This is a genomic window from Glycomyces arizonensis DSM 44726 (assembly GCF_000482705.1).
Classification (GTDB): Bacteria; Actinomycetota; Actinomycetes; order Mycobacteriales; family Micromonosporaceae; genus Glycomyces; species Glycomyces arizonensis.
On sequence record NZ_AXWO01000008.1, the window covers coordinates 1 to 55,807 of the forward strand.

At 71.0% G+C, this 55,807-nt stretch carries 52 protein-coding genes and 2 pseudogenes (1 of these 54 cut by a window edge); 26 read left to right on the forward strand and 28 right to left on the reverse strand.

The genetic code is table 11. From position 1 onward, the window contains the following. A pseudogene (locus tag H613_RS0109270) lies at positions 1 to 539 on the reverse strand (L-rhamnose isomerase); the annotation flags it as partial. After that, positions 536 to 895, reverse strand: a complete 360-nt coding sequence (locus tag H613_RS25530; protein ID WP_051393151.1) for an L-rhamnose mutarotase — start codon at positions 893 to 895, stop codon at positions 536 to 538. The gene H613_RS25530 and the pseudogene H613_RS0109270, both read right to left, overlap by 4 nt. Positions 896 to 1,150: 255 nt before the next feature. Here H613_RS25530 and H613_RS0109280 point away from each other — a divergent pair, with 255 nt between their 5' ends. Together H613_RS0109280 and arfA are read left to right on the forward strand one after the other, a co-directional pair. Beyond that, positions 1,151 to 2,158 carry a LacI family DNA-binding transcriptional regulator gene (locus H613_RS0109280; protein WP_026923578.1) on the forward strand — a complete coding sequence of 336 codons (1,008 nt, stop codon included), beginning with the start codon at positions 1,151 to 1,153 and terminating at the stop codon, positions 2,156 to 2,158. A gap of 153 nt (positions 2,159 to 2,311) precedes the next feature. Continuing rightward, positions 2,312 to 3,820 (forward strand): arabinosylfuranosidase ArfA, encoded by a 1,509-nt coding sequence (gene arfA, locus H613_RS0109285; protein WP_026923579.1) that lies wholly within the window; start codon positions 2,312 to 2,314, stop codon positions 3,818 to 3,820. A gap of 50 nt (positions 3,821 to 3,870) precedes the next feature. Here arfA and H613_RS29115 read toward each other — a convergent pair whose 3' ends face one another. From H613_RS29115 to H613_RS0109300, 3 genes are all read right to left on the reverse strand, one after another. Then, complete coding sequence (locus tag H613_RS29115) at positions 3,871 to 4,623, reverse strand: maleylpyruvate isomerase family mycothiol-dependent enzyme (protein ID WP_051393152.1); 753 nt, start codon at positions 4,621 to 4,623, stop codon at positions 3,871 to 3,873. A gap of 39 nt (positions 4,624 to 4,662) precedes the next feature. After that, a complete protein-coding gene (locus H613_RS0109295) occupies positions 4,663 to 5,505 on the reverse strand; it encodes a YwqG family protein (RefSeq protein WP_026923580.1) in 843 nt (280 codons plus the stop codon). A gap of 131 nt (positions 5,506 to 5,636) precedes the next feature. Beyond that, the gene (locus H613_RS0109300; protein WP_026923581.1) at positions 5,637 to 7,088 is read right to left on the reverse strand and encodes a serine hydrolase domain-containing protein; all 1,452 of its coding nucleotides are present in this window, start codon (positions 7,086 to 7,088) and stop codon (positions 5,637 to 5,639) included. A gap of 71 nt (positions 7,089 to 7,159) precedes the next feature. Between H613_RS0109300 and H613_RS25540 the strand changes: the two genes are divergently transcribed. Together H613_RS25540 and H613_RS25545 are read left to right on the forward strand one after the other, a co-directional pair. After that, positions 7,160 to 7,831, forward strand: coding sequence for a TetR/AcrR family transcriptional regulator (locus tag H613_RS25540; RefSeq protein ID WP_051393154.1), 672 nt, complete (start codon positions 7,160 to 7,162; stop codon positions 7,829 to 7,831). 32 nt (positions 7,832 to 7,863) lie between these two features. Then, on the forward strand, positions 7,864 to 8,787 hold the full coding sequence (locus tag H613_RS25545; RefSeq protein ID WP_051393155.1) for an aminoglycoside phosphotransferase family protein: 924 nt from the start codon (positions 7,864 to 7,866) through the stop codon (positions 8,785 to 8,787). A gap of 2 nt (positions 8,788 to 8,789) precedes the next feature. Here the strand turns inward: H613_RS25545 and H613_RS0109315 are convergent, their stop codons facing one another. From H613_RS0109315 to H613_RS25565, 7 genes are all read right to left on the reverse strand, one after another. Next, entirely contained in the window at positions 8,790 to 9,146 is a 357-nt protein-coding gene (locus H613_RS0109315) for a DoxX family protein (protein WP_026923582.1), read from the reverse strand. A 12-nt stretch (positions 9,147 to 9,158) separates the two neighbouring features. After that, a complete protein-coding gene (gene sigJ / locus H613_RS0109320; protein ID WP_211234759.1) occupies positions 9,159 to 10,058 on the reverse strand; it encodes an RNA polymerase sigma factor SigJ in 900 nt (299 codons plus the stop codon). 101 nt (positions 10,059 to 10,159) lie between these two features. After that, positions 10,160 to 11,866, reverse strand: a complete 1,707-nt coding sequence (locus H613_RS25550) for a DUF2264 domain-containing protein (RefSeq protein ID WP_051393156.1) — start codon at positions 11,864 to 11,866, stop codon at positions 10,160 to 10,162. A gap of 106 nt (positions 11,867 to 11,972) precedes the next feature. Continuing rightward, on the reverse strand, positions 11,973 to 12,542 hold the full coding sequence (locus tag H613_RS29120; protein WP_051393157.1) for a DedA family protein: 570 nt from the start codon (positions 12,540 to 12,542) through the stop codon (positions 11,973 to 11,975). A 99-nt stretch (positions 12,543 to 12,641) separates the two neighbouring features. Beyond that, positions 12,642 to 14,882 carry an MMPL family transporter gene (locus H613_RS0109335; RefSeq protein WP_026923584.1) on the reverse strand — a complete coding sequence of 747 codons (2,241 nt, stop codon included), beginning with the start codon at positions 14,880 to 14,882 and terminating at the stop codon, positions 12,642 to 12,644. Positions 14,883 to 15,003: 121 nt separating this feature from the next. Further along, the gene (locus H613_RS25560) at positions 15,004 to 15,615 is read right to left on the reverse strand and encodes an acyl-CoA-like ligand-binding transcription factor (RefSeq protein WP_051393158.1); all 612 of its coding nucleotides are present in this window, start codon (positions 15,613 to 15,615) and stop codon (positions 15,004 to 15,006) included. Between the two features lie 74 nt (positions 15,616 to 15,689). Then, positions 15,690 to 16,709 carry a lactonase family protein gene (locus H613_RS25565; protein ID WP_169731977.1) on the reverse strand — a complete coding sequence of 340 codons (1,020 nt, stop codon included), beginning with the start codon at positions 16,707 to 16,709 and terminating at the stop codon, positions 15,690 to 15,692. Positions 16,710 to 16,786: 77 nt separating this feature from the next. Between H613_RS25565 and msrB the strand changes: the two genes are divergently transcribed. Both msrB and H613_RS29125 read left to right on the forward strand, forming a co-directional pair. Next, positions 16,787 to 17,179, forward strand: coding sequence for a peptide-methionine (R)-S-oxide reductase MsrB (gene msrB / locus H613_RS0109350; protein ID WP_035737294.1), 393 nt, complete (start codon positions 16,787 to 16,789; stop codon positions 17,177 to 17,179). Between the two features lie 58 nt (positions 17,180 to 17,237). Then, positions 17,238 to 18,785 carry a serine/threonine-protein kinase gene (locus H613_RS29125; protein WP_051393160.1) on the forward strand — a complete coding sequence of 516 codons (1,548 nt, stop codon included), beginning with the start codon at positions 17,238 to 17,240 and terminating at the stop codon, positions 18,783 to 18,785. A gap of 10 nt (positions 18,786 to 18,795) precedes the next feature. On the opposite strand, the gene H613_RS30795 is transcribed toward H613_RS29125, so the two are convergent. Then, a complete protein-coding gene (locus H613_RS30795) occupies positions 18,796 to 19,353 on the reverse strand; it encodes a COG4315 family predicted lipoprotein (protein ID WP_035737297.1) in 558 nt (185 codons plus the stop codon). 73 nt (positions 19,354 to 19,426) lie between these two features. Between H613_RS30795 and hrpB the strand changes: the two genes are divergently transcribed. Then, positions 19,427 to 21,874, forward strand: coding sequence for an ATP-dependent helicase HrpB (gene hrpB, locus H613_RS0109365; protein WP_245598514.1), 2,448 nt, complete (start codon positions 19,427 to 19,429; stop codon positions 21,872 to 21,874). Here the strand turns inward: hrpB and H613_RS0109370 are convergent. Further along, on the reverse strand, positions 21,871 to 22,602 hold the full coding sequence (locus tag H613_RS0109370; protein ID WP_026923587.1) for a M50 family metallopeptidase: 732 nt from the start codon (positions 22,600 to 22,602) through the stop codon (positions 21,871 to 21,873). The genes hrpB and H613_RS0109370 overlap by 4 nt on opposite strands. Positions 22,603 to 22,705: 103 nt before the next feature. On the opposite strand from H613_RS0109370, the gene H613_RS30800 reads away from it, so the two are divergent. The 6 genes from H613_RS30800 to H613_RS0109400 all read left to right on the forward strand — a co-directional run bounded on the left by H613_RS30800 (position 22,706) and on the right by H613_RS0109400 (position 29,287). After that, positions 22,706 to 23,158: a hypothetical protein gene (locus H613_RS30800; protein ID WP_026923588.1), complete on the forward strand. Its 453-nt coding sequence runs from the start codon at positions 22,706 to 22,708 to the stop codon at positions 23,156 to 23,158. A 223-nt stretch (positions 23,159 to 23,381) separates the two neighbouring features. Beyond that, positions 23,382 to 24,827, forward strand: a complete 1,446-nt coding sequence (locus H613_RS0109380) for a glycoside hydrolase family 16 protein (protein ID WP_156925939.1) — start codon at positions 23,382 to 23,384, stop codon at positions 24,825 to 24,827. A gap of 96 nt (positions 24,828 to 24,923) precedes the next feature. After that, complete coding sequence (locus H613_RS0109385; RefSeq protein WP_026923590.1) at positions 24,924 to 26,189, forward strand: ABC transporter substrate-binding protein; 1,266 nt, start codon at positions 24,924 to 24,926, stop codon at positions 26,187 to 26,189. A 138-nt stretch (positions 26,190 to 26,327) separates the two neighbouring features. Beyond that, a complete protein-coding gene (locus H613_RS25580) occupies positions 26,328 to 27,314 on the forward strand; it encodes a carbohydrate ABC transporter permease (protein WP_084546490.1) in 987 nt (328 codons plus the stop codon). A 71-nt stretch (positions 27,315 to 27,385) separates the two neighbouring features. Beyond that, positions 27,386 to 28,207: an ABC transporter permease subunit gene (locus H613_RS0109395; RefSeq protein WP_026923591.1), complete on the forward strand. Its 822-nt coding sequence runs from the start codon at positions 27,386 to 27,388 to the stop codon at positions 28,205 to 28,207. Positions 28,208 to 28,282: 75 nt separating this feature from the next. Next, entirely contained in the window at positions 28,283 to 29,287 is a 1,005-nt protein-coding gene (locus H613_RS0109400) for a substrate-binding domain-containing protein (RefSeq protein WP_026923592.1), read from the forward strand. Positions 29,288 to 29,380: 93 nt separating this feature from the next. On the opposite strand, the gene H613_RS31360 is transcribed toward H613_RS0109400, so the two are convergent. Further along, positions 29,381 to 29,524, reverse strand: coding sequence for a GPGG-motif small membrane protein (locus H613_RS31360; protein ID WP_169731978.1), 144 nt, complete (start codon positions 29,522 to 29,524; stop codon positions 29,381 to 29,383). A 122-nt stretch (positions 29,525 to 29,646) separates the two neighbouring features. Between H613_RS31360 and H613_RS0109410 the strand changes: the two genes are divergently transcribed. Continuing rightward, positions 29,647 to 31,212, forward strand: coding sequence for a bifunctional 3'-5' exonuclease/DNA polymerase (locus H613_RS0109410; RefSeq protein WP_026923593.1), 1,566 nt, complete (start codon positions 29,647 to 29,649; stop codon positions 31,210 to 31,212). A 41-nt stretch (positions 31,213 to 31,253) separates the two neighbouring features. Here H613_RS0109410 and H613_RS0109415 read toward each other — a convergent pair whose 3' ends face one another. Beyond that, the gene (locus H613_RS0109415; protein WP_026923594.1) at positions 31,254 to 33,167 is read right to left on the reverse strand and encodes an N-acetylmuramoyl-L-alanine amidase; all 1,914 of its coding nucleotides are present in this window, start codon (positions 33,165 to 33,167) and stop codon (positions 31,254 to 31,256) included. Positions 33,168 to 33,386: 219 nt separating this feature from the next. Between H613_RS0109415 and H613_RS0109420 the strand changes: the two genes are divergently transcribed. From H613_RS0109420 to H613_RS0109435, 4 genes are all read left to right on the forward strand, one after another. Then, positions 33,387 to 34,307 carry an ABC transporter ATP-binding protein gene (locus H613_RS0109420; RefSeq protein WP_026923595.1) on the forward strand — a complete coding sequence of 307 codons (921 nt, stop codon included), beginning with the start codon at positions 33,387 to 33,389 and terminating at the stop codon, positions 34,305 to 34,307. After that, positions 34,307 to 35,158: an ABC transporter permease subunit gene (locus H613_RS25585; protein ID WP_051393161.1), complete on the forward strand. Its 852-nt coding sequence runs from the start codon at positions 34,307 to 34,309 to the stop codon at positions 35,156 to 35,158. The genes H613_RS0109420 and H613_RS25585 overlap by 1 nt, the downstream gene beginning before the upstream one ends. Before the next feature lie 10 nt (positions 35,159 to 35,168). After that, entirely contained in the window at positions 35,169 to 36,368 is a 1,200-nt protein-coding gene (locus tag H613_RS0109430; RefSeq protein ID WP_051393162.1) for a sensor histidine kinase, read from the forward strand. A gap of 65 nt (positions 36,369 to 36,433) precedes the next feature. Then, positions 36,434 to 37,111 (forward strand): response regulator, encoded by a 678-nt coding sequence (locus tag H613_RS0109435; protein ID WP_026923597.1) that lies wholly within the window; start codon positions 36,434 to 36,436, stop codon positions 37,109 to 37,111. 3 nt (positions 37,112 to 37,114) lie between these two features. Here H613_RS0109435 and H613_RS0109440 read toward each other — a convergent pair whose 3' ends face one another. Both H613_RS0109440 and H613_RS32585 read right to left on the reverse strand, forming a co-directional pair. Continuing rightward, positions 37,115 to 37,879, reverse strand: coding sequence for a class I SAM-dependent methyltransferase (locus H613_RS0109440; protein ID WP_035737301.1), 765 nt, complete (start codon positions 37,877 to 37,879; stop codon positions 37,115 to 37,117). A gap of 37 nt (positions 37,880 to 37,916) precedes the next feature. Then, a pseudogene (locus H613_RS32585) lies at positions 37,917 to 38,441 on the reverse strand (GNAT family N-acetyltransferase); the annotation flags it as partial. A gap of 105 nt (positions 38,442 to 38,546) precedes the next feature. Between H613_RS32585 and H613_RS25590 the strand changes: the two are divergent. Then, positions 38,547 to 39,203: an HAD-IA family hydrolase gene (locus H613_RS25590; RefSeq protein WP_051393163.1), complete on the forward strand. Its 657-nt coding sequence runs from the start codon at positions 38,547 to 38,549 to the stop codon at positions 39,201 to 39,203. A 7-nt stretch (positions 39,204 to 39,210) separates the two neighbouring features. Here H613_RS25590 and H613_RS25595 read toward each other — a convergent pair whose 3' ends face one another. The 4 genes from H613_RS25595 to H613_RS0109475 form a co-directional block, all read right to left on the reverse strand. After that, positions 39,211 to 39,786 (reverse strand): SWIM zinc finger family protein, encoded by a 576-nt coding sequence (locus tag H613_RS25595; RefSeq protein ID WP_051393164.1) that lies wholly within the window; start codon positions 39,784 to 39,786, stop codon positions 39,211 to 39,213. Then, on the reverse strand, positions 39,783 to 41,690 hold the full coding sequence (locus H613_RS0109465; RefSeq protein WP_026923600.1) for a DEAD/DEAH box helicase: 1,908 nt from the start codon (positions 41,688 to 41,690) through the stop codon (positions 39,783 to 39,785). Before H613_RS0109465 ends, H613_RS25595 begins: the two co-directional genes overlap by 4 nt. Before the next feature lie 273 nt (positions 41,691 to 41,963). After that, complete coding sequence (locus H613_RS29130) at positions 41,964 to 43,505, reverse strand: RICIN domain-containing protein (protein ID WP_051393165.1); 1,542 nt, start codon at positions 43,503 to 43,505, stop codon at positions 41,964 to 41,966. A 164-nt stretch (positions 43,506 to 43,669) separates the two neighbouring features. Further along, complete coding sequence (locus H613_RS0109475; RefSeq protein WP_026923601.1) at positions 43,670 to 44,101, reverse strand: hypothetical protein; 432 nt, start codon at positions 44,099 to 44,101, stop codon at positions 43,670 to 43,672. A gap of 275 nt (positions 44,102 to 44,376) precedes the next feature. Here H613_RS0109475 and H613_RS0109480 point away from each other — a divergent pair, with 275 nt between their 5' ends. Both H613_RS0109480 and H613_RS0109485 read left to right on the forward strand, forming a co-directional pair. Beyond that, positions 44,377 to 45,294, forward strand: coding sequence for a sugar kinase (locus H613_RS0109480; RefSeq protein WP_026923602.1), 918 nt, complete (start codon positions 44,377 to 44,379; stop codon positions 45,292 to 45,294). After that, on the forward strand, positions 45,291 to 45,884 hold the full coding sequence (locus H613_RS0109485; RefSeq protein WP_026923603.1) for a bifunctional 4-hydroxy-2-oxoglutarate aldolase/2-dehydro-3-deoxy-phosphogluconate aldolase: 594 nt from the start codon (positions 45,291 to 45,293) through the stop codon (positions 45,882 to 45,884). Before H613_RS0109480 ends, H613_RS0109485 begins: the two co-directional genes overlap by 4 nt. A 25-nt stretch (positions 45,885 to 45,909) precedes the next feature. Here H613_RS0109485 and H613_RS0109490 read toward each other — a convergent pair whose 3' ends face one another. From H613_RS0109490 to H613_RS25615, 6 genes are all read right to left on the reverse strand, one after another. After that, complete coding sequence (locus tag H613_RS0109490) at positions 45,910 to 46,425, reverse strand: adenine phosphoribosyltransferase (RefSeq protein ID WP_051393166.1); 516 nt, start codon at positions 46,423 to 46,425, stop codon at positions 45,910 to 45,912. Between the two features lie 66 nt (positions 46,426 to 46,491). Continuing rightward, entirely contained in the window at positions 46,492 to 46,839 is a 348-nt protein-coding gene (locus tag H613_RS31365; RefSeq protein WP_169731979.1) for a DUF4234 domain-containing protein, read from the reverse strand. Between the two features lie 193 nt (positions 46,840 to 47,032). Then, the gene (locus H613_RS0109500) at positions 47,033 to 47,908 is read right to left on the reverse strand and encodes a carbohydrate ABC transporter permease (RefSeq protein WP_084546494.1); all 876 of its coding nucleotides are present in this window, start codon (positions 47,906 to 47,908) and stop codon (positions 47,033 to 47,035) included. Positions 47,909 to 47,913: 5 nt separating this feature from the next. Then, positions 47,914 to 48,885 (reverse strand): carbohydrate ABC transporter permease, encoded by a 972-nt coding sequence (locus H613_RS25610; protein WP_439330243.1) that lies wholly within the window; start codon positions 48,883 to 48,885, stop codon positions 47,914 to 47,916. A 4-nt stretch (positions 48,886 to 48,889) separates the two neighbouring features. Beyond that, the gene (locus tag H613_RS0109510) at positions 48,890 to 50,188 is read right to left on the reverse strand and encodes an ABC transporter substrate-binding protein (RefSeq protein WP_051393168.1); all 1,299 of its coding nucleotides are present in this window, start codon (positions 50,186 to 50,188) and stop codon (positions 48,890 to 48,892) included. A gap of 299 nt (positions 50,189 to 50,487) precedes the next feature. Further along, positions 50,488 to 51,693: an ROK family transcriptional regulator gene (locus H613_RS25615; protein WP_035737310.1), complete on the reverse strand. Its 1,206-nt coding sequence runs from the start codon at positions 51,691 to 51,693 to the stop codon at positions 50,488 to 50,490. Between the two features lie 380 nt (positions 51,694 to 52,073). Between H613_RS25615 and H613_RS0109520 the strand changes: the two genes are divergently transcribed. From H613_RS0109520 to H613_RS0109540, 5 genes are all read left to right on the forward strand, one after another. Continuing rightward, positions 52,074 to 53,075: an aldo/keto reductase gene (locus tag H613_RS0109520; protein ID WP_026923607.1), complete on the forward strand. Its 1,002-nt coding sequence runs from the start codon at positions 52,074 to 52,076 to the stop codon at positions 53,073 to 53,075. A 251-nt stretch (positions 53,076 to 53,326) separates the two neighbouring features. Beyond that, on the forward strand, positions 53,327 to 53,836 hold the full coding sequence (locus tag H613_RS0109525; protein WP_026923608.1) for an O-acetyl-ADP-ribose deacetylase: 510 nt from the start codon (positions 53,327 to 53,329) through the stop codon (positions 53,834 to 53,836). A gap of 320 nt (positions 53,837 to 54,156) precedes the next feature. Continuing rightward, positions 54,157 to 54,966 carry a hypothetical protein gene (locus H613_RS0109530; protein WP_026923609.1) on the forward strand — a complete coding sequence of 270 codons (810 nt, stop codon included), beginning with the start codon at positions 54,157 to 54,159 and terminating at the stop codon, positions 54,964 to 54,966. Continuing rightward, positions 54,959 to 55,252 (forward strand): hypothetical protein, encoded by a 294-nt coding sequence (locus H613_RS0109535; RefSeq protein ID WP_156925940.1) that lies wholly within the window; start codon positions 54,959 to 54,961, stop codon positions 55,250 to 55,252. The genes H613_RS0109530 and H613_RS0109535 overlap by 8 nt, the downstream gene beginning before the upstream one ends. A 37-nt stretch (positions 55,253 to 55,289) precedes the next feature. Further along, positions 55,290 to 55,807 carry the 5' portion of a hypothetical protein gene (locus H613_RS0109540; RefSeq protein WP_026923611.1) on the forward strand. The gene runs 499 nt beyond the window's last position, so the window shows 518 of its 1,017 coding nt (coding positions 1-518); it begins with the start codon at positions 55,290 to 55,292; the stop codon falls past the right edge of the window.

Below are 55,807 nucleotides of genomic sequence, written 5' to 3' on the forward strand. Positions count from 1 at the left end.
TCCAGCAGCAGCCGCTGGTCAGCGCCCAGCCGCGCGTACACCTCGGCCAGGACCTCGGCGAGGCGGTCCTGGCGGGCCGCGATCGAGTCCTGCCCGGGGTAGTTGGTGCCGTCGGCGAACCACAGCTTGAGCGAGTCCGACCCGGTCGCGTCCATGATGTCGACGCATTCGAGCAGGTGGTCGGTGGCCTTGCGCCTGATGCCGGGATCGGGATGGCAGACGCTGCCGAGCATGTAGTCGTCGTCTTGGAACGTGTTGGAGTTGATCGTCCCGATCCGCACGCCCAAATCGGCCGCATGAGCCGCCAGGCGCGCGTAGTCCTCGGTCTTGTCCCACGGGATGTGCAGCGCGACCGAGCCCGCCGCGCCGGTGAACCGATGCACCTGCGCCGCGTCGGCGAGCTTCTCGTACGGGTCGCGCGGCACGCCCTGCTGGGCGAACACCTTGAACCGCGTCCCCGAATTCCCGAACGCCCACGACGGCAACTCGATGCTCTGACTCGCCAACACCCGCTTCGCATACGCGACTGTGTCACTCATTTCGGCTCCTTAGCCTCTGCCGCCGCCAGTTGGTCCTCAAGGTTGAAGACCTCCGTGAGCACGTTGAACGACTCGTCGGCGTGGGCTCCGTCGGTGCCTTCGAAGAAGGGGGCCATCTCGGTCTGCCAGCGGGTGTTGACGTCGCGCTCGGCCATGGCGGCCTTGGCGGCGTCGAAGTCCTCGGTCTCGAGATAGCCGATGACGAGTCCGTCGTCGGACATGAAGATCGAATAGTTGCCCCAGCCGGTGTCGGCCAGGGCACGGAGCATGTCGGGCCATACGGCGGCGTGCCGTTCGCGGTACTCGGCGATCCGGTCGCGGCGCACGCGAAGGGTGAAACACACTCGTTGTGTCACGGGGGTACCTCCTTGAGGTCGTGGTCACGATTATTACATCGGAATGATTGAATCGTTTCACGTGGGGGTCCCGTTAACATAAAACGCGCTGGCCAGCGCTGTCAAGGCCTGTCCGGCGTCAATTCTGTGACGGACCCGCGATATGATTCCTCAAGCCCTCGATCCCGCTTGAGTCGTTTCAACGCCGGCGTCCCGGCACGCCGGCACGGACCGAGGCCGCCGCAGCGCCCCCTCGATACACTCCATGAGGTGACAATGACCACTAGCAGCATGAAAGACGTCGCGCGGGCGGCGGGCGTCTCGGTCGGCACGGTCTCCAACGTGCTCAACCGTCCCGAAGCGGTGGCCGAGGAGACCAAGCGGCGCGTGCAGGCCGCCATCGCCAAGCTCGGGTACGTCCGCAACGACTCGGCCCGCCAGCTGCGGGCCGGTCGCAGCCGCAACGTCGCGATCGTGGTCCTGGACGTCGCCAACCCCTTCTTCACCGACGTGGTGCGCGGGGCCGAGCCGCTGGTCGACTCGGCCGGCGGCGTGGTCACCGTCTGCGACTCCGGCGAGGACGTGCGCCGCGAGCAGCGCCAGCTGGAGATCCTCGAGGAGCAGCGGGTCCTGGGCCTGCTCATCACGCCGGTCGACGACTCCTCGACCGAGCGGCTGGAGCGGCTGACCGACCACGACATACCGGTGGTGCTGGTCGACCGCGGGGCCGGGCTCCACCCGCACTGCTCGGTGGCGGTCGACGACGTCCACGGCGGCCGCCTGGCGGCCCGGCACCTGGTCGAGCGCGGGCACACCTCGATCGCCTACATCGGCGGTCCGCTGTCGATCTCGCAGGTCTCCGACCGCCTGGCCGGGTGCCGGGAGGTCTGCGAGGAGGCCGGGGCGCGCTTGGAGGCGTTCACGTCGGTGAGCCTGAACGTCGCGGGCGGGCGCCAGGCCGTGGAGCAGATGCTGCGGCTGCCCAGCCCGCCCACGGCGGTCTTCTGCGCCAACGACCTGGTGGCGCTGGGGGCGCTGCAGGGGCTGACGATGCACGGGGTCAAGGTGCCCGAGGAGTGCGCGATCGTCGGCTACGACGACATCGACTTCGCCGCCGCGGCGGCCGTGCCGCTCTCCTCGGTCCGCCAGCCGCGGGCGCAGTTGGGACGCACCGCCGCGCAGCTGCTGTTCGAGGAGATCGCCGAGGGCAAGGGCCACACGCACCGCAACGTGGTCTTCCAGCCCGAGCTGGTGGCGCGTGCGTCGACGGACGTCGAGCTGTAGGATGACGCCGGTATTTATCGGTAAAGTACTGTGTTGAAGACACCCTGCTGAAGGTGCCGCCTCCGGGTCGCGACCGGCCCTCGCGGCGCCCTCGCCTGATAACCGCGTCCGTACCAGCACCGTGACCGACACGGTCGTCCCCGAGAGGCAGCCATGGCCGAGCACCACCGAGCACGCATCGAATTCGATCCCCGCTTCACCGTCGCCGAGGTCCCCGACCGGCTGTTCGGCTCCTTCGTCGAACACCTGGGCCGCTGCGTCTACACCGGCATCTACGAACCCGGCCACCCCACCGCGAACGCCGACGGCCTGCGGGGCGACGTCCTCGACCTGGTCGCCGAGCTCGGCCCGACCATGATCCGCTACCCGGGCGGCAACTTCGTCTCCGGCTACCGGTGGGAGGACGGCGTCGGCCCCAAGGAGGACCGGCCCCGCCGCCTCGACCTGGCCTGGCGGGTCACCGAGACCAACCAGTTCGGCCTCGGCGAGTTCATGAAGTTCTGCCGCACCGTCGGCGTCGAGCCGAACATGGCCGTCAACCTCGGCACCAGAGGCGTCCAGGAGGCGCTCGACCTGCTCGAGTACGCCAACCACCCCGGCGGCACCTACTGGTCGGACCTGCGCCGCTCCCACGGCGACGAGGAACCCTACGGCATCAAGCTGTGGTGCCTGGGCAACGAGATGGACGGCCCCTGGCAGATCGGCCAGCGGACCGCCGCCGAGTACGGGCGCGTCGCCGACCAGACCGCCCGCGCCATGCGCATGATCGACTCAGGCCTCGACCTGGTCGCCTGCGGCTCCTCCAGCCGTGCCATGCCCACCTTCGGCGCCTGGGAGGCCGAGGTCCTCGCCAGCTCCTACGAGTCGGTCGACTACATCTCGGCGCACGCCTACTACCACCCCCTCGACGGCGACTTCACGAGCTTCATGGCCAGCGCCCAGGACATGGAGCTGTTCATCGACGGCGTCATCGCCACCGCCGACTCGGTCGGCGCCCGCCTCAAGAGCGACAAGAAGATCAACATCTCGTTCGACGAGTGGAACGTGTGGTACCAGAGCGCCGAGGGCGAACCGCACGAACCGTGGGCCGAGGCCCCGCGCCAGCTCGAGGACCACTACTCGGCGATGGACGCGGTCGTGTTCGGCTCGCTGCTGATCACGCTGCTGCGCCGCAGCGACCGCGTGACGGCCGCGTGCCTGGCGCAGCTGGTCAACGTCATCGGCCCGATCATGACCGAGCCGGGCGGCCCGGCCTGGCGCCAGACGACGTTCTTCCCGTTCGCCGAGGCCAGCAGGCACGGGCGCGGCAAGGTGCTGCGGACCAATGCCGCCTCGCCGTCGTTCGACACCGTGAAGTTCGGCCCGGTCGAGGCGCTGCACTCGGTGGCCGTGGCGAACGAGGACGGCTCGGTGACCGTGTTCGCGGTCAACCGCGACTTGGAGACGCCGATGACGCTCGAGGTCGACGCCGGCACCGCGGCCGGCATCGGCGAGGTGACGTGCTCGACGCTGACCGACGCGGACCCGAACGCGAAGAACACCCTCGACGACCAGACCCGCGTGACCCCGCAGGAGAACAAGACCGTCCAGGTCACCGACGGCAAGGTCACCGTCGAGCTGCCCGCGATGAGCTGGAACACGATCCGCATCCAACCGAAGTAGACACTCCGATGCGAACGGGCCCGGGCGGAAGACGCCCGGGCCCGACTCGTCTACTGCGCGAACTGCCCGACCAGGTCGTAGAGCGCTTCGGCCTTCACGCGATCGCCGCGGACGGCCACCGCGTCGACCGGGAGGCGACGCCACAGCCACATGGCGATCTCCCCCGGCGTCCCCGAGACCACCGCCTGGGCGTCATCGGCGATGCCCTCGGCCAGATCGATGCCCTCAAGGGTGACCCGCACCGTCCAGGACCGCTCCCCGGCGTCGACGGCGACGACGAGTCCGTCGTGGACCTTGAGGTTCTCGGCGACCCACTGGCGGTAGGCCCGGCTGCCCCAGGCGAGCATGATCACGAGCATCTCGTCGACGGCGTCGAGGCCGAACGCCGCATCGACCGAGCCGATCGCCTCCCCCGCGGCCAGCTCGGCGTCGGCGCGGTGCACGAGCGTCTCGCAGGCCATGCGGCGGATCCAGTACCCGACGGTCTGATCGGGCCCGTACCAGGTGAAGGCCAGGCTCTCGGGGCCGCGGTCGTCGAACTCGGTGAGCAGCTCGGCCAAGGCGGCGTCGAACCGCTCGCTGGGACTGCCCTTGCGGGAGAGCACCTCGGCCTCGGTCGGCGCGCGCAGCAGCCGCATGCACTGGATCTTGTCGTCGAAGACCTCGGTGACGTGGTCGAGCAGGTCAGCGGCGGTCCACTCAGGGCAAGTGGGAACCGGAGCGGCCGGACCGGCCTGGGCGACGGCCGCCTTGAGCCGGGCGGACTCGTCGATGAGGTGGTGTTTGAGGGCGGTGAATTCCATGCCCGCGATCCTTCCACACCGGTGCCACACGGAGGCCGTTCAGGCGCACTGCCAGGTGAAGACGGCCCGATCGAAGCGCCGGGCGGCAAGGTCGGGTTCTTGGACGAGCCAGTAGAGCGTGCCCGACTCGCCCCACATCATGCTGGAGGCGTCGTCGGAGTCGATCTGGGCGAGCAGGAGCCACCGGTCGGCCTCGGCGTACTCGGGCCGCTCGGCCGCACCGGGGAGCTCCCCCGCCGCCGCGGCCGCCTCGTACTCCACCGGCCACTGCACCGACAGGGGGAACCCGCCGACCTGGTGGCAGACGCTGACGGACAGCTCCTCGTAGACCGCCTCGGTGAACGCGTCGGCATCGAGCGGGTGGCCGGTGCCGCGGGCGGCCCGGTCGCCGAAGGCGGCGGCGATGCGGGCGCTGTCGGGCTCGGGCGCGGTGGTGACCGCCCCGGCGCGCAGCATCTGCCGCGGATAGGGCTTGATCGGGGCCGGGGCCTGGCGCGCCTCGACCGGCGAGCCCGGCGGGAGGTAGAGGACGCGGGCGCCGCCCTGGGTGCCGGGCGACAGGGCCCCGACGGCGGCGCCCTCGACCTGCCCGTCGAAGTAGAAGAACAGCAGCCGCCCGTCCTCGGGCAGGGGCAGGCCGGGAACGCGGAGCCCGGCGCATTCGAACGCGGCGATGAACGTCAGCGGGCCGTGCCCGTCCCACTCGGGCCAGGCGTGGCCGACGGGCAGCTCGGGATCGCCGCCCAGTTGCGCCGCAACGGGATCGCTCCCGGCGGCCCAGTCGAACTGGACCGCCGGCTGGAGCAGGCTCTTCCACCGCGCGGCCACATCGGGCGGCAGGTGCTGGTCGGCCAGCGCGGAGAGCTCCTGAGTATCCGTCATCTGGGCACCGTAGCGCAACGCGGCGAGGCCGGTGTGCCGCCAGGGACGCTTCCCGGCCTCGCCCGTGTCGCCTTGCCCCGGTTTCGCGTTGCGCGACCGCATTCCCGCGCGATCCCGCGAACCGACGGGCCTCAGTCGGGCGTGCGCCGCAGCCGGAGCACTCCGGCCCAGGTGCGCACCACCGCGACCGCGATCGCGCCCACCACGACCGCCGCCAGCAGCCCGGCCACATCGGGGGCGAGGAGCGCCACCAGGACGGCGCTCGGCGCGGCCGACAGCGGCACCGCGATCGCGGCGTAGGCGACGCCGGTCATGCCGATGAGCCAGGCGGCCATGCCGATCGCGACCCGCCGCCTCGACGCCGGGCGCCAGCCGCCCCTGCGGAGGCGCCGCACCGTCCACACCGTGATCGCCGCGGCGGCCAGGACGGCCGCGGTCAGTGCGCCGAGCAGCAGCGGGTAGGTCGAGTCAGGCGGCGCCGCACCGGGCTCGCCTCCCGCGAGGAGGCGGGCCGCGTCGAACATGGTGCCGACCAAGGGGCCGTCCTGGAAGTAGCCGTAGGCGTTCTGGACCATCACCAGCGCCCGGTCGAGCTCGGGCAGCAGGATCACGCTGGCGCTGTAGCCGGGGGTGGCACCGACGTGCCAGACCGTCGGGGTGTCCAGGCCGTCGTGGCGCGAATTGACGTACCAGCCGAGTCCATAGGAGCTGGTCTCGGAGATCGCCGCCGCACCGGTGTGCATCCGCTCGACCGAGGCCGCCTCCAGCACGGGCGCGCCGCCGCCGAGGTGCGCCATGGCGAAGCGGCCGAGGTCGGTGACCGTGCCGCCGAGATAGCCGTAGCTCGGCCCGGTCGGGTCGAACCGGGCATCGAGGGCGACCGAGCGCCCGAAGGCGTAGGTGTGGCCGTCCGGGAGCGACTCGGCGTCGTCGGCGGTGGCGACGGCGCCGTCCATGCCGAGCGGGTCGAGGACGGCCTCGCGCAGGTATGCGGCGTAGGGCTCGCCGCTGACGGCCTCGACCACGGCGCCGAGGACGAGGTAGTTGGCGCTGGCGTATTCGAACGCCTCTCCCGGTTCGGCGAGGGGCTCGGCGCCCGCGAGGTCGGCGACGGCCTCGCCGTAGGGGTCTTCGCGCTCGCCGAAGCGGTCGGTGATGCCGGTGCCCTCGGGGATGCCGCTGGTCTGCTCCAGCAGGTGGCGGACGGTGATCCGGTCCGAGCGGTCCTCGTCGGCGAGGCGGAAGTCCGGCAGGTAGGCGGTGACCGGCTCGTCGAGGTCGATCGCGCCGTCCTCGACGAGGGTCATGACGGCGGTGGCGGTGACGGGTTTGGCGACCGAGCCCCACAGGAACGGGGTGGCCTCGGTGACCGGTTCGCCGTCGCCGTCCAGTCCGTGCAGCCCGGTGTGCTCGATGCCGTCGGAGGAGACGATCGCCCAGGCGGCTCCGGGCACCTGGGTGTCTTCGAGTCGGCGTTCCACGAACGCGTCGAGCTCGGCGTAGTCGGTCGGGAGTTGCGCGGGCGGCGTGGGGGCGCCGGTGGCCAGGGCCGCTGCCAGTGCGGCGGCGAGGGTGTGGTGCATGGGTGCTCCGGGTGGAGATAATCGTACGGTCATATGGTTTCGCGATAACCATACACGTATATGATTATCGGGTGCCAAGGACCGCAGACCACGACCTCCGCCGCGCCCAGATCGCCGACGCCGCGCACCGCCTCATCGCCCACGCCGGACTCGACGCGGCGACCATGGCCGCCGTCGCACGCGAGGCCGGGTTCTCCGTCGGCCTCGTGCAGCACTACTTCCAGTCCAAAGACGAGCTGCTGCTGTTCGTGTACCGACGGACGACCGAAGGCCAACTCGAACGCATCATGAAACTCGTGGCCGAGGGCGAGGCCGCGCAGCGGACGATCGCAGCGATCATGCTGACCGGACTCCAGGAGCTGTGGCCGCTCGACGACCGGCGCCGCGCCGAATACCGCATCGGCCGCGCCTTCCACGCCCGCTCGCTCGACAGCCCGACCGTCGCCGCGGTCGCAAAGGAGACCGCCGCGATGGTGCGCGCCCAGATCGCCCGGGCGGTGAACAACGGCAAGCACTGCGGCGAAGTCGAACCGGACACCGACGCCGACCGCGCCGCGGTCCGACTCTCCGCGCTGGTCGAAGGCCTGGCCGATCAGCTCTACCGCGAACCCGAGCAGACCGTCAACGCCCACCCGCTCCCCACCGCCGCCGCAGACCTCCTCCAAGAGAGCCTGACGGGCGTCTTCACCGGCGAATGCCACCACCACGACCCCGACTGGACCGACCCGGTCAAAACCGATTGACCCGATTCCCCTACGGGCAGCAGGATCGGCCCATGAGCGCCCTCGACCTCTCCCCCACCGCCCGCACCCGAGCAGAGCTGCTCGGCGAGGCCGGCACACGCTGGCTCGACGAGCTGGAAGGCATCGTCGCCGCACTCGCCGAACGGTGGTCGATCACCCTCGGACCGGCGTTCCCCGGAGCCAACGAAGGCTACGTGGCCCCCGCGACGACCGCCGACGGCCAGGACGCCGTCCTGAAAGTCGCCATGCCGATGCCGTGGCGCACCTGGCACGGCGCCGCGATCGAACGGGCCGAAGGCCGAGGCTACGTACAGCTCCTCGCCGCCGATCCGCCCCGAGACGCGATGCTCATGGAAGCGCTCGGCCCCGCCCTCGACGACCACGGCTGGCCAGTCGAGCGCATGCTCGCGACCTTGTGCGCGACGCTCAAGGAGGCATGGACACTGCCGATTGACACCGCGCCGTACGACGGCCGGCAGAAGGCCCACGCGCTGGCCGAGCTCATCGAACGGCTCTGGCGGGAACTCGACCGGCCCTGCCCCGTAGCCGTCGCCGACCACGCCAGGCGCCTCGCCGACCGCCGAGCCGCGGCGCACCACGAGGACCGCTGCGTGCACGTCCACGGCGACCCGCACGCCGCCAACGCCATGCGGGTCCCCTCCGCCCGGCCCGGAGCCCCATCCGGGTTCGTGTTCATCGACCCCGACGGCTTCGCCGCCGAACCGGCCTACGACCTCGGCGTCGTCCTGCGCGACTGGGACGCCGAACTCTCGGGCGGCGACGCGCCGTCACTGGCGCGCCGCTACTGCGCCCTGCTCGCCGAGCACAGCGGCGCCGACCCCGACGCGATCTGGGAATGGGGGTTCGTGGAGCGGGTCGCGACCGGCCTCTACGTCCTCGAGCACGGCCTCGACTGGGGACACCAGAAGCTCGGCGTCGCCGCCCGGCTCCTGTGAACTCACACCAGCAGGTCCAGCGAGAGCGTCCCGACCGCCAGAGCGAGGAACGCTCCGGCCAGGAATGTCTCCTTCGGCCAGAAGTTCGCCAGGGCGTGAGTGTAGAGCGCGCAGACCCAGAACAGCACCAGGCCGACTGCGGCGGCCGTCCCGATCGATTCCGCGCCCAGCAGCCCGGCGGCGAGGCCGAGGCCTCCGGCGGCCTTGAGCACCCCGATGGGGAAGACCAGCCACGAGCGCGGGACCCGCACGCCGTCCAGCAGCGGATAGATGACCTTCAGCCGCGCCATCGAGCCGATGCCCGAGCCGAGGTTGAAGACGGCGGCGAGTGCCGCGATGACGATGAAGAACGTGGACATCGGGCCTCCCGATCAACGCAGATGCGCGAGCTTGGCGGGGTTGGTCACGGCGTAGACGTCCCGCACCCGGCCGCCCTCGGCGTCCAGGTCGAGCAGGAGGACGCCGAAGACGTCCCCCTCGCGCACCAGCAGCGCCGCCGGGACGCCGTTCACGGTCCGGTAGTCCACTTCGAGGCCCTGGGCACGCCGGAACGTGCGGTCGACCAGCAGGGCCGCGACGCGCTCGGGGCCGCGGACCGGCCGGGGCCCGGCCGCCGGGGCCTTGCCGCCGCCGTCGCACGTCAGCGTCACCTCCGGCGAGAGCAGTCGCAGCAGCGACTCCACGTCGCCGCCGCGGACGGCGGTCATGAACCGCTCGGTGACCTCGCGGTGGACCCGCGGGTCGACCCGGTAGCGCGGGCGCCTGGAATGGACGTGCGAGCGGGCGCGGTGGGCCAGCTGGCGGACCGCGGCCGGCGTCCGCTCAAGTATTTCGGCGATCTCGCCCGTCCCGTAGCCGAAGACCTCGCCGAGCACGAACACGGCGCGCTCGGCGGGCGTCAAGGACTCCAGCACGACCAGCAGCGCCATGGAGACCGACTCGGACCTGAGCGCCCGCTCGGCGCCCTCGGTCTGCGCGTCGGGCGGTGTCGCCAGCGGTTCGGGGAGCCAGGGGCCGATGTAGGTCTCGCGGCGGCGCCTGATCGTGCGCTGCCGCGCGATCGCGGCGTTGACGGCGACGCGCACGAGGTAGGCGCGCGGGTGATCGATCGGCTCGCCTCGCGAGCGGGCCTCCCACGACAGCCAGGACTCCTGGAGCACGTCCTCGGTGTCGGCGACGGTGCCGAGCATGCCGTAGACGATCGCGAACAGCAGCTCGCGGTGCTCGGTGAACACGTCGGTCGCCGACAGGTGCGTTGCATCGGGTGCCACTGGGACCTCCTGGATCGACGGTTTCGATGGTCGCCGAACTGAGAGGGCCTCGGCGGCGCCGATGTGACACCCGATCGATGAATTGTGGCCGGTCTCTCAATTCAGCCGGTGCCGCGAAGGTACGCCAATAACTCTTGTCCGATATATATCAGTGATTTCAGGACGTGGTGTCCCGGTTCGAGGACGCCTCTGAGCACCGGCAGCGCCGTCATCGGCCAGTACAGGTGCGTGCCCTCCCGCGGGCGGATCACGGCGGCCTCGCGGCCCGCGCCGCCGTCGATGATCTCGCTGCGCAGGCCCTGCGCGGTCACGGCCACGCGGCCCTCGCCGGACTCGGTCTCGCTGTGCGATCCGGGGACGCACCAGCCGCCCTCGCCGGTGAACAGGGTCCGCTCGGTCTCGATGACGTGGACGCGGGCGTGCCAGCCGTCCGTCGCCGCCTCCAGCGAGGTCGTCACCGACACGTCCTCCCAGGGCTGCCAGGTGACGGTCAGGACGCCGTTCTCGTCGATGACGCCTTCATCGGAGCTCTCGCGGCCGCGCCAGTGGAGGCCGTCCTCGGAGAGCATGAGCGCCCCGTCGGGCACGGCGCTCTCGAGGCCGGTGCCGGGCGCGTAGTGCGAGAACCCGGCCAGCGTCGAGTAGGCGAACTTCCCGTACGTCTCCTGGCCGCCGCGGAACTTGGGCGATTCGGCCTGGCCGTTGAGCCGGATGACGTTTCCGCCGGTGTCGCGGACGTGGACGGCGCGGGCGGCCTTGTGCGGTTCGACGACCGGTCCGGGCTCGGCCGCGGCCTCGGCCCAGAACGGGTGCGAGGGCTCGGCGAGCAGACCGGTGAAGATCTTCATGGCCCACCACGGCGACCCGGCGGTCAGGTACTGCTCGACCAGCGCGTCGTTCGGGTAGCCGTAGCCGACCGTCAGGCGCCCCTCCGGATCGAGGATCGGCTTGTCCCACCACCATGCGAGGTGGCGGCGGGCGAAGCCGGCGGCCTCGCCCCAGGGGACGGCCTCGACGTTCGCCGCGGCCAGGGCGCCCCACAGCGAGCCTTGAGCGAACCGGTAGCCGAGGCTGCGGCCGTAGGGCACGGCCGATCCGTCGGCGGCGAACCAGGAGCGGAACCTGCGGGCGAAGCGGGAGGCGACCTCGACGTAGCGGTCGTCGCCGCACAGCTTGTAGTGCAGGAGGGCGTAGGTGTGGAAGGCGAAGGGGTTGTAGTAGTCGACGCGGCCGCCGGGGCCGTCCTCGAACGCCGAGTCGCCGAGGAGGAACTCCCCCACCCGTTCCAGGTGCGCCTCGGCGACCGACCGGTCGCGTTCGATCCCGATCCGGTCGAGCCCGTGCCCGGCGAAGACCGGGAAGTAGTGCCAGTTCGTGTCCACTACCGGCGTGGTGTGCGCCTTGGAGAGCCAGGAGGCGACCTTGTCCTTCGCTTTGGGGTCCAAGGGCTCCCAGAGCTTTTCGGGGGCGAGCGCGAGGCCCCAGCCGACGGCGGCGGCCTCGACGCAGCGCTGGTTGGTGGCGTCGATGTCGCCGATGTACCACGCGTCGTCGGGGTCGAGGGCTCTGGCGAGGGTGGCGGCGAGCGCGGCCCAGACGTCGTCGGGGACATCGTCCTTCGCGGGCGCGAGCCCCCACAGCGGCCTGGTGAGCAGCTCGAACCAGTTCTCCTGGTGGGAGTGGTTCGACATCGTCACCGGCATCAGCTCGGGGCCGCGTGCGGACAGGTCGACCGCGGGCCGCCCGATCGCCAGCGCCGCGGCGCTCCAACCGGCGTGGGTCTGCTCCAGCGGTCCGTGAATTCGCATTGGGGAGGTCACGTTGGCAAACGTTACCCGAGGCGGTGGCGAGCCGCTGCTCCCGTGCGGGAGGGGCGGGCGCGAGGCCCGCCCCTCGGTGGTCAGGGCGCAGTGGTCACGGCGCGGGCCGCTCGGCCGGTCGGCCCTTGAACCACCAGCCCAGGACGACGCTTCCGGCGACGATCGTGGTGATGGTCGTGCCCACCGACAGCATGCCGGGTCCGAAGATCCAGCCGAACGCCAGGCCCATGCCGACGAGGTAGCAGGCCCAGATGAGGCCCGCCAGCGCCGCCATGCGGCCGTGCCGGTAGGTCGGGACGGCCGTGGCCGCCCAGGCCAGGGCCGTGCGCCCGGCCGGGAGGAACCTGGCGATCAAGGTGGTCGCCTTCGGATGGCGCAGGAGGGTGGCGCTGAAGCGGGTCTCCAGGGCGGCGACCTTCGCCGATCCGAAGAACGGCCGGCGCCACCTGGACCTGGCCAGCCGCATCACCCGGAAACCGAGGACGTCGCCCAGCCACGAGGCCCCGGCCGCGCACAGGACGAGTCCCGCGATCAAGACGGGACTCCCGAGCAGGAATCCGGCCACCGCGGCGATCGTGGTGGCGCCCGGGAGCATGGGCACGAAGAAATCGGCGATGATCAGTGCGGCCAGCAGCATGGCCGCAAGAGGCACGGCGAACGTCATATTCGACTCGTATGCACTTGTCGAGACGGTGGGGCGGGGGCCGCGTCTTGGCGACGCTTGCGAGCCGTAAATTTGGCTGGCGGCCCCCGCCCCGCGCCGCTACTTGGCCGCGCCGACGAGCTCGCGCTCGCCGGTCTCGGCCCGGGTCTCGGCGAGGTGCCGCTGCAGCTTCTCGCCTTCGACATCGACGTTCGGCAGGATCCGGTCCAGCCACTTCGGGATCCACCAGCCGGCGCGGCCGAGGATCGACATGAGCGACGGGATGATCGCCATGCGCACCACGAACGCGTCGAAGGCGACCGCCGCGGCCAGGCCGAAGCCCATGGCGGCGATGAACACCTCGGTGCTGAGGATGAACGCGGCGAACACGCTGATCATGATGAGTGCGGCGGCGACGACCACGCGCGAGGAGTGCGCATAGCCCTCCTGGATCGCGGCCTTGGGGTCGGCCCCGTGGACGTAGGCCTCGCGCACCCTGGTGAACAGGAAGATCTGGTAGTCCATCGCCAGGCCGAAGACCATGCCGATCATCATGATCGGCATCATCGACATGATCGGCCCGGGCTGCTCGACGCCGAACAGGTCGCCCATCCAGCCCCACTGGAAGACCGCGACCAGCGCGCCGAGGGAGGCGAAGACGCTGAGCGTGAACCCGAGCGTGGCGAGCAGCGGCACCAGTAGCGAACGGAACACCAGCAGCAGGATCAGCGCCGCCAGGCCGACCACGACCAGCAGGTAGGGGATCAGGGCGGCGTTGAGGCCGTCGGAGATGTCGATGTTGATCGCCGTCTGGCCGGTGACCGCCCAGTCGGCGCCCTCGTCGTCCGCCAGGACGTCGCGGATGTCGTGGACGAGCTGGTTGGTCGTCTCGGCGGCGGGGGCGGTCTCGGGGATGACGGTGACCAGGACGGTGTCGCCCGCCTCGTTGGGCACGGCCCGCCCGACCACGGCGATGCCGTCGATCTCGCCGAGCTCGGCGGTGACCTGCTGGGCGGCCGCCATCGGGTCGGTGCCCTCGGCGAGGTCGCCGACGATCATCATCTGGCCGTTGAAGCCGGGGCCGAAGCCGTCGCTGATGAGGTCGTAGGCGCGCCGCGCGGTGTTCTCCTCGGAGAACGACCCGGCGTCGGGCAGGCCCAGCTCCAGGTCGGCCGACGGGATGGCGATCGCGCCGAGGCCGATGACGCCCACCAGGCCGACCATGATCGGGTGGCGGGTGACGAAGCCGCCCCAGCGGCGCCCGCCGGACGGCTTCTCGTCGTGGCGGCCCTCGGCGATGCGGCGCCTCTGGCGGCCGGTGAAGACGCGCTTGCCCGCGAAGCCGGCCAGGGCCGGCAGCAGCGTGACGGCGATGACCACGGCGATGAGCACGGTGACGGCCGCGGCGGCGGCCATCTCGGTCAGGAACGGGATGTTGACCACCGACAGGCCCAGCAGGGCGATGATGACGGTCAGGCCCGCGAAGAACACGGCGGTGCCGGCGGTGCCCACCGCCCGGCCCATGGCCTCGGCGCGCGCCCGCTTGTCCTCGATCCGGCCGTCGGCGGCCAGTTCGCTGCGGTAGCGCGAGAGGATGAACAGGGCGTAGTCGATGCCGACGGCCAGGCCGATCATGGTCGCCAGGGTGCCGGTGTCATCGGAGACGTTCATGAACGAGGTCGCGGCCATGATGCCCGCGGTCGTGAGGGCGACGCCGAGCACGGCGGTGACGATCGGCAGCCCGGCGGCGATGAGCGCGCCGAAGGTGACGACGAGGACCAGCAGGGCGACGGCGATGCCGATGAGCTCGGTGAGGCCGCCGATCGGGATCTCCTGGAGGGCGTCGCCGCCGATCTCCACGGTGATCCCGGCGTCGCGCGCGTCTTCGACGGCGTCCTTGAGATACTCGGTGGTGCCCTCGTCGAGCTGCATCGCCGTCTCGGTGTAGGAGACCTGGACGACGCCGATGGTCTCGTCCTCGGCGAGCATGCCGACCGGGTTGCCCTGCTCGTCGGTGGCGAACGGGCTGGTCACGGAGGCGATCTGCGGCGAGTCCTGCATCGCCGCGACCGCCTCGTCGACGACGGCCCGGTTGGACTCGTCGCTCAGCGGCTCGCCGTTCTCGGACTGGAAGACCAGCTGTGCGGAGGCGCCGTCGGCGTCCATCGCCGGGAAGCGCTCTTCGAGCAGGTCGAAGGCCTCCTGGGATTCGGTGCCGGGCAGCTCCATCGAGGGGTTGGTCTCCTCTTGGAGGGTGGAGGCGGCGGTGGCGACCCCGGCGATGATGAGGACCCACAGGGCGAGGACGAGCCATCGCAGTCTGAGGGATCCTCTGCCGAGGCGGTAGAGGAAGGTGGCCATTGGCGGGTGCTCCGTTCACGGTCGGATATCCGACCCCGCCTGGTGTTCGGGTGTGGCGGCGGGGCCGGATGAGTGGTGTTCTTCGCCGACGTCGTTGGCGGCGGGTTTCCTGGTGTTTCGCCTATGGGGCGTGGTCGTGCGGTCTGGCGAGGCCGGTCTCGAAGTTCGCGAACGCCTCGGCGATCACTTCGTCGAGCGGCCGGTCGGGGTGGGCGAGCCAGTGCTCGTTGGCGACCTTCATGGAGAGCAGGGCCGCGCCGAGGACCAGCCGCGGGTACATGTCGTCCTCGTCGCTGCCGGTGGCCTCGGCGACGATGCCGAGGGCCTCCGTGAAGAACGCGACGAACTGGGTCGCCTGGTAGGAGATCAGGGACGGCGAGCCGTGGATGAGCTGCTCCCTGCACTGCAGCAGTTCGAGGTCGAAGCGCTCGTCGATCCGCATGCTGATGCAGGCGTCGCGCAGGGCGTCCCACACGGGCCGGTCGCGGACGCGCTCGCGCAGGGCGCCGATCATCTGCGCGACGAGCTCGTTGAAGTCGTAGAGGAGCGCGGCTTCCTTGCTCGGGAAGTAGTTGTGGAAGGTGCGGGTGGAGACCCCGGCCGCGGCGGCGATGTCGTCGGCGATGACCGCGTCGATGCCGCCCTTCTCGACCGACAGCCGCAGGGTCGCTTGGCTGAGGGCCGCCTTGGTGGCGGCCTTCTTGCGTTCGCGGAGCCCGGTCTGATCGGCCATGACGGCAACGCTAACCGCCGTTGCCGCCGTTTACAAGATTCACTCAAGGAAATTTTGCAGAAAGTGCAAGTTTTCTAGGTGAGAGGTGTCACGCACGCGGCGCCCGGGCAGTCCCACACCCGTGCCGTCGGCTCCGCACCGCTCGGATCGACGCGGGTGACGACCCCGCCGAACTGGCACGCCACCAGCAGCGACCCGTCCGCGCACAGCACCGCGTCCCGAGGCCACGAGCCCCCGGCCGGAATCGACCGCACCAGCGCAGGGCGGGACGGATCGACGACGGCGACCTGGTCGGTGCCGCGGACGGTGACATAGGCCAGGCCGCGCTCGGCGTCGGCCACCACCGCGCCGGGATAGGGGCGCGGGGCGTCCTCGGGCAGACCGATGTCCGGCATCGCCGCCAGGTCCGCGGTGTCGGTGCCCGGCAGCGGCAGGGCCGGGCCGAGCGCGAACGTCCCCGAGGCGGCGTCGAAGTCGCCGACGACGACGGCGTTGGCCAGCTCACCGGCGATGACCGCCCGGTCGCCGACGAACGCCAGGTGCCGCGGCCCGAAACCGGGCTCGAACGCCGTCGACGCGACCGCCTCGAACCGCCCGGCCGCGCTCAACGCGAAGGCGTGGATGCGGTCCGAGCCGAGGTCCACCACGAGGACGTGGCCCGAGCGGCAGACGACCTGATGCGCGTGCGGACCGGCCTGGCGGTCCGGATCGGGACCCGAGCCGACCAGCTCGTAGATGTCGTCGGGGGCGTCGAGCGCACCGTCGGCGCCGATCGGCAGCGCCGCCACCGAACCGCTCCCGTAGTTCGCCACCAGCAGCCACTTCCCCGAGGGGTGCACGACCGCGTGGCACGGGCTGTCCCCGCCGGTGGCCTGCGCCGTCCCGACCTCCTCGGGGACGAACGTCTCCCCGATCCGCCAGGCCGAGGCGAAGCCCGGCTCGGTCTCGCTCACCGTGTAGACGACGCCGTCCGGGCCCCCGGTCGCCACCCATGACGGGTTCGCGACCGCGGCCGCCTCGGCCAGTCCGTCGGGCCCGGCGACCACCAGACCCGGGCCGCCTTCAGTGGTGTAATCGCCAAGGAGATACCGCATTCGGCCCATCATAGTGTCCCGCGAAGCGGACGCCGGGCCGCTCGGCGACCTACACTCGGCAGAGCGAGGAGGTGCGCATGGGCACGGACGAATGGCGCGAGAAGCTGACCGACGCGGAGTACCGGGTGCTGCGCGAGGGCGGCACCGAGGCGCCTTGGGCGGGCGAGTACGTCGACGAGAAACGCAAGGGCGTCTACCGGTGCCGGGCCTGCGGCGCCGAACTGTTCACCTCGGGCACCAAGTTCGACTCCCACTGCGGCTGGCCCTCCTTCTGGACGCCGATGGCAGGCGACCGCGTCGAACTGCTCACCGACCGCAGCCTCGGCATGGAGCGCACCGAGGTGCGCTGCGCGAACTGCGGCTCCCACCTGGGCCACGTCTTCTACGGCGAGGGCTGGGACAACCCCGACGACGCCCGGTACTGCATCAACTCCATCAGCCTGACGCTGGAGCCGGACGAGCAGGCCTGAGCGGCCCCCTACTAAGCTCGGCCCTGACCCCTTCCCCCGAAGCGAAGAGAGGGCCGAGGTGCAACTCGGGACACTGATCGCGGGCCGGTACCGCCTGGACGACCGCATCGCCGCCGGCGGCATGGGCGAGGTGTGGCGCGGCACCGACACGCGCCTCAACCGCGCCGTCGCCGTCAAGCTCCTCCACTCGGGCCTGTCGGGCAACGACCGGTTCCGCGCCAGGTTCCACCAGGAGGCGCAGGCCGTCGCCGCCCTCCAGTCCCCCGGGATCGTCGCCCTCTACGACTACGGCGAGGAGCACAGCGCCGAAGGGCTCGTCTCCTACCTCATCATGGAGCTCGTCCAGGGCCAGTCCCTGGCGAACCTGATCCACCAGCGCGGGCGCCTCGCGCCGAACGAGGTCCTCAAGATCGTCGCCACCGCCGCCGAGGCCCTCGACGTCGCCCACCGGGCGCACATCGTCCACCGCGACATCAAACCGGCCAACCTGCTGGTGAACGAGGACGGCGCGGTCAAGATCGTCGACTTCGGCATCGCCTCGGCCCGCGGCCAGGCCGGGCTCACCGAGACCGGCACCGTCATGGGGACGCTCTCCTACGCCTCGCCCGAGCAGCTCGCCGGGCACGAGCTGAGCGGCGCCACCGACGTCTACTCGCTCGGCATCGTCGCCTACGAGTGCCTGGCCGGGCGGCCCCCGTTCCCCGGCAACGACCCCGCGGCGGTCATCACCGCGCACATGACCGGCCAGCCCGCGCCGCTGCCGCAGGACGTCCCGCAGCCGGTGGCGCAGATCGTCATGCGCTGCCTCGCGAAGGACCCCCGCCAGCGGTTCGGCTCGGCCGCCGAGCTCGCCCAGGCCTGCCGCACCGGCCGGCCCGGCTCGGGCACGACGGCGATCCTGCCGCCCGCCTCCCCGCCGACCGCGGGGACCCGCGCGATGGCCCAGGGCATGGTCCCGGTCTCGACGCAGCCGCCGACCCAGGCGATGGGCCAGGGCGACTTCTCCTCACCGCCGCGCGGCCGCGACCTGCCGCCGCCGCGCGAATTCGAGGAGGCCAAGCGCAGCAAGGCCGTCCCGGTCACGATCACGATCCTCGGCGTGGTCGTGCTGGTCGTCGCACTGGTGATGTGGCAGATGCTCCAGCCCGAGGATGACAAGCGGGCCGAGGGCGACACGGGCACCGAGACGCCTTCGGCGGCGGTGGAGACCTCTGCCGCCGAGGACGAGACCACCGCGGCAGAGGAAGAGAACACCGACGACAGCGGCGGGGAGGAAGGGGACGGCGACTCCTCCGAGGGGAACAGCGAGGACGACTCGTCGAACGAGGAGGACACCTCCGACGACGAGACGACCCCGGCCGCCGACGACGACGCGGGCCCCGAGACCGCCGTGCTCGAGAGCTACTCGGGCTGGAGCATCCACGACGCCCTGGCCGACCTCGAATCGGACGGGTTCACCAATTTCACGTCCAAGCCCGCCGAGGACGTCGGCAATGGGGTGACCTGCCAGGTCACACAGCAGACCCCCGAGGGCGATCAGGAGGTCGCCCTCGACGAGCCGATCGAGCTCGTCTACATCGCCGACGAGGAGAACTGCGGACTGTGACAGCGCCGCCTCAACCGGAGGCGCCGGTCACGGGATTACCCGCGTCGTCGAGGACGTACCAGGAGTCGTTGTCTCCCTGTCCCCCGACGTCTCCGGGCGCGATGTCCTCCGCCCAGTAGTACAGCGGATGCCCGTTGAAGGTGAGCTGCGCCGAGCCGTCGTCGCGCTCGATCGTCCCGAGCAGCGCGGGGTCGAGATCGTCGTCCACCTCGACGTCGTCCCCTTCGGCGAGGACCGGCGGCCACCCCTCCGCGCACTCGCCGTAGCAGGCTGACGCGCCATCTGAGTCCTCGGTGGACATGTAGAGCGTCCGATCGTCGTCGTCGGCGATCACCTTCCCCAGCTCGGTGTGGAAAAGGCCGATCTCATCGGCGGTGCCGTGCGGGTCGTCGGCGTCACCGGTCGCCGTCGGGGACGCGCCCTCGGTGGCGGTCGAGGGCTCGCCGTAACCGGAGGAGGCGGAGTCGTCGCCGTAGGAATCGCTGTCCCCGCAGCCCGCGAGCGCCGCAGCGGCGGCGAGGGCGGCGGACGCGGCCGCGAGCCCGCCCTTGGTGGTCTGCTCTCCCATGGTTTCGACGCTATAGCCGCCCCTCGGCACCTGTCTTGCGAACGCACCCGACGCCTGAGCGAGAATGGGCGCCATGCCCGTCCTTCCCGAGCTGCCGATCCGAGCCGCCCTCCCCGAGCTGCTGCGCGCCGTCGAGACCACCGGGACGGCGGTACTCGCCGCTCCCCCGGGCACCGGCAAGACCACGCTGGCGCCCCTGGCCTTGGCCGGGTTGCTCGACGACGCGGCGCCGCCGCGGCGCGTGCTCGTGGCCGAGCCTCGGCGCCTCGCCACGCGGGCGGCCGCGAACCGCATGGCCTCCATCCTCGGCGAGCGAGTCGGCGAACGCGTGGGCTACCGGATCAGGGGCGAATCGCGCCGGTCGGCGGTCACGCGCGTCGAGGTGGTGACCACCGGGGTCCTGCTGAACCGGCTGCTGGCCGACCCCGAGCTGCCCGGCGTCGACGCGGTGATGCTCGACGAATGCCACGAGCGGCACCTGGAGACCGACACCGCCTGCGCGTTCCTCATCGAGGCCAGGCAGGTCCTGCGGCCCGAGCTGGCACTGGTGGCCGCCTCGGCGACCGTCGACGTGGCATTGTGGCGGAAGTTGTTCGGCGGCGCTCCGGTCGTGGAGTCCGAGCCGATGCGCCATCCCGTCGCGATGCACTGGGCGCCGCCCCGGGAGCGAGTCAAGCCACCGGACGGGCTGCGGGTCGACCCGCGGTTCCTCTCGCATGTCGCGCACATCGTCGAGCGGGCGCTCGCCGACCGCGACGGGGACCTGCTGTGCTTCCTTCCCGGTGCCGGTGAGATCCGGCGGGTCGCAACCCAGCTCGATTACCTCGATGTCGATATATATCAATTGCACGGATCGGTGTCGTCGGCCGCGCAGGACGCCGCGCTCCGCCCCGGCGACCGGCGGCGGGTGGTGCTGTCCACCGACATCGCCGAATCGAGCCTGACCGTGCCGGGGATCCGGATCGTCGTCGACGCCGGGCTCGCCAGGCGCCCGGTCATCGACCACGCCCGCGGGCTGCCGGGCCTGACCACGGTGGCCGCCTCGCGCGCCTCGTGCGACCAGCGGGCCGGACGGGCGGGCCGGGAGGCGCCCGGCGCGGTGTGGCGGTGCTGGAGCGAGGCCGAGCACGGCAGGCGCCCGGCGCAGCCGACGCCCGACGTCGACTCCTCGGACCTCACCGCCTTCGCGCTGCAGGCCGCGTGCTGGGGCACGCCGGTAGCGGAGTTGGCGCTCCCCGGGCGACCCGCGGCCGGAGCGCTCAAGGCGGCGCGGACCGCGCTGCGGTCGCTCGGGGCGATCGACGAGGACGGCTCGGCGACCGACCGCGGCCGGATGCTGGCGAAGGCCGGGCTGCACCCGCGCCTGGCCAGGGCGCTCATCGACGGCGCGGCACGCGTCGGCACCGCCAAGGCCGCTGAGGTGGTGGCCCTCCTCGGACTCGACGGGCGCGGAAGGGGCAATGACCTGCTGGCCGAGTGGCGGCGGCTGCGTTCGAGCCGGGACCGGCAGTGGCTAAGCGAGGTGCGGCGGTTGTCCGCGAACGCGCCGGAGGTGGACCGGCAGGTGAGCGACGATGAGGCCGCCGCGACGGTGGTGGCACTAGCGTTTCCCGAGCGGGTGGCGAAGCGCAACGGTTTTCAATGGTTGACAGTCGCGGGGACCGGCGCGGTGGCCGCCGAGGGTTCGTCGCTGTCGGGCAGCCAGTGGCTCGCGATCGCCGACGCCGACCGGTCCCCGGGGCGCGCCGCGGCGACCATCCGCTCGGCCGTGCCGATCGACGGGGAGCTGGCCATCGAGCTGGTCGGCGCCACAGAGACCGACGAGGTGATCGACTGGGGGTCCGGTGGCCCGTCGGCGAGCCGAACCGTGCGGCTGGGCGCGATCGTCCTCTCGTCACGGCCGATCGCCGATCCCGACCCCGAACTCATGCGCCGCGCATTCATCGACGGTATGCACCGCACGGGAACCTTGCTCCTGCGTTGGACCGAGGCGGCGAAGCGGCTTCGCACGAGGATGGCCTGGTGCCACGAGATGATCGGAGCTCCGTGGCCCGATGTCGGCGACGAGGCGCTGAACCGTGATCTGACGTGGCTGGAGCCGCGGCTGTCGTGGGCCAATGACATCGAGGAACTCAGGCGCATCGACGTGGTCGACGCCCTGCGAAGCCTGCTGCCGTGGCGGGAGAACATCGACCAGGTGGCGCCCGATGCCGTCGAGGTGCCCAGCGGCCGGAAGGTCCGGCTCGATTACGGGCCCGACTCCGTAGTGCTCGAGGTCAAACTCCAGGAGATGTTCGGGTCCTCCGCCGTCCCCCAGGTGGCCGGGGTGCCGGTGGTCGTGCATCTGCTGAGCCCGGCCGGGCGCCCGCTGGCCGTCACCGCCGACCTGGCCTCGTTCTGGGCCGGCCCGTATCAGCAGGTGCGCAAGGAGATGCGGGGACGCTACCCCAAGCACGACTGGCCCGAAGATCCGCTTGCGGCGGAGCCGAGCCGGATGCCGAAGAAGCGCCGGAAGGTCTAGAGCGGCAGGTCTTCCACCGGCAGGAGCATCCACGTCCCCCACGCCGCGGCGGCGATCGTGAGCAGCGAGAAGCAGAAGATCCACGCCCCGGCCGGGAGCGGCGTGATCCCGGCGAGCTGGTCGGCGTCCGAGGCGCCGCCGGTGCCCCTCCCCCGGCGGCGTCGGCGCGCGCCCAGCTCCAGGACCGGTTTGACCGAGCCGAGCAGCAGCAGCCATGCGCCCAGGTAGGCGGCGACGGTCTGGACGATCGCGCTGCCGTACCAGGTGGCGGCGAAGACGCCCGCGCCGACGACGAGCAGCGCCAGGGCCCCGTACCAGTTGCGGATGAACGCGAGCATGATCGCCAGGAGCACCAGGGTGATCCACAGGAGCGCGACGATGTACCCCTCGCCGGTCAGGGCCGCGGCGGCGAGGCCGAGCGCGGCGGGCGCGAGGTATCCGGCCAGCAGCGTCATGGCGGCGCCGAAGCCGGTGGGCCTGCCGCGGGAGAAGGTGAGCCCCGAGGTGTCGGCGTGGAGGCGGATGCCGGTGAGGCGGCGGCGCATGAGCACGGCCATGAGCGCGTGGCCGCCTTCGTGGGCGATGGTGACCAGGCCGCGGCTCCAGCGCCAGAGCGGCGTGTAGAGGATCATCGCGGCCGCCACCGCGAGGCAGGCGAGCATGATGCCGACGGGCGGGGCTTCCTGCGTCTGGGTCAGGCTGTCGATGAAGGTCTCGATGGGTTCCACGTGGCCTCGGCTCTCGGGGGTGGGGCGCGCGGTGAAGGATACCGAACGCCCGCCCGTATGGTAGAGGGAGCAGGTACTTCCTCGACACGGAAGGACAGCCCCGATGGGCACCGACGACCGCCCCGATCCACATCTGAATTTCCTCGAGCTGACCGACCAGATCGTCGAAGACCTGGCCCTGCACAATCTGCAGGCGCGCGAGAAGCTCCGCGAGGGGATCGCTTGGCTGGAGGCGCGCCGGATGGACGCCACCTCGGCCGAGAACGCGGACATCGAGCTCCTGCTGGCCCAGTGCCATGACGCGCTGCACCGCATGGAGTCGCTGCGCGACACGTACCAGGACGTGCGGGCGATCAACGCCGCCGCCCACGCCGAGCACGTGGCCCTGCTGGAGAAGCGGATGCTGGGCGGGACCGAGTCGCCCGAGGAGCGGCGGGAGCGCCAGAAGCGGCTGGACCGCCTCAGCACCGAGCGGCGCGACCGCATCGACGAGCTGCGCCGGCACACGCAGGACCGCAGCGAGCCCAGCCCCGAGGCCGACGACACCGGGTTGTGAGCCGGATTGATTTTCTGCGTCCCCATACGTAAGGGACGCAAGGATGATCGCGCTTTCCTGTCGTGATTGGAAGATAACGGTTCGGTCACGACGCATTGACATGCATTGATTCCTTCTGTAGAAACATTGATTGAGCCCAATGAGAGAGCGCTCTCTCAAAGAACGCTTGAACATTGATTTTCTTCAGAGAGCGGTTTCTCACCTACCCGGCAAAGGAGTCGTCATGACTGACGTGCAGACCTCCGATCCCCACATCCCCAGACGGCGACGGCTCAGGCGCCTCGCCGTCGCCGCCGCCGCGGCGCTCGCCGTGGTCACCACCGCGGGCGTCACCGTCGCCACCGCCAACGCATCGCCCGAAGACCAGAACGCGACCGCGGCCCAGGCATGGGACCTGGTGTGGTCCGACGAGTTCAACGGCGGCGCAGGCCAGCTGCCGTCCTCGGCCAACTGGCAGATCGACATCGGACACGGTTACTCCGGCGGCCCCTCCAACTGGGGCACCGGCGAGATCGGCTACCACACCGACGACCCCGACAACCTCTCCATGGACGGCAACGGCCACCTCGAGATCACCGCGCTGCGCGACGGCTCGGGCAACTGGACCTCGGCTCGCATCGAGACCCAGCGCTCCGACTTCAAACCGCCCTCGGGCGGCACGCTCCGCATCGAGGGCAGCCTCCAGCTGCCGCAGGTCTCCGGCGACGCCGCGCTCGGCTACTGGCCGGCCTTCTGGGCCCTCGGCTCGCCGTACCGCGGCAACTACTGGAACTGGCCCGCCATCGGCGAGTTCGACATCATGGAGAACGTCAACGGCCAGAGCACCGTCCACGGCGTCCTCCACTGCGGCGTCAACCCCGGCGGCCCGTGCAACGAGACCCTCGGCCTCGGCGCCACCACGCAGTGCGGCGGCAGCTGCCACAACGGCTTCCACACCTACGCGTTCGAATGGGACGACGCGGCACACCAGCTGCGCTGGTACGCCGACGGGCAGCTGTTCCACTCCGTCAGCGAGTCGACCGTCGGCTCCGGCACGTGGTCGGACATGACCTCGCACGCGGGGTACTTCATCCTGCTCAACCTCGCGATGGGCGGGGCCTTCCCCAACGGCGTCTCCGGCCAGTCCACGCCGACCTCCGCGACGCAGCCGGGCCACTCGATGCTCGTCGACTACGTCCGCGTCTACACCAGCGGCGGCAGCGGCGACGGCGGTGGCGACGACGACCCGACCGATCCGCCCGACAACGGCGGCGACGGCTTCGACGCCTACAGCGCCATCCAGGCCGAGGCGTACGCCGATCAGAGCGGCGTCAGCACGGAGACGACCTCGGACGGCGGCGGCGGCCAGAACGTCGGCTACGTCGCCAATGGCGACTGGCTCCGCTTCAACGACGTCGACTTCGGTTCGCAGTCACCGCTCGACTTCGTGGCCCGAGTGGCCTCGGGCGCGGGAGGGGGCATCAGCGGCCTGGTCGAGGTGCGCATCGACAGCAGATCGGCCTCGCCGATCGGCAGCTTCGCGATCGCGAACACCGGCGGCTGGCAGAACTGGACCACCGTCCCCGCCAACGTCTCATCGGTCACCGGCGTCCACGACGTCTACCTGACCTTCACCAGCGGACAGCCGAACGACTTCGTCAACATCAACTGGTTCCACTTCCGCCATTAGGCGGCAGCGCCCCTCCTCCCCCGGCTCCCGCGCTTCGCGCCTCCGGTTCGGCGCGGGAGCCGGATCCCTCACCCACCGATCAAGAAAGAGCCCCGCATGAGAAGCAAGCCATTCCGAGCCGCCCTCGCGGCGGGCACCGCGGCGGTCCTGGCCCTCACCGGCGCCGCCTGCTCCTCGGACGCCGACGACGGCACCGTCACCCTCACCGTCGGGCTGTTCGGCGACTTCGGCTTCGGCCCGCTGTACGAGGAGTACATGGAGGCCCACCCCGACATCAAGATCGAGGAGCGCATCAGCGAGTTCGCCGACCACCACACCAACCTCACCACCCACCTCGCCACCGGGTCCGGGGCGGCCGACATCGAGGCGGTCGAGGTCGGGTACATCAGCCAGTACACCGCCTCCCCCGACCGGTTCCACAACCTCCTCGACCTCGGCGCCGACGAGCTCGAAGGCCAGTGGCTCGACTGGAAGTGGCAGCAGGCGCTCTCGTCCGACGGCGAGGCCCTCATCGGGCTCGGCACCGACGTCGGCGGCATGGCCATGTGCTACCGGCGGGACCTGTTCGAGGCCGCCGGGCTGCCGGTCGAGCGCGACGAGGTCTCGGCGCTGTGGGCCGACTCGTGGGCCGACTACGTGGCGGTGGGCCACCAGTACATGGACGCCACCGACGGCTCGTACTTCTTCGAGTCCTCGGGCAACATGTTCCGCGCGCAGGTCGAGCAGGCCGAGCAGGGCGTGTACGACCGCGAGAACAACATCGTCGTCGAGTCCAACCCGGCCGTCGGCGACGCCTGGGACTTGACCGTGGAAGCCATCGAGGCGGGCATGTCCAACCGGCTGGAGGCGTGGACGCCCGAGTGGAACGCCGGTTTCAGCGAGGGCACCTTCGCGACCATCATCTGCCCGGCGTGGATGACCAGCTACATCGAGACGAACGCGCCCGACGCTGCCGGGCTGTGGGACGTCGCGGCCGTGCCGGGCGGGGCCGGGAACATGGGCGGCTCGCACCTGGTGCTGCCCGCCCAAGGGGAGCACCCCGAGGAGGCCTACGAGCTCATCGAGTGGCTCACCGCGCCCGAGCAGCAGCTCAAGGTCTTCGAGCAGACCGGGAACTTCCCGTCCACGCCCGAGCTGTACGACGACCCGGCCCTGACGGGACTGACCAAGCCGTACTTCAACGACGCGCCCGTCGGCGGGATCTTCACCGCCGCGGCCGAGGCGGTCGAGCCGCAGTACCAGGGGCCGCTGCAGGGCGACGTGCTCGCCACGCTCGGCCAGGGCCTGGGCCGCATCGAGGACGGCAGCCAGTCCCCCGACGAGGCCTGGTCGCAGGTGCTGAGCGACCTCGAGTCGTTCTAGCCCGCCCACCCGCCGGCCCGCCACCCGGACCCGGGTGAACACCGTCCTTTTGCCGCTGCTCCCAACCGGGGCGGCCCCGCCTTCGCGGTCCGGGGCCGCCCCACCCTCCGCTCACCTCCCGACACCGAAAGCGACCCTATGTCCCTCGCCACGAGGTCTGATACGACGAAGCGCCCGGCGGCGACCGGCGGCGGTCCCGCGCCGGTCGGGCCCTGGCGCCACCGCCTGTACCGCCTCGACCTCAAAGCCTCCCCGTTCCTCTACATCGCACCGTTCTTCGCGCTGTTCGCGGCCTTCGGGCTGTTCCCGCTGGCGTTCACGGCGTGGGTGTCCATGCACGACTGGAGCCTGCTGTCCGACGAGCATGCCTTCGTCGGCGCCGAGAACTACACCGCGCTGCTGACCGACCCGTACTTCTGGAACGCGCTGGGCAACACCGTCTCGATCCTGGCGCTGTCCACCGTGCCGCAGCTGCTGGCCGCGCTGCTGCTGGCGCACCTGCTGACCATGCGGCTGCGGGGCCGGACGTTCTTCCGCATGGGGATGCTGCTGCCGAACGTCGCCTCCGTGGTGGCCGTCGCGGTCATCTTCAGCCAGCTGTTCGGGCGCGACTTCGGGCTGATCAACTGGGTCCTGGAGTCCTTGGGCGCCGGGAGGATCGACTGGCAGGCCGGGCGGGCGTCCTCGCATGCGGCCATCGCGGTCATGGTGGCGTGGAAGTGGACCGGGTACAACGCGCTCATCTACCTCGCGGCCATGCAGGCCGTCCCGCGGGACGTCTACGAGGCGGCGCACCTGGACGGGGCCTCGCGGCTCCAGCAGCTGCTGCGCATCACCGTGCCGATGATCCGCCCCACGATCGTGTTCACGGTGATCGTCTCGACCATCTACGGGCTCCAGATCTTCGCCGAGCCGCAGCTGTTCGGCGGCGCGGGGCCGAACGGCGTCACCGGCGGCGCCTCGCGCCAGTTCCAGACCTTGACGCTGTACCTGTACGAGCACGCGTTCAACCGGGGCTTCGAGTTCGGGTACGCCTCGGCGGTGGCCTGGACGATGTTCGCCGTCATCGTGCTCGTCGCGCTGCTCAACTACCTGTTCATCCGACGCATCAGGAGCGACTCGTGACCACCGCACCGACTTCCCGGCGGCCCGCCTCCCCCGTCAGCGCCCGGCGGCGGCGCGCCTACCTGCGGCTCATGCGGAACAAGCCGGGTTCGTTGGCGTACCTGACGCTGGTGGCGGTGCTGTTCTTCTCGGGTTTCCCGCTGTACTACAGCGTCGTGGTGGCCTCGCGGGACAACTCGGCGCTCGGGCAGATCCCGCCGCCGGTGCTGCCGGGGGCGAACCTGGTCGAGAACATCGAGCGAGTGTTCGCGACCGTCCCGTTCGACGCCGCGCTGGTCAACTCCGTGATCGTCAGCGTCGCCGTCACCGCCTCGGTGGTGTTCTTCTCCACGCTGGCCGGGTTCGCGTTCGCGAAGCTCGAGTTCAAGGCGTCCAAGGCGCTCCTGGTGGCGGTGGTGGCGACGATGATGGTGCCCGTGCAGCTCGGCGTCATCCCGCTGTACATGCTCATGATCGAGCTGGAGTGGACCGACACCTTGTGGGCGGTGATCGCGCCGGGGCTGGTCAACGCCTTCGGGGTGTTCTTCATGACCCAGTACCTGCGGGGGGCGCTGCCCGGCGAGCTCATCGAGGCGGCCCGCGCGGACGGGGCCTCGACGTTCCGGATCTTCTGGCAGGTGGTGCTGCCCGCGGCCAGGCCGGCCGCGGTGGTGCTCGGGGTGCTGACGTTCCTGACCGCCTGGAACGACTACTTCTGGCCGCTGATCGTCCTGTCCAGTCCGGACCGGTACACCGTGCAGGTGGCGCTGTCGACGCTCGCCGGCGGCTACGTCACCGACCAGTCGCTGGTGCTGACCGGGACGATGCTGGCTACGCTTCCACTGCTGGCGGTGTTCGCACTGCTGGGCAAGTACATGATCAGCGGGATCATGCAAGGTGCGGTCAAGGGCTGAGGCGGAAGGCGGAGCATGCGACAGACGGAACCGGGGCCGGACGAGACCACCGCTCGCGGGCTTCGCGGCGGGCAAGTGCGCCGGGAGCGGCGCCCCACGCTCGAGGAGGTCGCCGAGCGGGCGGGCGTGTCGCGGGCGACGGTCTCCAGGGTCGTCAACGGGCAGACGAGCGTCGCCGAGCCGCTGCGCAAGGCCGTCGAGGCGGCCGCGGCGGAGATGGGCTACGTGCCGCACGCGGCCGCGCGGAGCCTGGTGACGCACCGGACCGATTCGATCGCGCTCATCGTGCCCGAGTCGCCGACGCGGGTGTTCTCGGACGACCAGTTCTTCCCGAGCGTCATCCGCGGCGTCGCCACGGAGCTGGACGCCGCCGGGAAGCTGCTGGTGCTCATGACGACCGGTTCGAACGAGGGGCGCGCCCGCGTGGAGCGCTACGCGATCGGCGGGCACGTCGACGGCGTCATGTTCGCCTCGCTGCACGACGCCGACCCTTTGCCCGAGCTCATGCTCAGGCGGGGGGTGCCGGTGGTGTGCAACGGGTTCCTGCCGCATTCGTCGGCGCCGTGGATCGACGTGGACCACGTCGGCGGGGTGCGGACCGCCGTGGAGCACCTGATCGCGGCGGGGCGGCGCAAGATCGCGACCATCACGGGGCCGCAGGACATGTCGGCGGGCCGGGCGCGCCTGGAGGGCTACCGGCGGGCGCTGGCGCCCACGGGGCAGCGGGCGGTCGTCGCGATCGGGGATTTCACGGCCCAGTCGGGAGTGGAGGCGATGCGCCAGCTGCTCGCCGACGAGCCCGATCTGGACGCGGTGTTCGTCGCCTCGGACCTCATGGCCCATGGGGCGCTGACGGCGCTGCGGGAGTCCGGCCGCACCGTGCCGGGGGACGTGGCGGTGATCGGCTTCGACGACATCGCGCTGGCCTCCTACTGCGAGCCGCCGCTGACGACGGTGCGGCAGCCGATCACGGAGATCGGCCGGACGCTGGCCCGCCACATGCTGCGACTGCTCGGCGGCGAGGAGGTCGAGTCGTCGACCATCCTCCCCACCGAGCTGGTGATGCGCGACTCGGCCTGACCGGCCGGCCGCCGTCCTGTCGGCCCGGCTGCGCTCCCTCGGCGTCCGCGGCCCCGTGGGGAAGGCCGGGGACGGAGCGCCGCCGGGCCGGCCTCAGGTGAAGAGGCTGACGCCGCCCGGTCCCACGAGCAGCCCCACGATGATGAGGATGATGCCGAATATCACTCGGCCCCGGAATATCACGTACACGCCGTAGGCGACCAGAATGACCGCCAGTATCCACAAAATGAATTCCATGCCGGACGGTTACCCGTGAGTGCCGGAAGTATGTACGTCCCGATCGATTCAGTGATATGCATCACTTGCCAGTGGGATCGTCGTCGCCCGGCGTTGTCACAGGCCCGTGCTTCGCTTGAGGCGTGACGGTCGCGATAGTGCCCGGACGGGGCGCCGAGGGGTGGACGATGCCGCTGCCCGGCGGCCCGGTGGCCTACCACGAGGACCTGGCCGCGGCCGTGACCCGGATGGAGGCCGAGGACTCGCCGCGCTGGGTCCTGGGCGACACGGCACGGGAGTACCCGCCGCTGCTGGAGGCCCGGGCGCGGCTGGGCCGGTGCCGGGACCTGCGGCTGTCGGAGCGGATCCTCTCGCGCGCCGAAGGCCGCGAGCCGCCCCCCCACGTCGTCGAGGCCGACCCGGACGCGGGCACCCTGTTCGAGCGGGCGCCCGAGCCGGTCGACGGCCCGGCGGCGCTGACGAAGCTCCAGGCCGCGTGGCTCGACCAGCAGCGGCGCCTGCGCGCGCTCGGCCTCCGCGGGCTGGGGATGCTGCTCGCCGCCGAGTCGGCCGGGGGCCTGGTCGCCGCCGAGATGAGCCGGGTCGGCGTCCCGTTCGACGTCGAGGCGCACGACGACCTGCTGCGGGAGCTGCTGGGGCCGCGCCCGACCAGGGGGATGCGCCCGCGGAAGGTGCAGGCGCTGGCCGACCGGGTGGCCGAGGCGTTCGGGCACCAGCTCAACCCCGATTCGACCAAGCAGGTCCTCGCCGCGTTCCACGCCGCCGGGGTGGAGGTGAAGACCACGCACCACTGGGAGCTGGCCTCGGTCGACCATCCGGCCGTGGAGGCGCTGAAGGTCTACCGGGAGCACGCCAGGGTATGGACGGCGTTCGGGTGGAACTGGGCCGATGACTGGATAGAGGAGGGGCGGTTCCGGCCGGTCTACACCGTCGGCGGGGCCGACACCGGGCGGTGGGCCACCGACGGCGGCGGGGCGCTCCAGCTGCCGCACGCCGTGCGCGCGGCCATCCGGCCCGAGCCGGGCTGGAAGCTGGTGGCGGCCGACGCCGCGCAGCTGGAGCCGCGGCTGCTGGCGGCCATCAGCGGCGACGCGGCGATGATCGCCGCCACGGCCGCCGACGACCTGTACACCGAGCTGGCCCCCGACCTGGGCGGCGAGCGGTCCAAGGCCAAGATCGCGCTCATCTCGGCGATGTACGGCGGCACCGCCGGGGACGCGGCCGCGCTCGTGGCGCTCATGAGGGAGCGGTTCCCCGCGGCGGCCGGGTGCGTCGAGCGGGCCGCGCGCACCGGCGAGAAGGGCGGCCTCGTCCGCACCTGGCTGGGCCGCACCGTCCCGGCGCCGAACGCGAAGTGGTGGTCCGATCTCAACTCGGACAAGGGCACGCGGACCGCGGGCAGGAGGGGCCGGTTCACCCGCAACTTCATCGTCCAGGGCACGGCCGCCGAGTGGGCGCTGATACTGCTGGCGCTGCTGCGGCGCCGCCTCCACGAGGACGGCCTCGGAGAGCTGGTGTTCTACCTCCACGACGAGGTGATGGTGCACTGCCCGGCCGAGTGCGCCCAGGCGGTGTGCGAGGCGATCGAGGCGGCCGCGGACGAGGCCACGCGGACGCTGTTCGGGGATATGCCGGTGCGGATACCGCTGCGCCCCAAGGTGGTCGACAGCTACGCCGAAGCGAAGTGAGGGCCGGGACGCTTTGCCCCGGCCCTCGTTTCGGCTGTCGGTCACCGCAGCTCGACGTCGTCGGCGTCGACGTAGCCGATCCGGTTGCCCACCTGGATCTGGTAGAACACGGTCTCGCCGTTCACCACGAAGTTCGGCCCTTCGAAGGTCTTCGCCCACAGCGCCTGCGACCGGAGCTCCTCGGCGACCACGTAGGCCTCGCCGGTGTCGATGCTGTAGAGCCGCTTGTTCGGGCGGTACACCGCGTCGGTGCCCTCATAGGCCTCCGCCTCGGGGAAGGTGTCGCTCCAGACCGGCGTGTCGTCGGCCTTGGGGACCACGACCGTCCCTTCGGCCGGGGCGAGCACCGGCGCGTGAGCGGGGTTGTGGATCCAGCCCTGCTGTCCCAGGTACCACACCGCGGTCCAGTCGCCCTGCGTGTCGGCGACGACGAACTGCTGGCCGTAGCCGGCGCGGCTGCCGAGGTCGTCGACCCGGGTGGAGGCCGGGCTCAGGTCGGCGTTGCCCACGCTGTCGACCAGGAGCGGGGCGTCGAAGTTCGGCTCGGAGTACAGGAAGACCGTCGAGGACGGGCGCGCCGGGCACGGCTCGGCCGGGTGCTCGGTGTCGCATGCGGTCATCTCGGGCATGTTGGTCTCGAAGTCCGGGGCGACGGTGACGATCCCCGAGTCGATGCCGCCCACGGGCTCGCCGATCGGCGCGCGGAGCAGGTCGAAGTAGTGCTCCCAGTTCCAGTACGGGCCCGGGTCCCAGTGGTCGGAGCCGGGCACGTTGTCGTGGCCGAGGATGTGGGCGCGGTCGAGCGGCACGTCGTAGCGCTGGGCCAGGAAGCCGACGAGCCTGGCCGAGTTGCGGTACATGATCTCGGTGTACCAGGAGCCGTCGGCGGCGAAGCCCTCGTGCTCGATGCCGATGGAGCGCATGTTGACCGCCCAGTTGCCGGCCTGCCAGCCGACGTTCCGGTGGTCGAGGTGCTCGGCGACGTGCCCGTCGGAGGCGCGGATCGTGTAGTTCCAGGAGATCCGGTTCGGGTCCTGGACGACCACGAGCGCGTCGTCGTAGACCTGCTCGGTGTCGTGGATGATGATCGCGTTGATGTCGATATCGTCCTCGCGGTCGGCCCGGTCGTAATTGCCGTACTGGCCGGGCTGGTCGCCGGTCCGCTCGTACGGGGCGGGGATCCACTCGCAGGCGAGGCGGCGCGGACACGTGGTGGGGTCGCTGTCGGACGTCTCCAGGTCCAGGTCCTCGATCTGGGACTCGTCGGGGTCGACCGCGGTCGCCGCGAGGCGGACCTCACCGTCGTCGGTCCGCTCGGTGGCGCCGGTGTTGATGAGGTCGAAGACCTCGTCGGCGAACACGGCGGCGGTGCCCTCGTCCTCCGCTCCGGAGTACCGGGCGACCGCGCCGTACCAGTCGGCGGGGTCGTCCGAGTCCAGGCCCAGTTCCTCCTGGTACCCGGCGAGCAGTGCCGCGCCGCCGGCGATGTTCGCGGCGGGGTCGGTGCGCAGTTCGGACTCGTCCTCGCCGGTCAGGGCGGCGGCCTCGGGGAGGGTGGCGGTGCCCGAGGCGGCGGTCGCCTCGGGGGCGTCCGCGGACAGGTCCATGGGCCGCAGGACGTCGCCGCGGGCGTCGCCCTCGGTGTGGTGCTCTCCGGCGCCGGCGAGGGTCGCGACCTCGTCGGTCAGGTGCATGGGCCCGAAGCCGCCGCCGGTGCTCGGGTCGCCGCCGTGGTCGGTCCACCGCGACTGCATGTAGGAGACGCCGAGCAGGATCTGTTCGGGGACGCCGTAGGCCTCGGCCGCGGCGCTGAACTCGGCTTGGCGGCCGGTCGCCTCGGGCGCTTCGGCCTGGGCGCTCCAGGCCGTGGTGGCGAGTGCGGCGGCGGCCGCCAGCGCTGCGGAGCCGGCCGCGACCGCCCGGTACCCGCGGCGTCTCTGTAGTTTTCTGTTCATGAATCCTCTTGTCTTGCAAGTCATGTGGTTTGTACTATTTATACGCCTCGATGGGTGCGGCCGGTTGAGCGGCATCGCGGCGGCACTCCTCCGCGTCACCGCCGGGCCACCGGCCGCGGGCGGGGCGCGCCGGTAGTAGTACCCGGGTACCAAGGCGGCCCGGGAAGTTCAGGCCCGAGCCTGATGGATCGGATCGCCTGCGGCCGTAGCGTCGTGGACATGATCGAAATCGAACACCTCACCAAGCGCTACGGCAGGAAGACCGCCGTGGACGATCTCACCTTCACCGTGAAGCCCGGCGTCGTGACCGGCTTCCTCGGCCCCAACGGCGCGGGCAAGTCCACCACGATGCGCACCATCGTCGGGCTCGACGCGCCGACGGCGGGCACCGTCCGCGTCAACGGCAAGCGCTACGCCCAGTTCCGCTCGCCGATGACCGAGGTCGGCGCGCTCCTGGAGGCCAAGTCCGTGCACGCCGGGCGCAGTGCCTACAAGCACCTGCTGGCCCTGGCCCACACGCACTCGGTCCCGAAGCGGCGGGTCCGGGAGGTCATCGACACGGTCGGCCTGTCCGACGTCGCCGGCAAGCGCGTCGGCGGGTTCAGCCTCGGCATGGGCCAGCGGCTCGGCATCGCCGTGGCCCTCCTCGGCGACCCGGCCGTGCTCATCCTCGACGAGCCGGTCAACGGCCTCGACCCCGACGGGGTGCGCTGGATCCGCGAACTGCTCAAGAGCCTGGCCGCCGAGGGCCGGACGGTCTTCCTGTCCTCGCACCTGATGAGCGAGCTGTCCCAGACCGCCGACCACCTGGTCGTCATCGGCCAGGGCAAGCTGCTGGCCGACACCACCGTCGACGAGTTCGTCAACGGACGCGGCGACGGCAAGGTCAGGGTCGTCTCCCCCGACGCCGCGGCGCTCGCCGAGCGCCTCCAGGGGCCGGGCATCACCATCGCCAGCCCGAAGTCGGGCGTGCTGGAGATCCAGGGCACCGAGGCCGCCGTCGTCGGCACCACCGCCGCGGCGCACGGGCTCGTGCTGCATGAACTGAGCACGCAGCGCGCCTCGCTGGAGGACGTGTTCATGGAGATCACCGCCGACGCCGTCGAGTACCAGCAGACCAAGGAAGGGGTGGCAGCGTAATGAGCGCCACGATGCTCGCCGAGAGCCCGGCGACCTATTCACCGCCCGCGCAGTTCCGGTTGAGCGGGTCGGGCCTGCTCCGCTCGGAGTGGACCAAGTTCTGGTCGCTGCGCTCCAGCTGGATCGTCATGATCTGCGCGGCCCTGTTCGGGGCCGGGATCGCCGTGGCGGTCGCCTTCGACTTCACGATTCCCCCGCCCGAGGCCAGCGAGGGGGCGAACGCCCCGGCCGCGCCCGTGGACCCGCTGACCGCCCTGAACGTCTTCTTCGGCTTCCAGCTCGCCTCGGTGTTCATCGCCGTGCTCGGGGCGCTGTTCATCACCGGCGAGTACTCGACCGGTTCGATCCGCTCGACCATGTCGGCGGCGCCGCGCCGGACAGGAGTGCTGTGGGCCAAGACGGCCGTGTTCGGCTCGATCGTGCTCGCGGTCTACTCCGTGCTGATCCTGGCGACGTTCTACGCCACCCAGGCGATCCTGTCGGACACCGAGTACGGAGGGCTCGCCCTGTCGGACCCGGGCGTGTTCCGGATCCTCTCCGGCCAGGTGGTCATGATGGTCTACCTGGGCCTGCTCGGGCTGGCGGTCGGCGCGATCCTGCGCAACTCGGCCGGATCCATCAGCTTCTACGTCGGTGCGATCCTGGTGCTGCCGATGCTCATGGTGGAACTGCCGTGGGAGTGGGTGGGCGACATCGCCCCGTACACGCCGGGCAACGTCCCCAACACCCTGGCGATGCTCGACACCACCGGCGCCACGCTGTCGGTCGGCGAGTCGTGGGCCTGGATGGGCGCGTGGCTGGTCGTCTCGTTCGGTCTCGCGGCCGTGCTCCTCAAGCGCCGGGACGTGTGAGAATGCCGTCGTGGCCCAAACCGTGACCGTCCCGCGCAAGCCGGGGCTGTGGCAGCGGATGTCGGAGTTCGACTCCCGGCATCCGCTGCTGTGGAATCTGGCACCGGTCCTGGTGTACGTGCTGTTCCTGATTCCGGGGGCGGTCTTCAGCTCCGCGCAGCCGCGGTATCCGGGACTGCAGCTGATCCTCGCCGCCTCGCTCATGGTGCCGCTGGTGTGGCGGCGGCGGTACCCGTTCGCGGTGCTGCTGAGCCAGCTGGCGCCGACGGCGGTGACCATCGGGCTCGATCTGACGGGGGCGAGGGACGGGGTCGTCACCTCGGCGTCGTCGATCGCGGTCACGCTGGCGCTGTACAACCTGGTGCTGCGCCGGCGCCTGACGCTCGTGTGGTGGGCGGCGGCGATCGCGGCGGGCCAGGCGATCGCGGACTTCACGGTGAACTCCGAGAGCCATTCGGTGTGGGAGTTCCTCGCGTACTTCTTCGAGGCGGCGTTCTTCTTCGGTTTCGTCCTCACCGTGGCGATGCTGGTGCGGACCCGCCGGAACTACCAGGAGTCGGTGCGGCACGGCGCGGCGCGGGAGGCGGTCCAGGAGGAGCGGACGCGGATCGCGCGGGAGATGCACGACATCATCGGCCACAACCTGGCCGTCATCAACGCTCTGGCCGACGGCGGCGCCTACGCGGCGGCGGCCTCGCCCGAGCGGGCGAGGGAGGCGCTGACGGCGATCGGGGCGACCAGCCGCCAGGCGCTCAGCGAGCTGCGGCGGGTGCTGTCGGTGCTCCAGGCCGAGGACGGCGACGAGTCGGCCGAGATGGCGCCGCAACCGGGCATGTCGGACCTGGGGCCGCTGGTGGACCGGGTGCGCGACGCGGGCCTGCCGGTGACGTTCAAGATCACCGGCAGGCCGTGGGAGATGTCGGAGAACCAGCAGCTGACGGTCTACCGGACCGTCCAGGAGGCGCTGACGAACGTGCTCAAGCACGCGACCGGCCCGCGGAGGGCGCAGGTGGCGCTGGACTACCGCGACGACGGGCTCGGCGTCGCCGTCGCCAACACCGGCTCGGTCGTCGAGGACGCCGGGACGCCGCGGGGACTGCTGGGCCTGCGCGAGCGGGCCGCGGTCTTCGGCGGCACAATGGAAGCCGGGCCGCAGCCGACCGGGGGCTGGCGAGTGGCCCTGTGGCTGCCCGCGGACGGGCCGAATTGAGGCCCGCGGGCTTCGCCGCGAGAAGCCCCACCGCGAGAAGCCCCGCCGAGTGAGGACCGAACACCGTGACGACACTGCTCATCGCCGACGACCACGCCCTGCAGCGGATGGGATTCCGCATGCTGGTGGAGAGCCAGAGCGACCTGACGGTCCTCGGCGAGGCCGAGAACGGCGCCGACGCCGTCCGCAGGACCGCCGACCTGGGGCCCGACGTGGTGCTCATGGACGTGCGCATGCCGGGCATGGACGGGATCGAGGCGACCAGGAGGATCATCGCCTCCGGTGGGCGCAGCCGGGTGCTCGTGCTGACCACGTTCGACCTCGACGAGTACGCCTACGCGGCGCTGCGGGCGGGGGCGAGCGGCTTCCTGGTCAAGGACGCCCAGCCCGAGGACCTGCTCTCGGGCATCCGGGTGGTGGCCGCGGGCGACGCGGTGGTGGCGCCGAAGCTGACCCGGCGCCTGCTCGACCGCTTCGCCGACCAGTTCCCCGTCGAGGGCGAGGACGGCGGCGGGCAGGTCGCGGCGAAGCTGGAGGTGCTGACCGAGCGCGAACGCGAGGTGCTCACCGCGATCGGGCGGGGCTGGAACAACACCGAGATCGCCGGGCGCTTCCACCTGGCCGAGTCGACGGTGAAGACGCACGTGGGCCGCGTCCTGGCGAAGATCGGCGCGCGCGACCGCGTCCAGGCGGTCATCTTCGCCTACAACACGGGGCTGGTCAGCCCCGACAGCCACCGGTGATGCTCACCGGCGGCTGAGGACCAGCAGGTCGCATTCGGCCTCGACGGGGACCGGCTCGGTCTCGGCCGCCGCGTCGGCCTCCATGGCGGCCATGCCCTCCTCGTACTCCTCGTCGGTGAGGTGCTCGTAGACCGACAGGGCCCGCATGCGCTGGCGCTCGACGTACTCGGCGAGGCTCTCGGCCGAGCGGTGGTGCACCTCGACCAGGGCCGACTCCTCGAATCCCGCCGCCGCGAACAGGTCGGCGGTCTCGGCGCGGGTGGGGAACAGGGCGCCGTCGATCTCCCTGGTGCGCGGGAAGTAGCGGTAGAGCAGCAGGTCTTTGCGCCGGTCGGCGAGCGTGGTGGCGATGAGCAGGCGGGCGCCGGGCCGGAGGACGCGCGCGAGTTCGGCCGCGGCGGCCGCTCTGTCGGGCACGTGGTGCCAGACGAGGAACATGAGCGCCAGGTCGGCCGAGGCGTCGGGCACGGGGAGGTCGGCGGCCGAGCCGGACCGGTATTCGACGTTCGGGCGGGCGGCCTCGGTCTCGGCGACCGCGCGCATCCGCTCGGCGGGCTCGACGCCGATCACCGCGCATCCGAAGGCGTCGGCCAGCACGGGCGTGAAGCGCCCGGTGCCCGATCCGACGTCCAGGACGGTCCGGACCCGGCCCGGTCCGGCGTGCTCGCGGAACGCGCGGCGCCAGTTGTCGCGGCTGACCGGCAGCAGGGCCCGTCCCTTGGCGTACCCGGCGTGCTGGGTCCGGTCGTAATCGACTCGCTCGAGCATCGGACAGTTCACCGCCTTCGGCGGTGTCGGCGGGCGCGGTCGGCACCCAGTACCGGAGCTTCTTCCCCCGCTGGTCCTCGAAGACGCCGCCGTTGCGCTCGATGACCTTGCGGGAGCCGACGTTGTCGAAATCGCAGGTGATGAGGGCCTCGTCGATGCCGAGCGCGGCGGCGTGCGGCAGGGCGGCGGCGAGCATGGCGGTGGCGTGGCCCTTGCGGCGGGCACTGGGGCGCATGTCGTAGCCGATGTGGCCGCCGATGTCGCGCAGCCGGTCGTTGAGGCGGTGGCGGATCGAGATGCGGCCGAGGTAGGTCTCGCCTTCGACCCACCACAGCATGGTCATGGGGACGAAGTTGGCGGGCGCCCGGGTCTCCCAGCGGCGCTCGTCGGCGAGGTATCTGGGGACCCAGTCGGTCAGGTCGGCCGCCCGGGCGTAGTCGCGGATCATCTGGCCGGTGAGGCTCCGGTCGCCGGGGCCGCCGCGGCCCTCGGCGATGAACTCGTCGACGGCCTCGGCGAAGGAGGCGGCGAGGCGTTCGGTCGGAGCGATGAGTCCTGGCATGGTTTCGAACCTAGGCGACGCGGACGCCCGCGACAAGCGGAATTGCGTTCGGCGCCGTTCATTTCGGCTTGGTACCGTTGCGGGCCGGAAGACTGGGAGTGGTGCATGGATGCTGTGACGGTGCTGTCGGCCGAGGTGCTGCTGTTCGACATGGACGGAACACTGGTCGATTCCAGTGCATCGGTCGAGGACGCATGGCGGCGGTTCGCCGCCCGCACCGGCCTGGACGCCGAGGCGATCTTGGCGGTCGCACACGGCCGCCCCACGGTCGAGGTCATCGCGGCGTTCGCGCCGCCGGGCATGGACGTGGCCGCCGAGGCGGCGCGGATCGAGGCCGAGGAGGTCGACCGGACCGAGGGGATCGCGGAGATCGCCGGGGCCGCGGCGCTGCTCGGGTCGCTGGACCCCGACCGGTGGGCGGTGGTGACGTCGGCGACGACGGAGCTGGCGCGGCGGCGCCTGGCCGTGGTCGGGCTGCCGCAGCCGCAGGTGCTGGTCTCGGCCGACGACATCACGAACGGCAAGCCGAACCCGGAGGGCTACCGGATGGCCGCCGAGGCACTCGGCGCGTCCCCGGCGAGCGCAGTGGTCTTCGAGGACGCCGAGGCGGGACTGCTGGCCGGGCAGGGCAGCGGCGCGGCCACGGTCGTGGTCGGCGCCTACGACGGCCCCGCGGCCGAGGGACTCCCCCGCGCGGCCGACCTGCGATCGGTGGGGACCCGCTCGAACGGCGCGGGGCTGGAAGTGGTCCTCGGCGGCTGAGGCGGGCTCAGGCGACCGGCTCGGCGGCGTCCATGCTCGCGAGGCGGGCGGCGCGGATCCGCCCGGCGAGGTCCCTGGTCGGGCCGCCGCGCAGCAGCAGCACCAGCCACGGGTCGTCGTCCATCTTCGCGGCGCTGACCAGCGACACGGCCATGATGTGGCCGCACACCTCGCGGTTGTCGGCGCAGTCGCACGAGGTGGTGATCCGGTTGTAGGGCTCGGCCACGAACTTCTTCGGCAGCAGCCGCATGCCCACCCCGGCCAGGACGTCGTCGATGCGCTTGGGCAGGCGCCCGGCGAGCAGCCCGGCCACGCACGAGGGCGACAGCGACAGGGCCGTCATGCCCTCGGTCCACGTCGAGGAGTCGTAGACGGGGATGCGGATGGCCGCCTCGAAGGTGCGGTTGTTGTCGGTCACGCGGCCCGAGACGACGCCCGGTTCGATGCGCAGGTCCTCGACGGCGCCGCGCCCGGCCAGGGCGCGGCCCTTGACGATGCGCTGGTCGGGGTAGTTCAGGCCGATGGTCTCCAGGGCCCGCCACCATTTGCGGCCCCACCAGGTCTTGCCGTACGGGTCGCTCATGCGTGGGCTCCGTCCCCGTCGAGTTCGATGAGTTTGCGCAGCTGGGAATCGTCGAGTTCGCCGAGCCAGTCCTCGCCGGAGCCGACGACGGCCTCGGCGATCGCCCGCTTGCGGGCGAGCAGCTCGTCGACGCGCTCCTCCAGGGTGCCCGCGGTGACGAGCTTGTGGACGTGGACGGTCTGCGTCTGGCCGATGCGGTGGGCCCGGTCGGTGGCCTGGTCCTCGACGGCCGGGTTCCACCAGCGGTCGTAGTGGACGACGTGGGAGGCGCCGGTCAGGTTGAGGCCGGTGCCGCCCGCGCGCAGGGAGATGAGCAGGATCGCCGGTCCCTCGACGGTCTGGAACTCGTCGACGAGCTTGTCGCGGGCGCCCTGGTCGAGGCCGCCGTGCAGGAACGGGGCCTCGACGCCGAGCTCGTCGGCCAGGTGGCTGGAGAGCAGCTCGCCCATCTGCCGGTACTGGGTGAACACGAGCGCCTTGGCGCCCTCGTCGACGACCTCGGCGAGCATCTCGGTGACGCGGTCGAGCTTGCCGGAGCGCTCGGCGAGCGAGGCGGTGTCGCCGAGGCCGACGGCCTGGGCGGGGTGGTTGCAGACCTGCTTGAGGCGGGTCAGGAGCTTCAGGACGCGGCCGCGGCGGGTGATGCCGTCGCCCAGGCCCTCGTCGAAGGCCTCGCGGATCGCCTCCTGGTAGAGCCCGGTCTGCTCGTCGGTCATGGTGCAGGCGACGGTGGACTCGATCTTCGGCGGCAGGTCGGCGGCGACCTCCTCTTTGAGGCGGCGCAGCACGACCGGGTCGATGCGGGCGCGCAGCAGCGCGGCGGCGGCGGGGTCGCGGCCGATCTCGATGGGGTCGGCGAAGCGGCGCTTGAAGTCGGCCTGGCCGCCGAGGAGGCCGGGGTTGACGAACTCGGAGATCGACCAGAGCTCGGCGAGGTGGTTCTCCACGGGCGTGCCGGTGAGGGCGACGCGGACGCGACCGGTGAGGTCGCGGACAGCCCCGGCGGTGCGGGACCGGTGGTTCTTGATGGCCTGGGCCTCGTCGATGACGACGGTGTCGAAGGAGATCGAGCGCAGGAGTCTGATGTCCCGCAGCGCGATCGAGTAGGAGGTGACGACGACGTCGGCGTCGAGGAGGGGCGCGGCGCTCTTGGCGCGCTGCGGCCCGTGGTGGAGGTGGACGGTCAGCTGGGGGGCGAAGCGGGCGATCTCGCGCTGCCAGTTGCCGACCAGGGAGGTGGGGCACACGACCAGGTGGGGGGTGTACCCGGCGCGGCGCACGAGCAGCCCGATGGACTGGAGGGTCTTGCCCAGGCCCATGTCGTCGGCGAGGATGACGCCCGCGCCGCCTTCGGCCGCGGTTTCGAGCCAGGCGATGCCGTGGGCCTGGTAGCGGCGCAGGTCCGCGTTGACGCGGATGTCGCCGGGGTCGGCGTGCTGGGCGGTGATGAGGCGGAGGTTGAGCCCGGAGTCGGAACGCAGGAGCTCGGTGTAGGACTCGACGAAGGCGCCGACGGCGGCCGCGGCGGTCCACACGTGGCCTTCGGAGTGGGGCGCGGCGTGGCCTTCGGCGGGCAGTTCGGCGGCGATGCGGTCGAGGTCGTCGAACTTGTCGTCGTTGACGGCGGCCGCGATGCGCGCCCAGACGGCGACGGACTCGGTGATGTCGGGGCGGGAGGCGATGCGGGTGAGCGCGCTCAGGACCGGCCGGACGGGGAGGGCCAGGCCGTCGGCGTCGCGCAGTTCACCGTCGATGTAGAGCTGGGCGGTGGCGGGGTCGCCGGGCGGGAGGCCGAGCTCGGCGGCGGCGGATCGGGGTTGGTCGCCGCCGTAGAAGAAAAGCCGACCGTCCGCAGGTGAGGCGTGGTCGGGGAGGAAGGTGGCGTGCAGTTCGCTGGGTGGCAACGAGGCTCCTACGGGTTCGCGGCAGACGAGCCATTTTGCCACAGGTCGGGTCGTTGTCCCAAACTCTCGAGGGGCGTATGGGCGCTTATGGGTTCTTCATCACGGAACGGGGCGGGCGCGCTCGGCAAGGCGTGGGAGGCGCTCGGAGAGCGCGCCCGCCCCCGGACCCCTGAGCAAGGTCTGCTGGTCGGCGCGGTCCGCGGCCGGGCGTCCCCGGCGACGCCTGCGGCCGCGGACCGCGCCTGTGGCGGGGCCGGTGCGCCGTCGCCGATATCACTCGGCCACGGCGGTGAGGGTCCACTGCTGCTCGGCGCCGCCGGAGGGGAGGTCCTGGCTGATGCGGGCGCCCGGCTCGGTGGCGCCCTCCCAGACGGTCAGCGACAGCGCCGAGAACCGGTTGAGCAGGGTGATCGCCCCGCCGTCGGTCTGGGCGACCTGCCACTGCTGGTTGATGCCGTTGAGGTCGTCCCACTGGGCGATGACGGCGCCCGGCTGGGTGTTCCATTCCCAGATGTCGAGCACGCGGCCCGAATGGCGGTTCTGGAGGCGGTAGAAGCCGTTGTCGGAGTAGAGGAACCGCCACTGCTGGTGGGCCTCGCCGGTGGGCTCCTGCTGGACGAGGTGCGCGCCGCCGTCGGTCGAGGCGCCCTCGATGCCGAGGACGAGCCCGGAGTGGGCGCTGGTGATCTCGTACCAGGCGGCGGGGTCGATCGCGGGGCTCGGCTCGCCGCCGCCGGTCGGGCCGGACAGGACCGGCCAGCCGCGCTTCCATTCGACGCGTTCGATGCCGAGCGCGAAGCCGCCGGCCTGGTCGTAGGAGTGGTAGGCGATGAGGCCGTCGTCGAGGCTCTGGCCGCCGGTGGCGACGTAGGTGCCGTGTTCGGCGAGGACGACGGTGCCGCCGCCCTCGCGCATGTCGACGCCGTCGCGGTCGAGGAACGGACCGGTCGGCGAGGTGGAGCGGCCCACGGCGATCGCATAGGTCGAATCGGCTCCGGCGCAGCAGATGCCGAGCGAGACGAACAGGTAGTAGTACCTGCCGTGCTTGGTCATCGCCGGGCCCTCGATGCCGTCGCCGCCCTGGCTGGCGAGGTGGACCGGTTCGGCGCCCGCGGCGGGCTTGCCGGAGGGCCAGTCGAGCTCGATGGTGTAGATCCCGGTCCACCAGGAGCCGAAGACCATGTAGTGCTCGGCGTGCCTGCCGTGCCCGGCGACGATGATCTCGGGGTCGATGGCGTTGTACGGGTCGCCTTCGAACGATTCGAAGACCTTGCCGCGGTCGACCCATGCGTAGTCGGGGTCGGCGGGGTCGAGCGTGGTGTTGGTGGCCAGGCCGATCAGGGAGCGCTGGGAGCCGAAGGTCGAGGCCGAGTAGTAGACGTAGTAGGTCTCGCTCCCGCGGTCGAAGTGGACGGCGGGCGCCCAGAGGTTGTCGACGCCGGGGACGGCCTCCTCGATCCAGGCGGGCTTCTCATCGAAGACGCTGCCGACGGTGCGCCAGGAGTGCCCTTCGTCGAGGGACTGGCGGATCGGGACGGCGCCGTCGTTGTAGGGGCCCCAGCCGGTGGCCAGGACGTACCAGGGGTCGCCTTCGCACTCGCCCGCGACGAGGGCCGGGTCGTGGGAGCCGAGTTCGCCGAGCATGGGGCCGGTCGGCGCGTCGGGGGCCTCGCAGTGGTCGTGGTGCCCGCCGTGCGCCGATGCGGCCGGGGTCGCGGTGAGGAGCGCGCCGGCGATCGCGAGGGCCAGTCCGGCGCCGAGCCAGGAGCGGCGTGGTGGGCGCCCGGTCTTCCGGCGTCCGATGAGGGATTCCATATCACTCCACTGTGTCGATGGCGGCTGTGGCGTTGCGGAGCCGTGTCATCGCGCGCGGCGCGTCCACGGGGACCGCGTGTCCGGCGGGCCGCGCGGGGCGGCGGGCGCCTATCGAGGGGACGGGCGTTCGAACGCGTTGAGGTTAACGGTAACTTTCACCGTTGTCAATCCATCGATCGAGCGCCGGTGCCCGCGCACTTGATCGACAGGTCGACCTCGACCATGCCGCGGTAGAGCTGGTAGGTGTCCTCGAGCTTCTCGGTGTCGCCCGGCTCGGCGGAGGCGACCATCTCCTGGGTCCGCGTGACGAAGGCGTACGTCATCTCCGACAGCTGCGGGTCCTCGATCTGGGAGGCGATCGCGTCGATCTCGTCGGCCACCGAGTCGACGTTGCCGTGGTCGGCCTCGCCCATGAGGTCCAGCGCCTCCCAGGCGAGGCGGCAGTCCTCGGCGTACTGCGCGACGTCCCGCTCGGGGTCCTCCTCCCCGGGGTCCTCGGTGCGGTCGGGGGCGCCCATGCACTGCACGAGGATCCACAGCAGCACCAGGGCACCGATCACCCAGGCGAAGAGCTTGGCCAGCAGCCCACCGGTCATCGTTCACCCGCTCCCCCTCAGCGGCCCTGAGCCGCGGGGTCGCCCGTCGAAACGCCCCCGCCGCTCGGCGAGGCCCGAGCGCCGGGGCCGGTCCCGCGGCGACGCTCGCGAACCGCGCGTTCACACGGTGTGGAGGCCCGTTCCGAGTCTAACGCGCGCATCGACCGCTCTAGATGGGCATCGGGTCGTCGCCCCCGGTAGTCTGGGGCTCCCCACCGCAGGGAGTCACAGCGCCGTGCAACCCCTGGAGCCTTCGCAATCGTGAGGAGTCGCCGATGGAAGTCCTGTGCCTGGGCGAGTCGATGGTCGTCTTCGCCCCCACGGCCACGACATCCCTGCGCCACGCCGCCAACCTGCGGGCGGGCATCGCCGGAGCCGAATCCAATGTAGCCATCAGCCTGGCCCTGCTCGGCGTCCACGCGGGCTGGCGCGGCAAGGTCGGCGACGACCCGTTCGGGCGGCGCGTCCTCGACGTGCTGCGCGCCTCCGACGTCGACTGCGACGGCGTCGAGGTCGATCCCGACCGCCCCACCGGCGTCTACTTCAAGGACCCGAACCCCGAGGGCACCCGCGTCCACTACTACCGGGCCGGATCGGCGGCCTCGGCCATGGGCCCCGGGCACCTCGACGGGGCCGAGGCGCCGCGGATCCTCCACCTGTCCGGGATCACCCCGGCGCTCTCGGACAGCTGCGCGGCCCTGGTGGACGAGCTCGTCGTCGGTCGCGCGCTCGCGGGCGCCACCGTCAGCTTCGACGTCAACTACCGGCCCGCGCTGTGGCCGCTCGACCGGGCCGCCCCGCGGCTGGCCCGCCTGGGCGACGCCGCCGACCTCACCTTCGTCGGGCTCGACGAGGCCGAGACGCTGTGGGGCTGCAAGACGGCCGACGACGTCCGCAGTGAACTGCCGAATGCGGGCACGCTGGTGGTCAAGGACGGCGGCGAGGGCGTCACCTGCTTCGAAGGCGAGGAGCGCCACTACTCCCCCGCCGATCCCGTCGAGATCATCGAACCGGTCGGCGCGGGCGACGCCTTCGCCGCCGGGTTCCTCTACGGCCGCCTCAAGGGCGCCTCGCCCGACGGCTGCATGAGGCTGGGCCACCGGCTCGCCGCCGGGGCCCTCCAGACCACCGGCGACCTCGCCGCACCCCCCGGACCGCAGACCGTCAGATCCATTTTGGAGCAGCAGACATGACCCGAGTCGACTTCGACGCCCTCTTCGCCGGCCAGCGCGTGATGGCCATCCTGCGCGGCCTGCCGCCCGAGGAGACCGTCGCGCTGGCCGAGACCGCCTGGAACGGCGGTGTCGAACTCGTGGAGGTGCCGATCGGCCTCCCCGGCCAGGAGAAGGCGCTTGCCGCGGCAGTCGAGGCCGGTGCGAGGCGCGGCTGCGCGGTGGGGGCCGGGACGGTCGTCTCCGCCGACCACGTGGCCCGCGCCCGCGAGGCCGGGGCGGCCTACACCGTCGCGCCGGGCCTGGACGTGAGCGTGCTGGAGGCCTCCGAGTCCGCCGGGATGCCGCACCTGCCGGGCGTGGCCACGGCGAGCGAACTGCAGCTGGCGGCGGGGCACGGGTGCCGGTGGGTGAAGGTCTTCCCCGCCGCGGCGCTGGGCCCGGCCTGGTTCAAGGCGATGGGCGGTCCGTTCCCCGACATGCGGTTCGTGGCCACCGGCGGCGTGGGTGTGGGCGAGGTCGACGACTACCTGCGGGCCGGGGCGTCCGTGGTCGGGATGGGTTCGGCACTGGCCGACCCCGAGGCGCTGGCGACGCTGGTCGGGAAGTAGGCGGCACACCCGTGCGGCCCGGTCGTCAGAGCTTCCCGAGCAGGGAGACGACCGGGTAGCCGCCGAGGCGGTCGCGGCCGGAGAGCGCGCCGATCTCGAGCAGGGCCGCGCAGGCGGCGACGGTGCCGCCGAGCCCCTCGACGAGGCGGATGCCGGCCGCCATGGACTCGCCGGTGGCGATGACGTCGTCGACCAGGAGGATCCGGTCGCCGGGAGCGACGGCGTCGGCGTGCAGCTCGACGCGGACCTCGGCGTACTCGCCGCGGTAGGTCTCGACGGCGGCCGGGCGCGGGAGCTTGCCCGCCTTGCGGATGGGCAGCAGCGGCTTGGCGGCGCGGTCGGCCAGGGGCGCGGCCCAGAGGAAGCCGCGGGCGTCGAAGGCGGCGATGGCGTCGTACGGGTGGGCCGCGCACGCGGCCTCGAGTTCGTCGACGGAGGCCCGGAACGCCTGCGGGGCGGCCAGGAGCGGCGTGATGTCGCGGAAGCCGACGCCCGGTTCGGGGAAGTCGGGCACGACGGGCACGTAGTCGGTCAGATCCACCACGCAAGGGTAACGGGCACGGGACGCCCCCGGCCGGGAGGCGGCGGAGGCGTCCCGCGGGCGGTCCTAGGCGGGCACGCCTTGGCGCTGCTTCGCGGCTTGGACGACGAGGTTCTGCTGCGACTGCACGTAGCAGATGTGGGTGTCGAAGACGAAGACCAGGAACGTGGCCAGGCCGGTGTTGAAGGTGGGCTGGAGCCCGGCGGCCTGCTGCTCGGCCTTGACCGAGGCGCAGAACTTGAACCAGTTGATGGCGGGCCAGATGAGCAGCGTGAACCCGCCGAAGATGATCGAGAGCACCACGTTGCCGCCGCTGCGGTTGTCGGGGAAGTTCGGGCTGACGGTCCGGACTTCGCCGCACATCTTGGTGGTCCACACGAGGTAGTAGATGCCGAGGGTGACGATGCTGAGCACCCACACGCCGAAGGGGCTGCGGGTCTTGAGTTCGGGTATGGAGAGACGGCTCCTTGTGAATAGGGGTCGGGGTGTCGACGCCTTCCGGCCGCGGGACGGGCGGTCCCGCGGCCGGATTGGGCCGGCGTCGACGTCGAGCCATGAGGTTAGCACGGTAGCCGTCTCATTTGGAGGGCCGTTCGGCCCTCTCATCTCATCCTTTCAGACCGGTCTGCGCCACCCCTTGCACCAGGAAGCGCTGCAGGAACAGGAACACGAAGATGAGCGGGAGGATCGCCACCGCCGCCGCCATGAACAGCTGCGAGAGGTTGATCGTCTGCGCGGTGAGGAACGTCGACAGGGCGACCTGCACCGTCCAGGAGTCGGGCGAGCGGGCGATGACCAGCGGCCACAGGAACGCGTTCCACGAGCCGACGAAGGTGATCACCGCGATCGCCGCCAGGAAGTTCCCGGAGTTGGGGACCACGACGCGCCAGAACGACCCCCAGTAGCCGAGCCCGTCGACCCGGGCGGCCTCCTCGAGTTCCTTGGGGAAGCCCAGGAAGAACTGGCGGCACAGGAACGTCACGAAGCCGTTGAACAGCGTCGGGATGATCAGCCCCCGGTAGTCGGAGATCCAGCCGAGGCTGGAGACCATCACGAAGCTCGGCAGGAACGTGATCGCGCTGGGGATCATGAGCGTGGCCAGCACGAGGTAGAACACCTTGTTGGCGTGCCGGTAGGGGATGCGGGCGAGCCCGTACCCGGCCGTGGTGCACAGGAACAGCGTCCCGACGGTGGTCACCACGGCGACTACGCCCGAGTTGAGCAGGCTGCGGGCCATCGGGACCATGGGGTCGTTGAACAGGTCGGTGAGGTTCTCCCACCGCGGCGAGGAGGAGAACCACATCCATTCGGGTGCGGTGATCTCGGCGTCGGTGGCCAGGGCGTTGCGGACGATGAGGTAGAACGGGACGAGGAAGATCGCCGCCAGCACGCACAGGGCGATGAAGGTGGCGGCCCTGGCGCCTTTGGAGGCCGCCCCGGGGCGGTAGCCGACCGGTCCCCGGCGTTCTCTGGTGGTCACCATGGGGCTCACCGTCCTTCCGTTTTGCCGAAGCCGAGGAACTTGCCCTGCAGCAGGGTCACGATCGCGATCACCAGGGCCAGGATGAGCGCCCCGGCCGAGCCGCGGCCCAGGTCCTGCTGCGTGCCGAGGGCGGAGTAGTAGAGGTAGACCAGCGGTGGTCTGGCGTAGGCCTGGTTGCCTATGAGGTTCACGAACTCGTCGAACGCCTGGTAGGCGGCGATGAGGATGAGCATGAGCACGGCGACCGAGCTGGCGCGCAGCTGCGGCAGCGTGATGTGCCAGAAGGTCTGCCTGCCGGGCTTGGCGCCGTCGACGTAGGCGGCCTCGTAGAGCTGCTCGGGGATCTGCTGGAGGGCGGCGATGAACAGGATCATGTAGAAGCCGCACTGGATCCACAGCCGCAGCGTGACGATGACGAGCCAGTACCACGGCGGACTGGGGTCGAACAGCCACGGGACGTCCTCGATGCCGAATATGTCCAAGATGGAGTTCGCCATGCCGTAGCGCACGCCGTTGAAGATCGACATCTTCCACACCAGCGAGGCCACGACGTAGGAGCAGGCGAACGGCAGGAAGAACACCGATCGGAAGAAGGCGCGCGCCAGCCGCACCCGGTTGAGCATGAGCGCCAGGCCGAGCGAGGCGGCGAAGGTGAGCGGGACGACGAACGCCGCGAAGACGGTGAAGGTGATCAGGCTGTCGCGGAACGCGTCGTCCTGCAGCATCCTGACGTAGTTGTCGAGGCCGACGAAGTCCTCGGACGCGGGCGTGACGGTGTTGCGGGCGTCGAAGAACGACAGGTAGGCGCTCCACAGCACCGGGATGAAGGTGAAGACCGTCATCCCGACCAGGAACGGCCCCACGAAGTACCAGAATGCGATGGTGGTCCGCCTGCGGCCCGAGCGGCGGGACCGGGGAGCGCGGACCCCGGTTCCCGCCTCGGGTGCGGCGGCCTCTGCTGAGACGGCCACGGTCACCCGCCTATCCGAAGATGCTGTCGAGCTCGGTCTGGATGGTGCTCACGGCGTTGTCGAACTCACCCTCGGGGTCGTTGCCCTCCAGCACGATGTTCGTCATCATGTCGTCGACCGCGGTCTCCATGGTGGGCGTCCAGTTGGGGTTGTCGGCCCAGCCGTACTCCTCGGAGATGCGGACGGCCTCGGCTGCCGGGCCGTCGGCGAGGGCGTCGGCGCTGGCGCGCATCGACAGCCGCGGCGGGATGTGGAAGCCGTAGGACAGGCACCAGTCCTGGATGTACTCCTCGTTGTCGATCCACAGCCACTTGGTGAACGCCTTGGCCTCTTCGACGTGCGCGGATTTGGCGTTGACGAACGCGGACCAGCCGCCGTTGAACACGGTCGGGGACCCGCCCGCGAAGCCGGGGAAGGGAATGATGGCCAGGTCCTCGCCGTGGGCCTCGGTGATCTGGGGCATGGCCCACAGGCCGCACCACTGGATGGCGCACAGCTCCTGGATGATCGAGGTCGGGTCCCAGGCCTCGGTGGGCGCTCCGATGAGGAGCGATCCGGCCTCGTGGAGCTCCTTGACCTGGAGGGCGCCGGCGATGACGGTGTCCTTGTCGAAGCCGATCTGGTTGTCCTCGGTCAGCAGGCTCTGCCCGGCCGAGAAGATGATCGGCTGGAACAGCTTGGTGGCCGAGTCGTCGTTGCCGAGGAACAGGCCCTTGACGTCGCTGGTGGTCAGTTCGGAGGCGGCGGCCATCAGGTCGTCGAAGGTGGCCGGCGGCGTGATGCCCTTGGCCTCGAACATGGACGGCCGGTAGTAGAGGAACTGCGGGTCGTCGATCATGCGGATGCCGTAGAGCTTGCCGTCGATCGTGTTGCGGGCGAGGTCGTCGTCGGTGAAGTCGTCGAGGACGCCTTCGTAGAGGTCGTCGAGGGCGACGACCTGGCCGGACTCGACCATCGAGCGGTTGAGGTGGCTCTCGAACACGTCGGGGGCCTCGCCCTCGCCCGCGAGCAGTCCGGAGGAGAGGGCGGTGTCGTAGTCGCCGGGCACCCAGTTGATGGTGACGTTGGCGTCCTCGTAGGCCGCGGCGTACTTCTCGACGGCCTGCTGCGTGCCGGCCTCGCCGTACTGGTGGTACCACTGCGACAGGTTGATGCCGTCGCCGCCGTCATCGCGTCCGGTGTTGGATCCGCAGGCGGCGAGCGTGCCCGCGGTGGCGGTGAGTCCGCCGAGCGCGAGCAGTCGGCGGCGGTTCATCGCCATTGCTGCGAGCGCTTTCTTCGAAGGGTGGCTGTTGCCTGAAGCAACCATGTCGTGCTCCTCGCTACGTCGAGAGGTCGGAAGGGGTCCGTGCGGCTCCGGTCATGGTCGACGCCGCGGCGGTGAATCAACACTCGTCGATTCACCCTCAGTCTTGCCGGAGTGAACCCCCTTTGTCAATGGGTTGAATTAAGCAGCTTGCGCGGACGCGCTCCCACCTGCGCCGAAACCGGTCCCGCGAACGCGGGATCGGGGTCTCGGCGGCGCGAGCGGGCGCCGTCCGCACCGCCTCGCGCATCGGCACGCCCGACCGATGCCGGAACCGCGCCGGCGAAGGCGAGTCCGACGGCTCATCGCCGCGAGCGGGCGCCGACGGTGTTGATGCGGTTGAGGTGGCCTTCCAGGGCCAGCGCGGCGGCACCGAGGCAGACCATGTTGCGCTCCTGGCTGTTCCGCTTCAGTTGCAGCGCTTTGAGGGGCGCCTCCATCGCATGGCCGGGCAGGAGGCGCTCCAGCTCGGGCATCAGCGCGTCGCCGAGGGCGCGCGTGACCCAGCCGATGATCACCACGAGGTCGGGGTTGACGAGGTTGACCAGGTTGGCGACACCCGCCGCCAGTGGCCGCGAGACGGCCTCGACGGTGCGCACCGCCGCCGGGTCCCCGGCCTCCCAGGCCGCGGCGAGCGCGGCCATCGCCTCGGACTGCGAGGCGGCGCTGGTGCCGCCGTCGAACTCGCCCCACTGGCGCAGGATCGCCGGAGCTCCCACGTAGGCCTCGACGCATCCCCTTGAGCCGCAGCGACATCGGGGGCCGTCGGGGTCGAGCGTGGTGTGGCCCCACTCCCCCGCGGAGTTCGTCGCCCCGCGGTAGAGCTTCCCCTCGAAGGCCAGCCCGACGCCGCAGCCGGTGCCGAGGTTGACCACGGCGAGGCGGTCGACCCCGCGGCCGTCGCCGAACCACAGCTCCCCGACCGTGACCGTCTTGAGCGGGTTGTCCAGGTAGATCGGGACGTCGAGATCGAGGCGCTCGGCCAGGAGGTCCCTGAACGGCACGTCGTGCCAGTTCCAGTTGGGCGCGAAGGTCGAGACGCCGCCGGCCACGTCCACCTGGCCGGGCAGGCTCACGCCGAGGCCGAGTACCTCGCGCTCGGCCAACTGCTCGCGCACGGTGGCGATCCCGTTGATGAGGTGGCCGAGCACCTGGTCGGGCGTGTTCTCGGCGGTGTCCAGGCGCTCGTCGACGCGCCCGAGGACGGCGAGCCCGAGGTCGTAGGCCTCGAGCTGGATGTACGTCTCGGCGATGTCGACCCCGATCAAGACGCCGCCGCCGGTGTTCGGCGAGAGCAGGGCCCGCGGCCTGCCGCCGCCCGAGTCCTCGTGTCCGACCTCGACGACGACCCCGAGTTCGATCAGGTCCGAGACCAGGTTCGAGACCGTGGCCACCGAGAGGTCGGTCTCGCGGGCGAGGATCTGGCGCGACGTGGGGGTGTCCGCGATGAGGTGCCTGAGCACCGAGAAGCAGTTGCGGATGCGGATGTCGCGTGAGGTGGACTTCATGGTGGAAGCGTACGACGGGCCCGCCCCTTTGTAAATGGGTTAGTTGAAGCAGGGACGTCGTCTCGGTCACCGGACGGCTCCGCCAGGCGATGAGGCGCAGACGGGACACAGACGAGGGTGAACGATAACTCCGCTCCATGCGGCGGGGGCCGTGGGTTCCGGAGCGCGACGCGCCACGCCGCCGCTCCGCGCGGTCGCCGACCGCCCACGAGGCCGGGTCGGGCGTCCGGACCGTACTTGAGCGGATTCATCGGCGCCACGGGCCGTACGCCTCCGAGCCGGGCGGCGGCTCGCTCCATGCGGCCGCGGCCTTGAGGCGCCGATCGCCGCCTCGGGCGAAGCCTCGGAGCCGCCGATCGACGCTCGCTATGCTCGGGCGCATGGAAGAACGCACACTCATCACTCGCACGCCCCGAGACGAAGACGCCTCGCCCGTCTCGGTCGGCACGGTCGGCTTCGGCGCCTGGCAGATCGGCGCCTCCTGGGGCGAGGTGGACGAGGCCGACGCGAACGCCGCGCTGGAGGCGGCGATCGAGGCGGGAGTGACCTTCTTCGACACCGCTGACGTCTACGGCGACGGCCGCTCCGAGCGGCTCGTCGGCGCCCTGCTGCGGCGCCACCCGGGCATCACCGTCGCCACCAAGATGGGGCGGCGCATGGAGCAGACGCCCGAGAACTACAGCCCGGAGCACTTCCGGGCCTGGAACGACGACTCGCGGGCGAACCTCGGCGTCGACACGCTGGACCTGGTGCAGCTGCACTGCCCGCCCACGCCGGTCTACCACTCCGAGGCGGTCTTCGACGACCTCGACGCGATGGTCGCCGAGGGCCGGATGCGCGCCTACGGGGTGAGCGTCGAGACGTGCGAGCAGGCGCTCGCGGCGATCGGGCGCCCCCACACGGCCAGCGTCCAGATCATCCTCAACCCGTTCCGGCAGAAGCCGCTCGAAGCGGTGCTGCCCGAGGCCGAGAAGGCGGGGGTCGGCATCATCGCGCGGGTCCCGCTGGCCTCGGGGCTCCTGTCGGGCAAGTACACCGCCGGGACGCGGTTCTCCGAGGACGACCACCGGAACTTCAACCGGCACGGCGAGGCCTTCGACGTCGGCGAGACGTTCGCCGGCGTCGACTACGAGACCGGTCTGGCGGCCGTGGAGCGGCTGCGCCCGCTCGTGCCCGAGGGCATGACGATGGCGCAGTTCGCGCTGCGGTGGATCCTCGACCAGTCCGGCGTCTCGGTGGTCATCCCCGGGGCCCGCAACGCCGCCCAGGCCGCGGCGAACGCCGCGGCGGCCGACCTCGCCCCCTTGTCCGAAGAAGTCCACGCCGAGGTGGCCGCCGTCTACGACGAGCTCATCCGCCCGCAGGTCCACCACCGCTGGTAGCCACCGCGGGCGGCACTGTTGACCGGAGCAAGGGCCTTTGCGGAACCCCGGGCGAGTCGCCGTCCGGCCGATTGGCCCGCTCGCGGCGTTGTCGGCCTCTCGGCGAGCCATAGATCGGCACTGCGAGCGAACAGACGAACTCGGATACCGCCTCGCCGGGGGTTCTCGAACATGCCTTTGCCGCCGCGCCACGGCGCGGCCGAAATCAGTGGCGCCGGTCTCTGGCCGCGTCCGCATGTTTCAATGCAGGCATGGGGATATCGATCATCAGCGGTGACATCACCGAGCAGCGCGTCGACGCGATCGTCAACGCCGCCAACTCCTCGCTCATGGGCGGGGGCGGCGTCGACGGGGCGATCCACCGCCGCGGCGGACCGGCGATCCTCCAGGAGTGCAAGCAGCTGCGGGCCTCCCAGTACGCCAACGGGCTGCCCACCGGCAAGGCGGTGGCCACCACGGCCGGGAACCTCCCGGCGCGCTGGGTGATCCACACCGTCGGCCCCGTCTACTCCCCCACCGAGGACCGCTCGGAGCTGCTGGCCTCCAGCTACCGCGAGTCCCTGGCGGTCGCCGACAACCTCGGCGCCGATTCGATCGCGTTCCCGGCCGTCTCGGCCGGCGTCTACGGCTGGCCGGCCGTCTCGGCGGCCCGCATCGCGCTCGAGACGGTGGAGTCGGCCGCATCGTCGATCGCCGACATCCGCTTCGTCCTGCTCAGCCCCGAGGTCCTCGACGCCTTTCGGAACGTGTCTGAACGATAAGGACGAAAACCGGGTTCCGCGCCGCATGAGGGACCGTTCGCCGAGCCGAAAGTGCTTCCCGAGATGAATCTCCGATTGCGATTCGGTTTCGAATTCGGTGATCGTTGTCTCAGCTTTCACCTCGCGGCACGCCACTGTCGAACACCGGCTCGCCTCGCCCAGCGATCATTGCAGTATATTTACTACTCAAGCCGCGAACATGCCCGCAGGTATCAAGTCGAGCACATACCGTACAGATGAGACGTGGGCGCACATGACTGGAAAAGTGTGCATATCATTGAGCTTGCAACGAATGCAATCAAATCTCGCCGGGAGACCAGTTGACTGACACCAGCCCGAGAGAGCGTTCTCTGGCCAGCGCCTGCGGCAACGTCACCGTGACGATCACCGACAGCCCGACTCCGACGGTCGAACTCGCCAAAGACGCCATACGCATGTACACGCGCGACCTGGCCGAACTCGTCACGACCACCGCCCGCAAAGCCGCCGACGACGCCCGCGCCGACGACCCCGACCCCGAAGCCGAACCGTCGGTCGGCGAGGCCCTCGCGGTCCTGACCGGCCTGCGCGACAGCCTCCGCGAGCACGGACTGACCGCGACCCTCGACCGGCAGCGCTCACAGTTGGAACCAGACGAGGAGGAGACGCTGCGGGGCGAGGGGAGCACCGCGGCAGCCGGTCTCGCCCTGCATCCCTTGGATGCGGAAGGACTCGACGAGACGATCCGAACTTGGGAGCGGTTCCATAACATTGCTCGGGGAACCGGCAAGGACGCCGAAGCCCAACAGCCGGTCGGGCGTGCCAGAAGCGAGAGCAGGCTCGTCACCGTCGAGTCCACCATAGAGTATCCGATCGCCTCGGTCGTGCTCAGCAAGCGCGCCTGCGAGGTGGGCCCGAAGGTCCTCGGACGGGAGATCACCGAGACCGCCGCGGCGGCCGCCGCGGACCTCGCCGAGCGACAGGACGGGTACTTCACCGACCTCGGTCTTCCGATCGGCCCGGGCGAGGCGGCCGGCATGGTCGAGGAGTCCAAGCGCCTGGGCGAGAAGGGACTCGAGATGGTCACGGCCGCACGCGAGCATCAGGAACGCATCACACGACTGTTCTACGAAGGAGGCCACTTTGCCTAGCATGGAGACCGAGACGATCAAGGCCCTCAGCGCGGAGATCGCGCGCGACGTCGTACCGGTCCTGGAGGAGGCCAACGCGATCCTGCCGGAGGTTCGCAAGCTCGACGCGATGCTCATGGTCTCGGTCGACCCCTCGCTCGCGGCCGCGCATGCTCTCGCCTCCGGCTACATGATCGAGATGGTCCAGGGCACCGCCGAGTGCCTGATCGATCTGACCACCAACATGGACGGAGCCGCCAAGGACATGGAGGACACCGACGAGGCCGTCGCATCCCAATTCAAGTGAGCCACCGCCTCCCGACAGCGTTAAGGAACCTCCCGACATGGCGTACACCGCACCCGATCCCGCGCAGTTCGACAAGATGGAGATGGCTTACAGCTACCTGGCGCCGAGCGCGGCCGTGAACATCACCCTGCCGACCCTGCTCTTCAAGGGCCCGTGCATCAAAGTCTCCAAGATCATCTACCTGCACCAGTGCAACCCCGGCAAGATCATGAAAGGCGGCGCCCAGTGGCTCCTGCTCGCGCAGAAGTACAGCGAAGCCAGGGACATGATCGAGGAGAAGGTGAACAGGATCGCTCCCGAGGCATGGGAGGGGAAGGACCGGGACGCCTTCGACGAGAAGGTCCAGAACATTCTCGGGCAGTTGGAGACCATCCAGGCCTTCGCGATGCACATCGGCATCTCCCTGATGACGATCGCCTCGATGCTGGCCGTGATGATACCGGTCATGCTCACCTACGCCACCATGCTCATGGGCCTGACGATCCCCTACATGTGGTTCAGGATGCAGCCTCCCCCGCTTGGGACGATCATGGCGAGGTCCTACCACGTCATGGC

What these genes read in the sequence shown, in the direction of transcription:
- H613_RS31360 (WP_169731978.1), bottom strand. Translation starts at nt 29,524, where the DNA reads ATGGAATTCATTTTGTGGATACTGGCGGTCATTCTGGTCGCCTACGGC.
- H613_RS30800 (WP_026923588.1), top strand. Translation starts at nt 22,706, where the DNA reads ATGGGCACCGACGACCGCCCCGATCCACATCTGAATTTCCTCGAGCTG.
- msrB (WP_035737294.1), top strand. Translation starts at nt 16,787, where the DNA reads ATGGGCACGGACGAATGGCGCGAGAAGCTGACCGACGCGGAGTACCGG.
- H613_RS25545 (WP_051393155.1), top strand. Translation starts at nt 7,864, where the DNA reads ATGAGCGCCCTCGACCTCTCCCCCACCGCCCGCACCCGAGCAGAGCTG.
- H613_RS0109440 (WP_035737301.1), bottom strand. Translation starts at nt 37,879, where the DNA reads ATGCTCGAGCGAGTCGATTACGACCGGACCCAGCACGCCGGGTACGCC.
- H613_RS0109315 (WP_026923582.1), bottom strand. Translation starts at nt 9,146, where the DNA reads ATGTCCACGTTCTTCATCGTCATCGCGGCACTCGCCGCCGTCTTCAAC.
- H613_RS25560 (WP_051393158.1), bottom strand. Translation starts at nt 15,615, where the DNA reads ATGGCCGATCAGACCGGGCTCCGCGAACGCAAGAAGGCCGCCACCAAG.
- H613_RS25595 (WP_051393164.1), bottom strand. Translation starts at nt 39,786, where the DNA reads ATGAGCGACCCGTACGGCAAGACCTGGTGGGGCCGCAAATGGTGGCGG.
- H613_RS25615 (WP_035737310.1), bottom strand. Translation starts at nt 51,693, where the DNA reads ATGAAGTCCACCTCACGCGACATCCGCATCCGCAACTGCTTCTCGGTG.
- H613_RS29120 (WP_051393157.1), bottom strand. Translation starts at nt 12,542, where the DNA reads ATGACGTTCGCCGTGCCTCTTGCGGCCATGCTGCTGGCCGCACTGATC.
- H613_RS0109295 (WP_026923580.1), bottom strand. Translation starts at nt 5,505, where the DNA reads ATGACGGATACTCAGGAGCTCTCCGCGCTGGCCGACCAGCACCTGCCG.
- H613_RS25565 (WP_169731977.1), bottom strand. Translation starts at nt 16,709, where the DNA reads ATGCGGTATCTCCTTGGCGATTACACCACTGAAGGCGGCCCGGGTCTG.
- H613_RS25580 (WP_084546490.1), top strand. Translation starts at nt 26,328, where the DNA reads ATGTCCCTCGCCACGAGGTCTGATACGACGAAGCGCCCGGCGGCGACC.
- H613_RS0109300 (WP_026923581.1), bottom strand. Translation starts at nt 7,088, where the DNA reads ATGCACCACACCCTCGCCGCCGCACTGGCAGCGGCCCTGGCCACCGGC.
- H613_RS0109280 (WP_026923578.1), top strand. Translation starts at nt 1,151, where the DNA reads ATGACCACTAGCAGCATGAAAGACGTCGCGCGGGCGGCGGGCGTCTCG.
- H613_RS0109475 (WP_026923601.1), bottom strand. Translation starts at nt 44,101, where the DNA reads ATGACCGGTGGGCTGCTGGCCAAGCTCTTCGCCTGGGTGATCGGTGCC.
- H613_RS30795 (WP_035737297.1), bottom strand. Translation starts at nt 19,353, where the DNA reads ATGGGAGAGCAGACCACCAAGGGCGGGCTCGCGGCCGCGTCCGCCGCC.
- H613_RS0109415 (WP_026923594.1), bottom strand. Translation starts at nt 33,167, where the DNA reads ATGAACAGAAAACTACAGAGACGCCGCGGGTACCGGGCGGTCGCGGCC.
- hrpB (WP_245598514.1), top strand. Translation starts at nt 19,427, where the DNA reads ATGCCCGTCCTTCCCGAGCTGCCGATCCGAGCCGCCCTCCCCGAGCTG.
- H613_RS0109385 (WP_026923590.1), top strand. Translation starts at nt 24,924, where the DNA reads ATGAGAAGCAAGCCATTCCGAGCCGCCCTCGCGGCGGGCACCGCGGCG.
- H613_RS0109500 (WP_084546494.1), bottom strand. Translation starts at nt 47,908, where the DNA reads ATGGTGACCACCAGAGAACGCCGGGGACCGGTCGGCTACCGCCCCGGG.
- H613_RS0109380 (WP_156925939.1), top strand. Translation starts at nt 23,382, where the DNA reads ATGACTGACGTGCAGACCTCCGATCCCCACATCCCCAGACGGCGACGG.
- H613_RS0109510 (WP_051393168.1), bottom strand. Translation starts at nt 50,188, where the DNA reads ATGGTTGCTTCAGGCAACAGCCACCCTTCGAAGAAAGCGCTCGCAGCA.
- H613_RS25590 (WP_051393163.1), top strand. Translation starts at nt 38,547, where the DNA reads ATGGATGCTGTGACGGTGCTGTCGGCCGAGGTGCTGCTGTTCGACATG.
- H613_RS0109480 (WP_026923602.1), top strand. Translation starts at nt 44,377, where the DNA reads ATGGAAGTCCTGTGCCTGGGCGAGTCGATGGTCGTCTTCGCCCCCACG.
- H613_RS0109420 (WP_026923595.1), top strand. Translation starts at nt 33,387, where the DNA reads ATGATCGAAATCGAACACCTCACCAAGCGCTACGGCAGGAAGACCGCC.
- H613_RS0109395 (WP_026923591.1), top strand. Translation starts at nt 27,386, where the DNA reads ATGCGGAACAAGCCGGGTTCGTTGGCGTACCTGACGCTGGTGGCGGTG.
- H613_RS0109335 (WP_026923584.1), bottom strand. Translation starts at nt 14,882, where the DNA reads ATGGCCACCTTCCTCTACCGCCTCGGCAGAGGATCCCTCAGACTGCGA.
- H613_RS25585 (WP_051393161.1), top strand. Translation starts at nt 34,307, where the DNA reads ATGAGCGCCACGATGCTCGCCGAGAGCCCGGCGACCTATTCACCGCCC.
- H613_RS0109520 (WP_026923607.1), top strand. Translation starts at nt 52,074, where the DNA reads ATGGAAGAACGCACACTCATCACTCGCACGCCCCGAGACGAAGACGCC.
- H613_RS29115 (WP_051393152.1), bottom strand. Translation starts at nt 4,623, where the DNA reads ATGGAATTCACCGCCCTCAAACACCACCTCATCGACGAGTCCGCCCGG.
- H613_RS29130 (WP_051393165.1), bottom strand. Translation starts at nt 43,505, where the DNA reads ATGGAATCCCTCATCGGACGCCGGAAGACCGGGCGCCCACCACGCCGC.
- H613_RS25550 (WP_051393156.1), bottom strand. Translation starts at nt 11,866, where the DNA reads ATGCGAATTCACGGACCGCTGGAGCAGACCCACGCCGGTTGGAGCGCC.
- H613_RS0109525 (WP_026923608.1), top strand. Translation starts at nt 53,327, where the DNA reads ATGGGGATATCGATCATCAGCGGTGACATCACCGAGCAGCGCGTCGAC.
- arfA (WP_026923579.1), top strand. Translation starts at nt 2,312, where the DNA reads ATGGCCGAGCACCACCGAGCACGCATCGAATTCGATCCCCGCTTCACC.
- H613_RS0109485 (WP_026923603.1), top strand. Translation starts at nt 45,291, where the DNA reads ATGACCCGAGTCGACTTCGACGCCCTCTTCGCCGGCCAGCGCGTGATG.